This window comes from Streptomyces sp. NPDC002817 (assembly GCF_053592055.1).
Map to the genome: position 1 here is coordinate 111,082 of NZ_JBSFUY010000021.1, position 55,690 is coordinate 166,771.

At 71.4% G+C, this 55,690-nt stretch carries 52 protein-coding genes and 1 riboswitch (1 of these 53 cut by a window edge); of the genes, 24 read left to right on the forward strand and 28 right to left on the reverse strand.

Annotation, left to right across the window (positions count from 1 at the left end; translation table 11 throughout):
• Together ACWD3I_RS32100 and metE are read left to right on the forward strand one after the other, a co-directional pair.
• A protein-coding gene (locus ACWD3I_RS32100) for a carbonic anhydrase (RefSeq protein ID WP_365407479.1) crosses the window boundary here: on the forward strand, positions 1 to 668 show its 3' portion. Its footprint begins 58 nt before the window's first position; the window shows 668 of its 726 coding nt (coding positions 59-726); its start codon lies beyond the left edge, outside the window; it ends in the stop codon at positions 666 to 668.
• Between the two features lie 56 nt (positions 669 to 724).
• A riboswitch (cobalamin riboswitch) is annotated at positions 725 to 947 on the forward strand.
• Between the two features lie 158 nt (positions 948 to 1,105).
• The gene (gene metE, locus ACWD3I_RS32105; RefSeq protein WP_365407482.1) at positions 1,106 to 3,418 is read left to right on the forward strand and encodes a 5-methyltetrahydropteroyltriglutamate--homocysteine S-methyltransferase; all 2,313 of its coding nucleotides are present in this window, start codon (positions 1,106 to 1,108) and stop codon (positions 3,416 to 3,418) included.
• An 83-nt stretch (positions 3,419 to 3,501) separates the two neighbouring features.
• On the opposite strand, the gene ACWD3I_RS32110 is transcribed toward metE, so the two are convergent.
• The 11 genes from ACWD3I_RS32110 to ACWD3I_RS32160 all read right to left on the reverse strand — a co-directional run bounded on the left by ACWD3I_RS32110 (position 3,502) and on the right by ACWD3I_RS32160 (position 14,592).
• The gene (locus tag ACWD3I_RS32110; protein ID WP_451084234.1) at positions 3,502 to 4,440 is read right to left on the reverse strand and encodes a hydrolase; all 939 of its coding nucleotides are present in this window, start codon (positions 4,438 to 4,440) and stop codon (positions 3,502 to 3,504) included.
• A 186-nt stretch (positions 4,441 to 4,626) separates the two neighbouring features.
• The gene (locus tag ACWD3I_RS32115) at positions 4,627 to 5,451 is read right to left on the reverse strand and encodes a hypothetical protein (protein WP_365412978.1); all 825 of its coding nucleotides are present in this window, start codon (positions 5,449 to 5,451) and stop codon (positions 4,627 to 4,629) included.
• Positions 5,452 to 5,484: 33 nt separating this feature from the next.
• On the reverse strand, positions 5,485 to 5,832 hold the full coding sequence (locus tag ACWD3I_RS32120; protein ID WP_365412976.1) for a VOC family protein: 348 nt from the start codon (positions 5,830 to 5,832) through the stop codon (positions 5,485 to 5,487).
• Positions 5,833 to 5,841: 9 nt separating this feature from the next.
• Positions 5,842 to 6,780, reverse strand: coding sequence for a sugar phosphate isomerase/epimerase family protein (locus ACWD3I_RS32125; RefSeq protein ID WP_365412974.1), 939 nt, complete (start codon positions 6,778 to 6,780; stop codon positions 5,842 to 5,844).
• The gene (locus tag ACWD3I_RS32130) at positions 6,777 to 7,388 is read right to left on the reverse strand and encodes a nucleoside deaminase (RefSeq protein WP_451084235.1); all 612 of its coding nucleotides are present in this window, start codon (positions 7,386 to 7,388) and stop codon (positions 6,777 to 6,779) included. The genes ACWD3I_RS32125 and ACWD3I_RS32130 overlap by 4 nt, the downstream gene beginning before the upstream one ends.
• A 15-nt stretch (positions 7,389 to 7,403) precedes the next feature.
• On the reverse strand, positions 7,404 to 8,930 hold the full coding sequence (locus tag ACWD3I_RS32135; protein WP_365414058.1) for a GMC oxidoreductase: 1,527 nt from the start codon (positions 8,928 to 8,930) through the stop codon (positions 7,404 to 7,406).
• 60 nt (positions 8,931 to 8,990) lie between these two features.
• Complete coding sequence (locus ACWD3I_RS32140; RefSeq protein ID WP_365414060.1) at positions 8,991 to 10,136, reverse strand: ROK family transcriptional regulator; 1,146 nt, start codon at positions 10,134 to 10,136, stop codon at positions 8,991 to 8,993.
• Positions 10,130 to 11,500: a carboxylesterase family protein gene (locus ACWD3I_RS32145; RefSeq protein WP_451084236.1), complete on the reverse strand. Its 1,371-nt coding sequence runs from the start codon at positions 11,498 to 11,500 to the stop codon at positions 10,130 to 10,132. Before ACWD3I_RS32145 ends, ACWD3I_RS32140 begins: the two co-directional genes overlap by 7 nt.
• 5 nt (positions 11,501 to 11,505) lie before the next feature.
• Complete coding sequence (locus ACWD3I_RS32150; RefSeq protein ID WP_365411548.1) at positions 11,506 to 12,387, reverse strand: carbohydrate ABC transporter permease; 882 nt, start codon at positions 12,385 to 12,387, stop codon at positions 11,506 to 11,508.
• Entirely contained in the window at positions 12,384 to 13,286 is a 903-nt protein-coding gene (locus ACWD3I_RS32155) for a carbohydrate ABC transporter permease (protein WP_365411551.1), read from the reverse strand. The genes ACWD3I_RS32150 and ACWD3I_RS32155 overlap by 4 nt, the downstream gene beginning before the upstream one ends.
• Positions 13,287 to 13,293: 7 nt before the next feature.
• Positions 13,294 to 14,592, reverse strand: a complete 1,299-nt coding sequence (locus tag ACWD3I_RS32160; RefSeq protein ID WP_365411554.1) for an extracellular solute-binding protein — start codon at positions 14,590 to 14,592, stop codon at positions 13,294 to 13,296.
• 215 nt (positions 14,593 to 14,807) lie between these two features.
• Between ACWD3I_RS32160 and ACWD3I_RS32165 the strand changes: the two genes are divergently transcribed.
• A complete protein-coding gene (locus ACWD3I_RS32165) occupies positions 14,808 to 15,269 on the forward strand; it encodes a hypothetical protein (protein ID WP_365411557.1) in 462 nt (153 codons plus the stop codon).
• Here ACWD3I_RS32165 and ACWD3I_RS32170 read toward each other — a convergent pair whose 3' ends face one another.
• Complete coding sequence (locus ACWD3I_RS32170) at positions 15,270 to 16,142, reverse strand: alpha/beta fold hydrolase (protein ID WP_365411560.1); 873 nt, start codon at positions 16,140 to 16,142, stop codon at positions 15,270 to 15,272. It abuts the gene before it with no gap.
• Positions 16,143 to 16,259: 117 nt separating this feature from the next.
• Here ACWD3I_RS32170 and ACWD3I_RS32175 point away from each other — a divergent pair, with 117 nt between their 5' ends.
• The 5 genes from ACWD3I_RS32175 (at position 16,260) to ACWD3I_RS32195 (ending at position 22,537) form a co-directional block, all read left to right on the forward strand.
• Entirely contained in the window at positions 16,260 to 16,772 is a 513-nt protein-coding gene (locus ACWD3I_RS32175; RefSeq protein ID WP_365411563.1) for a hypothetical protein, read from the forward strand.
• Positions 16,773 to 16,854: 82 nt separating this feature from the next.
• Positions 16,855 to 17,481 carry a hypothetical protein gene (locus tag ACWD3I_RS32180; RefSeq protein ID WP_365411566.1) on the forward strand — a complete coding sequence of 209 codons (627 nt, stop codon included), beginning with the start codon at positions 16,855 to 16,857 and terminating at the stop codon, positions 17,479 to 17,481.
• Between the two features lie 57 nt (positions 17,482 to 17,538).
• A complete protein-coding gene (locus ACWD3I_RS32185; RefSeq protein WP_365411569.1) occupies positions 17,539 to 18,258 on the forward strand; it encodes a DUF1775 domain-containing protein in 720 nt (239 codons plus the stop codon).
• 274 nt (positions 18,259 to 18,532) lie between these two features.
• Positions 18,533 to 19,504, forward strand: coding sequence for an NAD(P)-dependent alcohol dehydrogenase (locus ACWD3I_RS32190; RefSeq protein ID WP_365411572.1), 972 nt, complete (start codon positions 18,533 to 18,535; stop codon positions 19,502 to 19,504).
• A 177-nt stretch (positions 19,505 to 19,681) separates the two neighbouring features.
• Positions 19,682 to 22,537, forward strand: a complete 2,856-nt coding sequence (locus tag ACWD3I_RS32195; protein WP_365411574.1) for a carbohydrate binding domain-containing protein — start codon at positions 19,682 to 19,684, stop codon at positions 22,535 to 22,537.
• A gap of 45 nt (positions 22,538 to 22,582) precedes the next feature.
• Here the strand turns inward: ACWD3I_RS32195 and ACWD3I_RS32200 are convergent, their stop codons facing one another.
• Positions 22,583 to 24,745 carry a glycoside hydrolase family 36 protein gene (locus ACWD3I_RS32200; RefSeq protein ID WP_365411577.1) on the reverse strand — a complete coding sequence of 721 codons (2,163 nt, stop codon included), beginning with the start codon at positions 24,743 to 24,745 and terminating at the stop codon, positions 22,583 to 22,585.
• Between the two features lie 109 nt (positions 24,746 to 24,854).
• On the opposite strand from ACWD3I_RS32200, the gene ACWD3I_RS32205 reads away from it, so the two are divergent.
• Positions 24,855 to 25,973 carry a LacI family DNA-binding transcriptional regulator gene (locus tag ACWD3I_RS32205; protein ID WP_451084237.1) on the forward strand — a complete coding sequence of 373 codons (1,119 nt, stop codon included), beginning with the start codon at positions 24,855 to 24,857 and terminating at the stop codon, positions 25,971 to 25,973.
• On the opposite strand, the gene ACWD3I_RS32210 is transcribed toward ACWD3I_RS32205, so the two are convergent.
• On the reverse strand, positions 25,949 to 26,473 hold the full coding sequence (locus ACWD3I_RS32210) for a MarR family winged helix-turn-helix transcriptional regulator (RefSeq protein WP_365411580.1): 525 nt from the start codon (positions 26,471 to 26,473) through the stop codon (positions 25,949 to 25,951). The genes ACWD3I_RS32205 and ACWD3I_RS32210 overlap by 25 nt on opposite strands.
• Positions 26,474 to 26,512: 39 nt before the next feature.
• Between ACWD3I_RS32210 and ACWD3I_RS32215 the strand changes: the two genes are divergently transcribed.
• From ACWD3I_RS32215 to ACWD3I_RS32230, 4 genes are all read left to right on the forward strand, one after another.
• Positions 26,513 to 27,430 (forward strand): EamA family transporter, encoded by a 918-nt coding sequence (locus ACWD3I_RS32215; protein ID WP_365411583.1) that lies wholly within the window; start codon positions 26,513 to 26,515, stop codon positions 27,428 to 27,430.
• Positions 27,431 to 27,450: 20 nt separating this feature from the next.
• Entirely contained in the window at positions 27,451 to 28,254 is an 804-nt protein-coding gene (locus ACWD3I_RS32220; protein WP_365411586.1) for a class I SAM-dependent methyltransferase, read from the forward strand.
• Between the two features lie 23 nt (positions 28,255 to 28,277).
• Positions 28,278 to 28,946, forward strand: coding sequence for a hypothetical protein (locus ACWD3I_RS32225; RefSeq protein ID WP_365411589.1), 669 nt, complete (start codon positions 28,278 to 28,280; stop codon positions 28,944 to 28,946).
• A gap of 532 nt (positions 28,947 to 29,478) precedes the next feature.
• Positions 29,479 to 29,820 carry a hypothetical protein gene (locus tag ACWD3I_RS32230; RefSeq protein WP_365411592.1) on the forward strand — a complete coding sequence of 114 codons (342 nt, stop codon included), beginning with the start codon at positions 29,479 to 29,481 and terminating at the stop codon, positions 29,818 to 29,820.
• Between the two features lie 206 nt (positions 29,821 to 30,026).
• Here ACWD3I_RS32230 and ACWD3I_RS32235 read toward each other — a convergent pair whose 3' ends face one another.
• Entirely contained in the window at positions 30,027 to 30,491 is a 465-nt protein-coding gene (locus ACWD3I_RS32235; protein ID WP_365411595.1) for an ArsI/CadI family heavy metal resistance metalloenzyme, read from the reverse strand.
• Positions 30,492 to 30,519: 28 nt separating this feature from the next.
• Entirely contained in the window at positions 30,520 to 31,884 is a 1,365-nt protein-coding gene (locus ACWD3I_RS32240) for an FAD-dependent oxidoreductase (protein WP_451084238.1), read from the reverse strand.
• A gap of 79 nt (positions 31,885 to 31,963) precedes the next feature.
• Here ACWD3I_RS32240 and ACWD3I_RS32245 point away from each other — a divergent pair, with 79 nt between their 5' ends.
• Positions 31,964 to 32,332 (forward strand): ArsR/SmtB family transcription factor, encoded by a 369-nt coding sequence (locus ACWD3I_RS32245; RefSeq protein WP_365404935.1) that lies wholly within the window; start codon positions 31,964 to 31,966, stop codon positions 32,330 to 32,332.
• On the opposite strand, the gene ACWD3I_RS32250 is transcribed toward ACWD3I_RS32245, so the two are convergent.
• Together ACWD3I_RS32250 and ACWD3I_RS32255 are read right to left on the reverse strand one after the other, a co-directional pair.
• Positions 32,333 to 33,076 carry an MIP/aquaporin family protein gene (locus ACWD3I_RS32250; protein WP_365404932.1) on the reverse strand — a complete coding sequence of 248 codons (744 nt, stop codon included), beginning with the start codon at positions 33,074 to 33,076 and terminating at the stop codon, positions 32,333 to 32,335.
• 28 nt (positions 33,077 to 33,104) lie between these two features.
• Complete coding sequence (locus ACWD3I_RS32255) at positions 33,105 to 33,419, reverse strand: ArsR/SmtB family transcription factor (RefSeq protein ID WP_365404929.1); 315 nt, start codon at positions 33,417 to 33,419, stop codon at positions 33,105 to 33,107.
• Positions 33,420 to 33,438: 19 nt separating this feature from the next.
• On the opposite strand from ACWD3I_RS32255, the gene ACWD3I_RS32260 reads away from it, so the two are divergent.
• Entirely contained in the window at positions 33,439 to 33,864 is a 426-nt protein-coding gene (locus tag ACWD3I_RS32260; RefSeq protein ID WP_365404927.1) for an arsenate reductase ArsC, read from the forward strand.
• Positions 33,865 to 33,887: 23 nt separating this feature from the next.
• Here ACWD3I_RS32260 and ACWD3I_RS32265 read toward each other — a convergent pair whose 3' ends face one another.
• Positions 33,888 to 34,817, reverse strand: coding sequence for a LysR family transcriptional regulator (locus ACWD3I_RS32265; RefSeq protein ID WP_365404924.1), 930 nt, complete (start codon positions 34,815 to 34,817; stop codon positions 33,888 to 33,890).
• A 114-nt stretch (positions 34,818 to 34,931) separates the two neighbouring features.
• Here ACWD3I_RS32265 and ACWD3I_RS32270 point away from each other — a divergent pair, with 114 nt between their 5' ends.
• Complete coding sequence (locus tag ACWD3I_RS32270) at positions 34,932 to 36,134, forward strand: MFS transporter (RefSeq protein WP_365404921.1); 1,203 nt, start codon at positions 34,932 to 34,934, stop codon at positions 36,132 to 36,134.
• A 76-nt stretch (positions 36,135 to 36,210) separates the two neighbouring features.
• Here ACWD3I_RS32270 and ACWD3I_RS32275 read toward each other — a convergent pair whose 3' ends face one another.
• Entirely contained in the window at positions 36,211 to 37,440 is a 1,230-nt protein-coding gene (locus ACWD3I_RS32275; protein ID WP_365404918.1) for a PP2C family protein-serine/threonine phosphatase, read from the reverse strand.
• Between the two features lie 137 nt (positions 37,441 to 37,577).
• On the opposite strand from ACWD3I_RS32275, the gene ACWD3I_RS32280 reads away from it, so the two are divergent.
• The 4 genes from ACWD3I_RS32280 to ACWD3I_RS32295 all read left to right on the forward strand — a co-directional run bounded on the left by ACWD3I_RS32280 (position 37,578) and on the right by ACWD3I_RS32295 (position 45,185).
• Positions 37,578 to 38,684, forward strand: a complete 1,107-nt coding sequence (locus ACWD3I_RS32280; protein WP_365404915.1) for a serine hydrolase domain-containing protein — start codon at positions 37,578 to 37,580, stop codon at positions 38,682 to 38,684.
• Positions 38,685 to 39,032: 348 nt separating this feature from the next.
• On the forward strand, positions 39,033 to 41,492 hold the full coding sequence (locus ACWD3I_RS32285) for a SpoIIE family protein phosphatase (RefSeq protein ID WP_365404912.1): 2,460 nt from the start codon (positions 39,033 to 39,035) through the stop codon (positions 41,490 to 41,492).
• A 72-nt stretch (positions 41,493 to 41,564) separates the two neighbouring features.
• On the forward strand, positions 41,565 to 44,243 hold the full coding sequence (locus ACWD3I_RS32290) for a SpoIIE family protein phosphatase (protein ID WP_365404909.1): 2,679 nt from the start codon (positions 41,565 to 41,567) through the stop codon (positions 44,241 to 44,243).
• Between the two features lie 141 nt (positions 44,244 to 44,384).
• Positions 44,385 to 45,185 (forward strand): chitosanase, encoded by an 801-nt coding sequence (locus ACWD3I_RS32295; protein ID WP_365404944.1) that lies wholly within the window; start codon positions 44,385 to 44,387, stop codon positions 45,183 to 45,185.
• A 25-nt stretch (positions 45,186 to 45,210) separates the two neighbouring features.
• On the opposite strand, the gene ACWD3I_RS32300 is transcribed toward ACWD3I_RS32295, so the two are convergent.
• Both ACWD3I_RS32300 and ACWD3I_RS32305 read right to left on the reverse strand, forming a co-directional pair.
• On the reverse strand, positions 45,211 to 46,209 hold the full coding sequence (locus ACWD3I_RS32300) for a CU044_5270 family protein (RefSeq protein WP_365404907.1): 999 nt from the start codon (positions 46,207 to 46,209) through the stop codon (positions 45,211 to 45,213).
• Complete coding sequence (locus ACWD3I_RS32305) at positions 46,202 to 46,855, reverse strand: RNA polymerase sigma factor (RefSeq protein ID WP_365404904.1); 654 nt, start codon at positions 46,853 to 46,855, stop codon at positions 46,202 to 46,204. The genes ACWD3I_RS32300 and ACWD3I_RS32305 overlap by 8 nt, the downstream gene beginning before the upstream one ends.
• A 212-nt stretch (positions 46,856 to 47,067) precedes the next feature.
• Between ACWD3I_RS32305 and ACWD3I_RS32310 the strand changes: the two genes are divergently transcribed.
• The gene (locus tag ACWD3I_RS32310) at positions 47,068 to 48,432 is read left to right on the forward strand and encodes an FAD-dependent oxidoreductase (RefSeq protein ID WP_365404902.1); all 1,365 of its coding nucleotides are present in this window, start codon (positions 47,068 to 47,070) and stop codon (positions 48,430 to 48,432) included.
• Positions 48,433 to 48,493: 61 nt separating this feature from the next.
• On the opposite strand, the gene ACWD3I_RS32315 is transcribed toward ACWD3I_RS32310, so the two are convergent.
• Complete coding sequence (locus tag ACWD3I_RS32315; RefSeq protein ID WP_365404899.1) at positions 48,494 to 49,489, reverse strand: zinc-dependent alcohol dehydrogenase family protein; 996 nt, start codon at positions 49,487 to 49,489, stop codon at positions 48,494 to 48,496.
• A gap of 69 nt (positions 49,490 to 49,558) precedes the next feature.
• Positions 49,559 to 50,194: a GNAT family N-acetyltransferase gene (locus ACWD3I_RS32320; RefSeq protein ID WP_365404896.1), complete on the reverse strand. Its 636-nt coding sequence runs from the start codon at positions 50,192 to 50,194 to the stop codon at positions 49,559 to 49,561.
• A 71-nt stretch (positions 50,195 to 50,265) separates the two neighbouring features.
• On the opposite strand from ACWD3I_RS32320, the gene ACWD3I_RS32325 reads away from it, so the two are divergent.
• Both ACWD3I_RS32325 and ACWD3I_RS32330 read left to right on the forward strand, forming a co-directional pair.
• The gene (locus ACWD3I_RS32325) at positions 50,266 to 51,231 is read left to right on the forward strand and encodes a DUF1152 domain-containing protein (RefSeq protein WP_365404893.1); all 966 of its coding nucleotides are present in this window, start codon (positions 50,266 to 50,268) and stop codon (positions 51,229 to 51,231) included.
• Positions 51,232 to 51,325: 94 nt separating this feature from the next.
• Entirely contained in the window at positions 51,326 to 51,820 is a 495-nt protein-coding gene (locus tag ACWD3I_RS32330) for a lamin tail domain-containing protein (RefSeq protein WP_266884316.1), read from the forward strand.
• On the opposite strand, the gene ACWD3I_RS32335 is transcribed toward ACWD3I_RS32330, so the two are convergent.
• From ACWD3I_RS32335 to ACWD3I_RS32350, 4 genes are all read right to left on the reverse strand, one after another.
• Positions 51,804 to 52,808, reverse strand: coding sequence for a hypothetical protein (locus ACWD3I_RS32335; protein WP_365404888.1), 1,005 nt, complete (start codon positions 52,806 to 52,808; stop codon positions 51,804 to 51,806). The two genes, ACWD3I_RS32330 and ACWD3I_RS32335, sit on opposite strands and share 17 nt — an antisense overlap.
• Positions 52,805 to 53,167 carry a PadR family transcriptional regulator gene (locus ACWD3I_RS32340; RefSeq protein WP_365404941.1) on the reverse strand — a complete coding sequence of 121 codons (363 nt, stop codon included), beginning with the start codon at positions 53,165 to 53,167 and terminating at the stop codon, positions 52,805 to 52,807. Before ACWD3I_RS32340 ends, ACWD3I_RS32335 begins: the two co-directional genes overlap by 4 nt.
• An 83-nt stretch (positions 53,168 to 53,250) precedes the next feature.
• Positions 53,251 to 53,994 (reverse strand): dienelactone hydrolase family protein, encoded by a 744-nt coding sequence (locus ACWD3I_RS32345; RefSeq protein ID WP_365404885.1) that lies wholly within the window; start codon positions 53,992 to 53,994, stop codon positions 53,251 to 53,253.
• Positions 53,991 to 54,710 (reverse strand): NADPH-dependent F420 reductase, encoded by a 720-nt coding sequence (locus tag ACWD3I_RS32350; protein ID WP_365404882.1) that lies wholly within the window; start codon positions 54,708 to 54,710, stop codon positions 53,991 to 53,993. The genes ACWD3I_RS32345 and ACWD3I_RS32350 overlap by 4 nt, the downstream gene beginning before the upstream one ends.
• Positions 54,711 to 54,818: 108 nt before the next feature.
• Between ACWD3I_RS32350 and ACWD3I_RS32355 the strand changes: the two genes are divergently transcribed.
• Positions 54,819 to 55,412: a TetR family transcriptional regulator gene (locus tag ACWD3I_RS32355; protein ID WP_365404880.1), complete on the forward strand. Its 594-nt coding sequence runs from the start codon at positions 54,819 to 54,821 to the stop codon at positions 55,410 to 55,412.
• The last annotated feature ends 278 nt before the right edge of the window (positions 55,413 to 55,690 follow it).

A 55,690-nucleotide genomic window follows, 5' to 3' on the forward strand; every position in this document is an offset into this window, starting at 1 on the left:
TCACCGGTGCCGCGGCTCTCGGCGCCGGCCTCACGCTCGGCGCGACCCCCGCGTCGGCGACCCCCACCGGCACGCGTCCTCGACCCGGCACTCCCGACGAGGCGCTGCGGGAACTGGCGGCGGGCAATCTGCGCTGGCGCACCTACCGCGAGCGGCACCCCGACGAATCACCCGCCGTCCGTCAGGCCCTGGCGACGGGGCAGCATCCCTTCGCCCTCGTCCTCGGGTGCATCGACTCCCGGGTGCCCCCGGAGCTCGTCTTCGACCAGGGCCTCGGCGATCTGATGACGGTGCGCAGCGGCGGTGAGGTGCTGGACGAGGCCGTGCTCGGCAGTGTCGCGTACGGAGTGCTGGAACTCGACATACCGCTGGTGCTGGTCCTGGGGCACCAGTCCTGCGGCGCCGTGAAGGCCGCCGTCGAGACCGACGTCTCCGGTGCGCAGCTGCCGGCCCACATCCAGTACCTGGCCGACCAGATACGACCGAACATAGACCGCACCAAGGACGGCGACGCCCGCGTCGACGCGACCATCGACGCCAACGTCCGGGCCATCCGCTCCCGCATCGCCGCGGAGCCCGACCTCGCCGCGAAGGTGGCCGCCGGTGAACTGGCCGTCGTAGGGGCCCGTTACGAGCTGACCACCCAGCTCGTGCACCGCATCTCCTGAACCGACGACGGGGGGCGCCGCCGATGAACTCACCGGCGGCGCCCCCGTCCTCGTGTATAGGCTGAGCACGCAGCTGGTTCGCCCTGTCCGCCAGGCAGGAGCGTCGTAAGAGGGAACCCGGTGGGAATCCGGGACTGCCCCGCAGCGGTGAGCGGGAACGACCGCCGTCACACGCACTGGACCCGGCAAGCGGGTCTGGGAAGCGACGGCCATTAGGTGCCTCGTACATCACGAGGTGTGCCCGCGAGTCCGAAGACCTGCCACTGCCCGGGTACGACCGACTCGTACCCGGAGATCCCGGTGACCTCGTGGGCGGGTCGGCGAACACTCAAGGCGGGCACAGGTTTTCGTGCGGCCGCCCGGAGTGCCGTTTTCCCTTCGCGTTCTCCCCCGTCGCCGGGGTCGTGCTACGAGAACAGCTCGCGAAGGAGAGTTCCGTGACCACCGAGTCCGCAGCCGCGGCAGCGCACGCCACCGTGTACGGCTACCCGCGCCAGGGCCCGAACCGGGAACTGAAGAAGGCGATCGAGGGCTACTGGAAGGGCCGCGTCACCGCCGACGCGCTCCACCGGACCGCCACCGAACTGCGCCGTTCGAACTGGCGAGAGCTGGCAGACGCCGGCCTCCACGAGGTGCCGACCGGCGCCTTCTCGTACTACGACCACGTCCTGGACACCACCGTCATGGTCGGCGCCATCCCCACCCGCCACCGCGACGCCGTCGCGGCGGACGCACTGGACGGCTATTTCGCCATGGCCCGCGGCGGCCGGGACACCGCGCCGCTGGAGATGACGAAGTGGTTCGACACCAACTACCACCACCTCGTCCCCGAGTTGGGGCCGGACACCGTCTTCGCCGCGGATGCCTCGAAGCAGGTCGCCGAGGTACGGGAAGCCCTCGCGCTCGGTCTGGCCGCCCGGCCTGTCCTGGTCGGCCCGGTCACCTATCTGCTGCTGGCCAAGCCCGCCCCCGGGGTCGCCGCCGACTTCGACCCGCTGACGCTGCTGGACCGGCTGCTGCCCGTGTACGCCGACGTCCTGTCGGTTCTGCGGGCCGCCGGCGCCGAGTGGGTGCAACTGGACGAGCCCGCGCTCGTCCAGGACCGCACTCCGGCGGAACTCGGCGCCGCCGCCCGCGCCTACCGTGAACTCGGCACTCCGACCGACCGGCCGAAGCTGCTCGTGGCCTCGTACTTCGACCGCCTCGGACAGGCCCTGCCCGTTCTGGCCAAGGCACCTGTCGACGGGCTCGCCCTGGACTTCACGGGCCCGGCCGCCGCCAACCTCGACGACCTCGCCGCCGTGGGCGGACTGCCGGGCAAGCGGCTGGTGGCCGGGGTGGTCGACGGGCGCAATATCTGGATCAACGATCTGGAGAAGTCACTGTCCACGCTGGGCACCCTGCTCGGCCTCGCCGACCGGGTCGACGTGGCCGCTTCCTGCTCCCTGCTCCACGTCCCGCTCGACGTCACGGCCGAACGCGACATCGCCCCGCAGATCGCCCGCTGGCTCGCCTTCGCCCGGCAGAAGACGTCCGAGATCGTCACACTGGCACACGGCCTGGCCCGCGGCACCGACACCATCGCCGCCGAACTCGCCGCGAACCGCGCGGACCTGGCCTCCCGAGCGGCCTCCCCCATCACCCACGACGACGCCGTGCGCGCCCGGACGGCCGCCGTCACCGATGCCGACGCCCGCCGCCCACAGCCGTACGCCGAGCGTGCCCTGGCCCAGCGCGCCCACCTGAAGCTCCCGCCGCTGCCCACGACAACCATCGGCTCCTTCCCTCAGACCGGCGAACTGCGCACGGCACGCGCCGACCTGAAGGCCGGACGCATCGACACGGCGGCGTACGACAAGCGCATCGAGGCGGAGATCCGCGAGGTGATCTCCTTCCAGGAGAAGACCGGCATCGACGTCCTCGTGCACGGCGAGCCCGAACGCAACGACATGGTCCAGTACTTCGCCGAACAGCTCACCGGCTACCTCGCCACCCGGCACGGCTGGGTCCAGTCCTACGGCACCCGGTACGTCCGGCCGCCGATCCTCGCCGGCGACATCTCGCGCCCCGAACCGATGACGGTGCGCTGGACGGCGTACGCCCAGTCCCTCACCGACCGCCCGGTCAAGGGCATGCTCACCGGTCCGGTCACCATGCTCGCCTGGTCGTTCGTCCGCGACGACCAGCCCCGCGGCGAAACCGCTCGCCAGGTCGCCCTCGCCCTGCGCGACGAGGTGAACGACCTTGAGTCGTCCGGCACTTCGGTCATCCAGGTCGACGAGCCGGCGTTGCGCGAGACCCTGCCACTGCGGACCGCCGACCGGCCGGCCTATCTGGCCTGGGCCACCGAGGCGTTCCGGCTCACCACGGCGGGCGTACGGTCCGAGACGCAGATCCACACCCATATGTGCTACGCGGAGTTCGGTGACATCGTCGGGGCGATCGACGACCTCGACGCCGATGTCATCAGTCTGGAGGCGGCCCGCTCGCACATGCAGGTGGCCGGTGAGCTGGCCGCGCACGGCTATCCGCGCGAGGCGGGCCCGGGGGTGTACGACATCCATTCGCCGCGGGTGCCGAGTGCGGCGGAGGCCGCGGCCCTGCTCCGCAAGGGACTTGAGGCCCTGCCGGCCGAACGGCTGTGGGCGAACCCCGACTGCGGTCTGAAGACCCGCGACTGGCCCGAGGTACGTGCGTCGCTGGAGAACCTGGTGACGGCTGCACATGAGGTCCGGCGCGATGTGTCCTGAGTGAGTCGATGGCGGGTGCGGCCCCGGAACGGCTTCCGGGACCGCACCCGCCATCCCCCTTGTGCGGGCTCAGCGGGTCGGTGTCACGAGGACAGCCACTCGGTGGCGTTCAGCGCGAGCGCCGCGTTGGTGGCGCCGGTGTCGTTCCAGCCGTCGTAGAGCGTGTTGCCGGACTGGCCGGTGCCGTCGTCGATCGGGGAGCTGTCGCCCCAGAAGGCGACCTTTCCACTGCCGAAGGTGCTGGTGGCGAAGAAGGCTCCGGTGTTGCCGGAGTAACCACTGCGATAGAGAAGCCCCTTGACGGCCGAGTTGTCCGCGGGCTTCAGGGTGGCCGTCGTACCGCTGGCGATCAGGCTCTTGGTGACGGTGCCGAACGAGCCGTGCAGCACCGGGTTGGTGCTGTCACTGATCGCCGCGGGGTAGCCGGAGCTGATGCTGAGCGAGTCGATGGAGAAGCCGAACGGGTCGGTGGAGTCGACGCTGTTGGCGGTCATCAGGTCGTTGAGGATCTCGACCGCGTCCTCGCCGTCGTTGTTGCGGTCGGCGCCGGTGTGGTCGGAGATCATGAACAGGCCGCCGCCGTTCTTCACGAAGTTCATGATCGCCGTCTTCTCGGCGGTCGTGAACAGTGTGTTGGGCTCCGGCAGGACCAGCGTGTCGAAGTTCGACAGATCGGTCGCCGAGGAGCCGCCGTAGGTGAGGCCGGCGCCCGACGGCAGGGTGTCCAGCGAGTAGTCGCCGCTCTGCTGAAGCGCCACACCCCAGGAGGACAGCGCGCCCGTCCAGTCCGTCTCGTCGGAGGGCGAGGAGTCCTCACCGGTCGGGTCGGGCTGGCTGGTGGAGACGATCCAGTCGGCGTTGCCGGCCGTCTCGGCGTGCGCGTTGTCGAACAGGACGCGGTGCGTGGTGGCGGCGGCCGCCGGGCCGGCGGTGGAAGCCTGGACTGCGGCGCCGGTGGCGAGCAGGCCGAACACGGTGACGGCGGTGGTGAATCTGCGGGGGGACTTGCCGAGGCCGAGCATGCGGTGAACCTCCAGGAGTGGGGGGAGCGGGAGGCGGTGCGGGCGCCGAATCTTCGCGCGTAGAACGGAAGTTGCACGACCGCCGCTCGACACAAGGCTGGACGCTACACACAAGATCCAGAAGGCCGGCAGGGCCTGCTGGGGGTTCACGTAGAGCTCTTACCCGGTCGCCGGTCGGCCCGGACGTCACTTGATGGTCTTGAGGAAGTTCAAGTAGGTATCCACGTCGCGCCCATGGCGATCCGACTCCTCGACGGCCCGCACGAGATCCCGCTGAACCTTCCCTGTGCAATCAAGGTCTGATTTCCGGAGCTTCGGAGACTTCAGTGCGAACTGGAGCAACAGCCCGGACGCTTCGGGTGGCGACAAGAACGCCACGGTCCCTGCGTCACGGAAGGACTCATCCGTCCCTTCGCGATAGGAGACCTCCACGACATAGGCACGTGTCGCCCCTTGCTCCTTTTCGTAGTGGGGATTCTTTTCATGCTCACCGAGTACGAATCGAACGGCCTCGGACTTACCGGGCAGGACCTCGAAAGGCCGGACAAGCAGCTCACTGCCTTCATCGGGCAAGGTCACATCGAAGCTGCCCGTGACACTGACACCACCCCCTGTGGGCGGGAGTTCCGGTCTGCACGGATCGGACGCCTGGAAAACCCGTTTGACCGTGAACCGGAAGTCAGTGATCACGGCGGTCAGATCGCCCCTGTTGCGCAGGGTGAGCAGGATCGGAGTACCCAGGGTGGTGGTCCGGCCCGGCAGTTTCCGTTCCCCGGCCTTCAGGACGGCGGGAACCCGCACCTCGTCCTCCACCGACAGGGAAAGAGCCTCCAGTCCGGGCTCGGCCCCGTCGTCCCCCTCCCACGGATTCGGCAGCCACCCGAAGAAGACACTCGTGAAAGCCAGGGCGACAGCGCTCCCGAATGCCGTGACCGCGGTCAGGAAAGGTCTGTTCGACTGTTCTTGCCCCGGGTCCGATCCCGTCGTGCCGTCCGACTCCGACTCCCCCATGCCGCTGATTTTCCCAGAGCGGGACTCCGCGCACTACGTCGTCGCGGGACCGCCCCCGAGCCCGATCTCGTTGCCGTCCGGGTCGTGGTAGGTGATCTTGCGGACGCCGTTGGAGTAGGTCTCGCGCCTCGTGGGTTCCAGACCCCGGCCGGCGATGCCGGCGACACGGGTGTCGAGGTCGTCGACGAAGAGGGTGTGGAGGGCGTTGCCGGCACGGGCGGGGAGGTGCTCGATGCAGATGTACCGGTGTTCCGCCAGCTCCCAGACGGCTTCCGTGTCGTTCGGGAAGAACGCCGGTGCGGTGCCGAAGAGTCGTTCGTACCAGGCCAGCGCCGCCGTGTAGTCGCTGACCGCAATGCCTGCGAAGAGGTTCAGGGACATCCACCCATGCTAGGCGCTCGCGCTCCGAGCGGCCTTCGCCACGGCCGTTCCCGCCCGGAGCGCGGCCACGGGATCGGCCGCCTCGTCCAGCTCGATCAACACCGTGCCGGCACCCGGTGTACGGGACATCGCCGCGGCCCAGCCCGCCCAGTCCACGATGCCGTTGCCGAGTTCGGTCATGTACGGCTGCTGTTGGGCGTAGATCGTGTCGTCGATGGTGAGGTGGACGTCGATCGGGCGTATCGCGTCCTTCCAGTGGGCCAGCGCGATCCGCGGGGCGTGGCGGCGGGCGACGGCCACCGGGTCGCCGCCGCCGAGAGCGATGTGGCAGGAGTCGGGGCACAGCCAGACGTAGCGCGGGTCGGTCAGGGCCATGAACAGGTCGATGTCCCGCTCGTACCAGAGCGTGCTGTGGGACTCCGTGTGGAAGGCGAGCTTCACGCCGTGCCGGGCGACGGCCTCGCCGACCACGTGCGCGATGTCGGCCATGCGGGTCATGTAGGAGGCGTCGACGAAGAACGGCGGCTGGGTCCCGTACGTCGTACGCATCGGCAGCCCGGCGACGAGGAGTTCGCCGCCGGCCTCGGCGAGGAAGGCCGCCCGGCGTTCGGCGTCGGCGACGATCGCGGGCAGGTTGTCGCCGTGCCGCCAGTCGGGGGCGTCGCTGCCCGCGATGAACGCGCTCACGACGGACAGGCCCCGCGCCGCGAGCTCGCCGCGGAACGCGGGGGCGCTGCCGAAGGCGCGCAGGGCGGAGTCGATGTCGCCGGGGGCGAAGGTCAGCTCGACGCCGGTGACACCGGCGTCGACCAGGGCGTCCATGACCCGTGCCCAGAACAGCTCCGGGTGTGCCTGGGCCCGCTCGCGTACGGCGTCCGCCGAGGCGAGTCCCCAGAAGTCCGGGTGGTAGAAGGTGATGATGTCGGTCGCGAAACGCGGCGTCGTCATTCGGCACCTCCGCGGGCGTTGTAGACGACGACGCCGTCGGCCGCGTCGACGGCCTTGCGGTAGTCGCGGAACACAGCGAGAGCCTCGTCCCGGAGCACGTCTCCCACGACCTCGATGCCGCGCGCCTCGAACTGCTCGGCCCAGTCCGCGCCGAGCGGGCCCTCGTCGAACGTGGTGATCTCCTCCAGTTCCGGGCCCTCGCCGGCGACGACGAGTCCGCGCACGCCGGACCACATGGTGGCGCCGTAACACTGGATGCAGGGACGCCAGTTGACGACCAGCTCGTGAAGGGGGAGCCCCTCGCCGCCGAGGTCCCAGCCGCCGGTCGCCGTCTGGGCCAGGCCGAGTGCGACGACCTCGGCGTGGGCGCTGGAGACACCTGAGGCGAGGACGACGTTCACGCCGACCGAGACGATCCGGCCGGTGTCCTGTTCGGCGACGAGCGCCGCGAACGGACCGCCGTTGCCCTCACGCCAGTTGCGGTCGGCGAGTCGGTGGACCAGACGCATCCGGTCGTCACGGCCGGGGATCACCGCGGGCACGTCGGCCAGTTCGTCGTCGATCCAGGCCGGCAGGGCCACGTGGTACTGCTTGGCGATGTCGATCACGGTGGGGGCTTCCTGTCAGTGGGCGGCGAGTGCTGTGTTGCGTACGGATACCGCGCGGGCGGCGCGGATCGCGGTCACCGCGCCGGTCAGGGTGACGTTGGCGGCCATCGCGGTGGGGATGACACCGTTTCCGGCGAGGTACAGGTTGTCGTAGCCCCACACCCTGCCGTCCGGGTCGCACACGCTGGTGCCGTCGTCGTCCGTGCCGGAGCGGACGGTGCCGGTCTGGTGCAGGGACGAGCCGGGCGGGAGCAGCGCGCTCTCGGTCGCCGGGTCGAAGGGGCCGAACTCCTCGGCCAGCGACCGGACTTCGGCCAGGGCTCGGTCGATCAGTGTGCGGTCGGCGTCGGAGTAGCCGAACTCGACGGTGATCCGGGGCATTCCGGCGAGGTCGGTCTCGGTGTCGGAGAACACCAGCCGGTTCTCGGGGCGGGACTCGACGGGGGCGTACAGCGACAGGCCGACGGAGTGGGCAAGTCGGCGGCCGCCGCCGTCGACGTACGTGCGGTTCATGATCTGGCCGTGGAACGGCTGGGCCGACCCGTTGTGCGGCAGCCAGAGCGAGTCGGTGCTGAACTCGCCGGGGCGTGGCAGCGGCAGGGCGTCGAGGCCGATGCCGAACCGGTCGAGGTCGAGCAGGACGCGGGCGGTGATGAACGCGTGTTCGTTGAGCCGGCGGCCGAGCGCGGGGGGCCGGATGCCCGAGGCGAACAGCAGTTGCGGAGTGCGCAGGGCATCGGCGCACACCACCACGGTGTCGGCGTGGAGTTCGGACTCTGCGCCGTCGGCGACGCTCCGCAGCCGGGCGCCGGTGACCCGGCCGTCCGTGACGAGGAGGGCGGTCGCGAGCGTGCCGGTCAGAAGGGTGAAGGAGGGGTCGCCGCCGGTCGCGAGAGTGGGGAAGATCGTCCCGGGAGCCGTGCGGGGCATGGGGCCCGATGCGGTCGGGGTGACGGCCATGGGCATCGGCTGTGGTCGCCGGTCGTGCGGTCCCGTGCCGTCGAAGCGTCGGCGCAGGACGTCGAGGACTCGGCTGCCGACCTCGGTCGGGCCGATCGCGGCGGGCGTGACGGCGAGGATTTGGCGCGCGGTGTCCAGGTCCCTCGCCCAGCCGACCGGGTCGCCGAAGTCGAACACCTCCTCCCCTGCGGGCCAGGGGGTCGCGGCGGTCCAGTGGACGCCCATGCCGCCCGCGTTCCACGCGAGCGCCGCCTGGGGCATCGCCTCGGTGTCCTCGCCGAAGGCCAGGGCGTGGAACATGCCGGGCGTCAGTTCGGCGAGGCTGCCCGCGATCTCGCGCACCACCTCGGCGCCGGTGTACATGCCCTGGATGCCGGTGGCGACGCGTTCGTTGTAGCGCGCCCACAGGTCCGGGTCGTCGAGGTCGTGCAGGTGCAGGCCGGGAGCCGCGCCGATCGTGCTGCCGCCGTCCACCATGGTGATGTCCAGCGCCGGATCGCTGTCGCGCAGCTGCCGGGCCACCACGGATCCCATGATGCCGCTGCCCACGACGAGGACGTCGGTGCGGGGGGTGTCGGTCAAGGTGAGACTCCATGTGTTGTGACACGGGTGCGGGTGGGGGGCGAGTTGCGGGGATGTGGGTCAAGCGCGTGGGACGAGCGGGCCGAACAGTTCGGTGTCCATGCGGTCGAGGGCCAGTTTCACGGCGCCGACCAGGGCCGCGTCGCGGCCCAGGACGGTGGCGCGCAGTTCGATCCCGGGGGCGCGGGCGTCGCGCATCGCCTCCCGCACCCGGGGCAGCAGCACGTCGGCCGCGTCCTCCAGACCGCCGCCGAGCACGATGAGCGAGGGGGCGACCGTCCACGACAGGATGGTGAGGATCGACGCCATGTTCTCCACGAACTCGTCGACCTCCGCGAGTGCGGACGCCTCACCCGCCCTGGCGGCCTCGCAGCGGGCGAGGGCGACGGCCCGCTGCGCCGGTTCCGGTGAACTCAGCCAGGCCACCGGATGGTTCTCGACCGAGGCCGTCGGTATCGACCGTGCCTCGACGATCTCGCCCGCCGCGCCGTCGAGACCGCGGTGCACGGCGCCGCGTATGAGGATGCCGAGACCGGTGCGGTTCCCGAGGATCGCCCAGACGACGTTGTCGTGGTCGCCGGCCACGCCCCGCCAACGCTCCGCGAGCGCACCGAGGTTGGTGTCGTTGTCCGCGAACCACGGCATCGGGATACGCCGTTCGAGCTCCTCGGGCAGGTGCACACCTTCCCAGTGCCTCGTGTGCACCAGCCGCCGTACGACTCCCTCGTCGTCGATGGCGCCGCCGCCCGCGACCGCTCCGGCGCGCAGCCGGTCCACCGATCCGCCCGCGTCGTCGAGCGCCCGGAGGACCAGCGCCGCCGCGTCGTCGAGGGTGGCGTGCGGGTCCTGGTAGGCGCGCAGCGGCCCCTGCGCCCTGCCGAGAATGCGTCCGCGCACATCGGCGACGACCGCGGACGCGCCCGAGGTGGTGATGCACACGGCCGCCAACAGGGCGTGTTCGGCGCGTAGTTCGTACCGCCGGGCGGGTCTGCCGGCCGAGCCGCTGACCGGGACCCGGTCGAGCTCCGCCACCCAGCCGGCCTCGACGAGCGAGTCCAGGATGAGTTCGATGGTACGGCGGGACAGACCGGCCTGATCGGCCAGCGCGGTGAGCGTCGTCGGCCCGGCCGACACCGCCAGCGCACGCAGGACGACCGAGGTGTTGACGCGTCGCACGGCGCTCTGGTTCATCCCCGACATCAGCACGTCGCCGCCTCCTCGGGCAGCGGCCCCACGACGGGATCGAACACGCCCGTGGTGTCGGCCACCAGCGGTGCGCCGGTACGGCCGTACTCGCGCGCCGGATCACCGGGCGCCCCGGTCGCGCGCGCCCAGTCCGGTTCCTCGCCGTGGAGGAACGCGACCAGGTCGGCGTGCATGGAAGTGGCCAGGTTCTGGGGCGGGTCGATGCCGAGGGCCTCGGCGATCCCGGCCGCGTCGAGTACGTCGAAGAAGTACGGGATGTCGACACAGTGCGCGGCACCGCCGAGCACGGGCGAGGGCCATTCGAAGGAGTACAGCCAGGTTCCGGCGCGGGCGGCGCGACGGGCGGCCGCGGCCCGCGGGCAAGCGGCGCGGAACAGGGCGTCGGTGCGGCGGGTGCCTGCCGCACGGGCTCCTTGAACGGGACCTGGGCCGCTGTCGAACTCGTCCCCCGTCGCGCCGAGCAGCAGCGGTACGTCGTGCCCGTGCACGGCGAGACCCTGGGCGACCGGTACCGGCAGGATGTCGTCGCCGGCGAACGGGCCCAGCACGGGCCCATCGTCGCCTCCCTCGTCCCGCAGGTCGAGGACGGCCCGCTGGAGGTCCGCCACGCTGCGGGTGCCGAATCCGGTTCGCGTCGCGGGCACACCGAGCTCCTCCCCCAGTCGCCCGAGGAACGCGCGTACCGCGCGTGGTTCGAAGAACCCGCCCGACAGACTGACCGCCCGCCGGAAGCGGCCACGGCCGGCCGGCGAGGAGAGCAGCGCGAGCACCGCCGCGCCCCCGGCCGACTGCCCGGCGACGGTCACCCGGTCCGGATCACCACCGAAGGCGGCGATGTTCTCCCGTACCCAGTCGAGGGCGAGCAGCAGATCCCGCAGCCCCAGGTTGGTGGGGACGTCGTCCAGTACGGCGAATCCGTCGACGCCGAGCCGGTAGCCGGCGGTGACGCAGACGACGCCGTCGCGGGCGAAGGCACGGCCGTCGTACCAGGGGCCGGCCGGACTCCCCGCGAGGAACCCGCCCCCGTGGATCCACACCATGACCGGGAAGGGTCCGCGGTCGTCGTCCGCTGCCGGGGCGACGACGCCCAGGTTCAGCACATCGTCTCCCGGCACCGACGGCTCGGGCACGGTGGTCGTGGCGAACAGCGGCACGCGCTGGGCGGTCGGGCCGTGCCGGGACGCGTCGTACGGCTCATGGAACCGTCCGCGTGGGACGGGTGCGGCGAACCGCCGCGCGCCGGTGGGTGGTTGGGCGTAGGGGATGCCGAGGAATCGGTGTATCTGACGGTGGCGGCGACCGGTGATGGTGCCGGCGGGAGCGTGCACGGTGACCGGCTCGCCCGGCGCGTCGAGGGAGTTCATCACGCTCACCGCATTCCCGTTCCCGAGATGCCCTGTACGAAGTAGCGCTGCAGGAAGAGGAAGAGCAGCAGCACCGGCAGCATCACGACGATCGCACCGGCGAGGAGCAGGCCGTAGTCCTTGACGTTGGCGGCCGCCTGGCTGGTGGCCGCGAGGCCCACCGGCAGGGTGTAGGTGTCCATGCTCTGGGCGACGATGAGCGGCCAGATGAAGTTGTTCCACGAGGCGAGGAACGACATGATCGTGATCGTCGCGACGGCGGGGCCTGCCAGTGGGAGGAAGATCCTGAAGAAGATGCGGAACTCGCCGGCGCCGTCGATCCGGGCCGCTTCGAGGAGTTCGTCGGGGATCGACATCGCGTACTGCCGCATGATGAACACGGACAGCGGCATCGCCACGCCGGGCAGGGCGATCCCGGTGAGGGTGTCCGCGAGACCGAGGTCGACGGTGATCACGAACTGGGTGACGAACACCGCGGTGAACGGCACCATCATCGCCGCCATGACCGCGCCGAACGCGAGCCGCTTGCCCGCGAAGTCGAGCTTGGCGAGCGCGTATCCGGCGGCCGACGCCGCGACGATGTTGCCGACCACGACGATGGCCGCGACGACGACGCTGTTGACCATGAACTGACCGAAACCCTCGGTGCGGAACAGCCGCAGGAAGTTGTCGAAGGTGACGTGGTCCGGGAGCCAGGCACCGGGGTCGGAGCGGATCTCGTCGAGGCTGCGCAGCGAGCCGCTGACCACCCAGAAGAAGGGCAGCGTCGTGAGCAGCGCGCACAGCACCAGCGCGCCGTACAGCAGTGGTCGGGCCACGGGCCGGCGGCGCGGGGCGAGACGGTCGGTGGTGGTTGACGTGTTCCGCGACGCGGCGAGAGCGGTCATGTGCGGGGCCTCAGCAGTCGGAACTGGACAAGACTCACCAGGGCCACCAGGACGAGCATCACGAAGGACGCGGCCGAGGACATCCCGAACTCGCCGGCGCCGAACTGGTGGTAGGTGTACAGCGCCACGGACTCGGTGGAGCCGAGCGGGCCGCCGTCCGTGAGCAGGTAGGGCTCGTCGAAGACCTGGAGGTAGAAGACGGTCAGCAGCACCGACACCATCAAGGTGGTGGGCAGCAGCAGCGGAAGGGTGATGTGCCTCAACTGCCGCCATTTTCCTGCCCCGTCGAGGGAGGCGGCCTCGTACACGTCGTCCGGGACGGCCTGCAGACCGGCGAGGAACAGCACCATCGCGGTGCCGAAGTTGCGCCAGACGCCGAGCAGGATGACCACGGGCATGGCGAGGTTCGGGTCGTCCAGCCAGTTCGGTCCGGCGAGGCCGACGGCGCCGAGCCCTCTGTTGACGGTGCCGTCGGCGTAGAAGGCGTACTGCCAGATCAGGGCGACCGCCACGACGTTGGTGACGACCGGCGCGAAGAAGAGCGTGCGGAAGGTGCCGCGCAGGCGGCGGATGCCGGAGTTCAGCGCCACGGCCAGGGCGAAGCCGATCAGCATGGTCAGCGGCACGCCGACGGCCACGAACAGGGCGGTGTTCAGGATGTCGCGCAGGAAGCTGTCGTCCTGGAACAGCCGGACGAAGTTGTCCAGGCCGGTGAAGTCGACCGCGAACGGATGCCTGAGGTCCGTGCCCCGCAGATCGGTGAGGCTGAAGCCGAGCGCGGCGACGGTGGGGACGGCCGTGTAGACCAGGAACACCACGGCGAACGGCGCGAGGAACAGCCAGGCGACGGCGGTACGACGGGCGCGACGGCGGGTGCCCAGGACAGGGGTGGTGGTCATGGGCGGCTCACTTCGCACCCGTGCCGAGGCTGTCGGCGTACGACTGGATGTCCGCGGCGGCCTTCTCCGCGGTCGACGTGCCCCTGGCGACGGCCTCCATCTCCTTGCCGATCCGGGTCGCGACCTGCTGCCAGGTGCTGACCTGCGGGAACGTCCGGGTGTTCTTGAGCTGAGTGAGGAAGGCGTCGAGAAGCGGCTGCCCCTTGATCGCGGAGTCGTCCCAGGCGGAGACCACCGCGGGCAGCGAGCTGTACGCCTTGTACTGCGCGATCTGGGTGCTGGGCTGCGCCATGTGCCGGACGAGCTTCCACGAGGCGTCGGCGTTGCCACTGCCCGCGAGGACACCCCAGCTGCCGCCGGCGGAGAAGGAGACGCTGCCCGAGGACCCGGCCGGCAGGGGCGCGGTGGCGACGTGGGACACGGTCCAGCCGTCCTTCTTCGCGGCGGTGTCGAGCTGGCCGACCACCCACGGGCCGGTGATCATCGTGGCGGTCTTCCCGCTGACGAAGTACGGCTGCGCGTCGAGGAAGGTGGGCGTCGCGGTGTCGGCGACGCCCGAGGAGAAGAACGACGCGTTGTACTCGAGCGCGTCGATCATCGCCGGGGTGTCGACTGTCCACTTCCCGCCGGAGGAGAGCAGCGAACCGCCCGCCTGCCATGCGTACATCGCGACGTCCTGGCCGTTGAAGATGTCCCACCCGATGTCGGCCGCGAGTCCGTGCTGGGCGCCGGCGCTTTGGAGGGCCTTGAAGAACGGCACCATCTCGTCCCACGTGGTCGGCGCCGCGACGCCCGCCTTCTTGGCCAGATCGGAGCGGTACACGAGGGCGTACGTGTAGGCGTACCAGGGCACCGTGTAGGCCACGTCGTCGACGACGCCCGCGTCCCAGAGGCTCTTGAAGAAGCTGTTCGGGTCGACGAGGCCGCCCGGCACCGGCCGGAGGATCGACGGGTCGAGGAACTGGGCCTGCGACTCGGGGAAGAACTGGGCGATGTCGGGCCCCTTGCCCGCCGCGACCGCCGACTGCAGTTTGGTGTAGTAGTCGGCGTTCGGGATCAGGGTGAACTTCACGGTGACGTCGGGGTTGGCGGTCTTGAACGGCTTGATGACCTTGTCCAGCACATCGGCGTCGCCCTGAGCGGCCCAGACGGTCACCGTGCCCTTGGCCGGGGAGTCGTCCACGCGCTCGGCACTGCCGGTCGCCGCGCTGTCGTCATTGCGCCCGCAGCCCGCCAGGGGAAGGGCGCAACCGAGAGCCATACCGGCGGTCAGCCGCAGGGCACCGCGTCGGGTGAGGTTGGGCACGAAAGCCTCCTGTCTCAGGGCAGCGCTGGGAACGCTGCGGACAGCGGTGGGATTTTCGGGGGAAGTAGCCAATTCGGCGCGGTGGATCCCACGAGTCGGGTGGAATCCGTGCCGCTGACAGCGACGCTACGAAGGATGTGTTTCGGCCACGTGGCGAGGTCGGCCCCGAATAATTTCGGAACTTGTAGCGAAATCACTGTTGCCGGACTGCGGCCATGGGATCTCGGACCACTTCGGGACCGGCCGTGCTGTCCTTGGCGGGCGTCGCGTTGGGCGCGGCAGGCACCCTGTTCGGCCAGTACCTGGTCTCGCGCGGGAACGCACGCCAGGTGCAGGGCCAGGAGTCGGCCGCACATCGCGCCGAGCTCAAGGGCGTGATCCTGAAGTTCCTGGGCGTCCCGCTCCAGGTGAGGAAGGCGGCGCCGGCCCCCAGCGACGGGGATGACCCGCCCGAAGGACTGGTCGAGGAGCTGTGGCTCGCCCACGCCGAGCTGGACCTGACCGCCCGCACCGAGCCGTTGCGTGGCGCCGCCTGTCGTTTCGCCGCGCGGCTCACCGAGGCCTCCCGGAGCCCTGCCGTCGACGCGGCCGCACCGCACCGGGCGCAGGTCGAGTTCATGGATGCGGCCTACGTCGATCTCTGGCCCGGGCAGCGGCGGGATTCGGCCGCGCTCTGATCAGCCCTTCGCCGTGTGCTCCAGGATCGCCTCGGCGAGCGGGGCGTGGACCTGGGGTGGGAGGGCGTGGCCCATGCCGGGGATCTCGACGAGGCGGGCGCCGTGGATCGCCTGGGCGAGGTGGTGGGCGTGCGGGGGTGGGGCGACGGGTTCGGCCGGGGCGGAGATGACCAGGGTGGGGACGTCGGTGCGGGCGAGCGGTTCGGTGCGGTCCATGCCGGAGGTGTCGGCACGGGCGTGTGCGGTGCTGGTGGCGTGGTGGCCGGTGTGCTCGATGATCTTCTGTTCCAGCGCGCGGGCGTATGCGGCGTCGAAGGGCAGCTGGTCACCGCCCAGGGCCCGCCAGTGCTCGACCCGGCGTTCCAACTCGGCCTCCGGGCCCCGGTCCCCCGCCGGGCGGGACCACAACTCCAGGAGATGCGGGGCCACTCCGGGAAGCTCCTCCGGCGGGGTGCGGGTTCCGTCCGAACTCACGTAGGGGATGGTGCTGAGGGCGGCGGTGCCGATCAGTGTGGCGCTGAGGAGCCGGTCGGGGTGATCGGCGACGAGGAGTTGGGTGAGCATGCCGCCCAGTGACATACCGACGACGTGGGCGCGTTCGACACCGAGCCGGTCCAGGAGCGTGACGGCATCTTCCGCGAGTCGGGTGAGCGGGTAGGGCTGTTCGTCGAAGCGCCAGGTCGAGCGGCCGGTGTCCCGGTGGTCGTAGCGGATGACGTGATGGTGGGTGCCGAGCGCGTCGACCAGTTCGTCGGGCCACCCCAGCCCCGACGCCTGCGCACCCATGATCATCAGCAGCGGGGGCGCGCCGACCGCGCCGCGATCCTCCACCCACAGACGCACACCGGGGGCCACATCGACCATGCGTTCCATGTCTGCGCTCCTCACACCCATCAAACAAGACGAGACGTACCGTATCGCATAGTCCCACGCGATGCTCCCCGCCGACCAGGTTTGCCGATTCCCGCCGCCCGTCCGTAAGTTGACCTGATGGGCCTTTTCGACAAGCTGACCGGCACGCGCCACCCCGACAGCGGCATCGCGCCGCGTTCCGCCGAGGAGGTCCGGGCCGCACTGCTCGCCGTCAACAAGCCTGACGTGCCGTACGTCGTGCGCAACGCCCGGCCCGACGAGCGTGCCGACCTGGTCGCGGAGTGGCGGATCGAGGAACCCGCCTGGCACACCTTCTTCGCCCGATCCCAGCTCACGTCGACCCTCAGGACGCGGATGCGCCTGGTCCCGGACGACCAGGAGGTGCGGGCGGTCGACGAGCAGTGGCAGGTCACCTGGGTCGGGGACACGCCCCGGCTGGCCATCTCGCGCGAGTACTCCCGCGGGCAGGTCTCCGCGGTCAGCCGGCAGTGGACCTACGAGCGCGGGGACGACGGCCGGATGCACAAGACGGAGGTGTTCCGCTTCGATCCCGCGGACCTCAAGGATCCGCTGCGCGCTGCGGTCCTCGGCGCGGGATGGACGTGGCGCGGTGTGGTCTTCAAACTGTGACGCCCTGACAGGTCCGAGGCGTCCGTCTCATTTGCCGACCGGCCTGCGCACCGGGCAACCCATGGCCCAAGATGAGCAGGTCATGCACCCACCCGCCACGCACCGTCCAGCGCCCCTGCCCGTCCTGCGGGCCGCGGTGTTCGCCGTCGTCGGCACGGTGCTGGGGGTGAGCGCCCACCATCTGGCCGCCGAGGGCGCCGTACCGTGGGCGCGGGGCTCGGCCGTGGCCGCCGCACTCTTCGGTCTGGGGCTGGTCGGCGTCCGCCGTCCCCGGCGGATGGGAACGGTCGTGGCCTGCAGTGTCGTAGGCCAGTCCGGGCTGCACCTGTGGCTGACACTCGGCGCGCACCCACAGCCCTCCGCCCACCAGCACGGTCACCACATGCAGGGCGCCCACCCGGCCTCGTACGACTCCGTGACCATGGCGGCGGCCCATGCCGTGGCCGCCGTACTCGTCGCGGTGCTGCTGCACCGCGCGGACGCGGCCTGCTGGACCCTCGCGCGTGGCGTGGCCGCGGTGCTCGGCGCGGCGCGCGCCCATGTCGCCGCCGCGCGTACGTTGTTCACACGGCCTCGGACGGCCGTGCGGCTCTGGCCGCCGGTTCTCGTGCCGATGGAGACCGGATGGTCCGCGGCCACCGGTCCGGTGCTCTCGTATGCGGTGATACGGCGCGGTCCTCCCGCGTCCGGGTCGGCTGAAGTCAACTGACCCAGCCGGGAGGCCTGTTCCGGCCGCCCCGGCGAACCCCCCTGCCTGGAGACACCCATGTCCCGCACCACCCGCCGCCTCGCCGTCGCCTCCGCGGCCGCGGCAACCGCCGTCCTGCTCACCGCCGTTCCGGCCACCGCCCATGTGGAGGTCGAGGCCGACGGCGCACAGGCCCTCGCCCAGGACGTCGAGCTCACCTTCACCGCCGAGTCGGAGTCGGCGAGCGCCGGCATCACCCAGCTCCGGGTGATCCTGCCCAAGGGCATCACCCCGTCCGACGTGACGTACGAGGACGGCCCCGAGGGCTGGAAGTTCGCCACCACGGACGACGGTTACACCGTCAAGGGTCCGGCCGTGAAGGTCGGTGGCGACGCCGAGCACTCGGTCGTCGTACGGCAGCTGCCCGACGCGAAGGAGCTGGTGTTCAAGACGCTCCAGACCTACAGCGACGGCAAGGTCGACCGCTGGATCGAACTGGGCGAGTCCGACGACGGACACGGACACGGGCACGGCAACGAGGCCCCGGTCCTCGAGCTCAAAGCGGCCGCGCCGGGCGCGACCACGGTCAGCCCCACGCCGAGCACGTCGCCGACCCCGACGCCGACACCCACCGCCACGGAGAGCCGCGTCTCCCCCACTCCGCAGGCGGCCGACACCGAGCAGGACGAGGACAGCGGCCTGTCCACGGGCGCGTGGATCGGCATCGCGGCGGCGGTGCTGCTCGTGGCCGGGGCGGTCGTCCTCGTCGTACGCCGACGGGGCGGCGCTCAGCAGTAGTGCGGCGGCACTCTCCAAGGGCCCTCGCAGCCACGGCAGTTCGTGCGGGGGCCCTGCCTCAGAAGTTCTTGACGAGCAAGGTCGCCAGCCACAGCGCGACCACCACCGCGGCGAGCACTCCGACCACCTGGACGGCCCGGACAGGAATCCTGCGCATCGCGTCCACCCTCTCCTCGACTCCTGACGCAGTCCTACCCCGAGCACTGGCCGGCGGCACGGTTCACCGCGACGATCCCAGGGAATCCCGACCAATCGGCGGTCAAGGAGAGCCCCTGTGAAGGCCATCGTCCAGAACGCCTACGGCTCCACCGACACACTGCACCTGCGGGACATCGACCGTCCCGTGCCCCGCGACGACGAGGTGCTCGTCGAGGTGCGGGCCGCCGGCGTCGACCCGAGCGTCTGGCACCTGATGACCGGACGGCCCTACATCGCCCGGCTCAGTCCTCAGCTCGGGCTGCGCCGCCCCGCCCACACCGTGCGCGGCTGGGACGCCGCCGGACGTGTCGAGGCCGTGGGCGCCCAGGTGACCGCGTTCAAGCCCGGCGACGAGGTCTTCGGCCAGTGCGACGGCTCCTTCGCCGAATACGCGCGCGGCAAGGCCGAACAGCTCGCCGCCAAGCCCGCGAGTCTCTCCTTCGAGCAGGCCGCCGTCCTGCCCGTGTCCGGCGTCACCGCCCTCCAGGCCCTCGACGTGGCGCGCCCCCGACCAGGGCAGAAGGTCCTCGTCATCGGCGCGTCGGGCGGGGTGGGCACGTACGCCGTCCAGCTCGCGGCGCACTACGGCGCCCAGGTCACCGGCGTCTGCGGCCCCACGGCGGCCGACCTGGTCCGCTCGCTCGGCGCCACCGACGTCGCCGACTACACCCACGAGGACATCACCGACCGGCCCGTCCGCTACGACCTGATCGTCGACGCCGCCGGCAACCGTTCCCTCTCCCGGCTGCGCCGTATCCTCGCCCCGCGCGGCACCGCCGTCTTCGTCGGCGGCGAGGACGCGGGCCCCGTGCTCGGCGGCCTGGACCGGTGGGTCCGCGGTCTGGTCCTCTCCGCCTTCGTCGGGCAGCGCCTGCGACCGGTGTTCGCGGTCACCCGGCAGCAGGACCTCCTCACCCTCAAGGCCCTCGTCGAGACGGGCGCCATCACTCCGGTCATCGACCGCGCCTATCCCCTGGCCGAGGCGGCCGACGCCGTACGCCACCTGGAGAAGGGGCATCCGCGGGGCAAGTTGGTCGTCACGGTCTGATCGCGTAGGCCAGTAACCGTTTGCCCACAGACGCGGGATCCCGCCCTGGGGTCCGCTTCGGCTGCCCAGGTTTTCACAGCTGCACGGCCATTGACCGCTCCAGATCCCCGTCACTAGCGTGGAATACGTTTACTAAACGCATCGCTTTCTCCCCGCACAGCCGAGAGGACCGCCGCCATGCCCGAATCCCTCCACCGCAGATCCCTCCTCAAACTGGCCGCGGGAACCGCGGCCGCCGGATGGCTGTGGCAGGGCGGCTCCGCCCAGGCGGCCGAGGTCGAAGCCGGCGCCGGGACCGCACGGACCGGCACGGGACCGCTCGACACCCTGGTCCTCGGCGACAGCGCCTCGGAGTCCGCCCACGGACTGACCACCACCCGCTCCGACGTGGTCACCGGCGGCCTCGACCAGGTGGCGCGCATCCTCAACGCCCCGCAGACGGCGGGTTTCTGGGGCGGCACGCTGTCCGCGACACTGGCATGCCGGCCCAAGGGCCCCACCTACGTCACCGTCAAACTGTGGGGCTCGGACAGCGGCGCGGCCCTCGGCCGGCTCCAGCTCTTCGCCGAGGGCAAGCAGGTCGGCCACTACCACCTGGGCGCCGTCGACCCCCTGGACATCGCGAGCGACGACCCGCGCACCCCGGACCGGTTCTTCTTCCACACCCTCCCGCTGCCGCTGAACCTCACGACGGGCAAGGAGTCGATAGCCCTGGAGATCCGCTCGACGGGCCGCATCGCCGGCTACGCGGCCACGGCCGAGGCCTACTACAAGGCCATGGAAGGCCCGAGCCGCACGGTCTACCGCCTCTACACACACAGCGCCCCGCACTTCGACCCGGCCGCCGACGACATCACCGGCACCCTGCCCGCCCCGGCCGCGCGCACCTCCCCCGGCGCCGAGATCGTCGGCACGATCAACGACCGCATCCTCACCCGGGCCGCGTCCGAGGCCTCCCGCACCAGCGCCCAACTCGACCTGTGGTACCTGGACTTCCTCGCCCGCGCCTACCGCATGCCGGCGACCGCCGCGTATGACAACGTTGCCGTACCACCTCAGATCGCCCGCAGTCTGGACGGCGTCTACGGGAAGTACCTCGCCGACTCCACGGTGATGACCGGCTCCAGCCAGCAGTGGATGGGCCTGGGCCGGTCGGGCCTGGTCCTGCTCGCCCTCGCCGACGAACTGACGCCACTCCTGGACGAGCCGGTCCTCGGATCGCCGTACGGACTCACCAATCCGGGCTTCGAGTTCGGCACCACCGGCTGGAAGGCGACAACCTGGTCCGGCAGCGGCACCGCCTCACGGGACACCACCGTGTACCGGACCGGCCACGCCTCGGCGAAGGTGACCATCCCGAGCGCCGGCACGGTCGGGTTCAGCACCTCGGCCAAGATCCCGGTGGACCAGGGCGGTTACACCTACGGCGCCTGGACCAGGACGGAGGGCGCCGGCACCGACAGCGCCTACCTGGACATCCTGTTCCACGACGCGAGCGGCACGGTTGTCGGCACGGACAACAAGGTGTACGCCTCGGCCGGCACCCACGACTGGGAGCACCTCACCGCCACGCTCACCACACCCGCCTCGGCCACTCAGGTCACCGTCAGCGTACGGCTGTCGGGAGCGGGCACCGCCTGGTTCGACGACCTGACCGTGACCGAGCCGGCCGGCTCGTCGTACGCGCCCGTGCTGCGCAGGGACGCCTGGGCGAAGATGCTGCTGGACAGCCGCGAGTACTGGCGGCAGAACTTCCCGCAGTACACCAACCAGGCGATCATCTGCGCGATCGGCCTCTACCTCGCCGACCGCGGCCTGAGCTGTCTCGGCTCGAAGGATGCCTGGGGCGAGAAGAAGGCCCGGGACTACATCTACCAGTCCGTCGGCCTGGTCCCCTGGCTCGGCCCGGAGACCGCGGACGGCACCCCGACCAGGCCGCTGGGCGGCTCGTACCACCAGGTCACCAAGAAGGGCATCTCCAAGGAGCTGGGCTACGCGGGCAGTTACGGCGAGCTCCAGGAGTGGCTGTCGTTCGTGTACGACGCGGTGACCGGCATCGGCGGCGTCGAGGACCGCACGCTCCGCGACCACCTGGTCAAGATGGCCAAGGCGCGCGCGGTCTTCCGTCATCCGTCCGTGGACCGTGACGGTTACCGGGCCATGCGTCTGGAGACCGTCGTCGGATGGCGGGACAACGAGTACCCGGGCAAGGTCGCCTACGACCAGGACGCCAAGTGGGACGGCCACGCACTGAAGATGGCCGCGCAGATCAAGGACCCGGACCTCACCTCGTACGCGCGGCAGTCCCTCACCGACGGCCAGGCCTTCCAGTCCCTCGCGGACACCCACGCGGCGACGGTCTCCGCCCGGACCAACCTCAACCTCCTGAGCACCGCCGACGACTACGCGTACATCAGCACGGCCTCCGGCAGCGGAGCGCGGCTCCCCATGACGCCGGGGGCGCCGGACTTCGTCTTCGCGGACGAGGAGAACGGCCTGGTCGCGGTCAAGCACGGCGACGAGATCCTGTACGCGTGCCTGTACTGGCGGGCCCGCTGGGGCGTCAACCGCCTCGCCCGCGTCCACCACATCACGGCCGAGGGCATCGAGCGGTCGGCGACGGTCTGGCAGGACGTCAAGTACGTCGCGGACGGGCGGACCTTCACCGAACCCGACTGGGTGAACTGGGAGTTCACCGTGAACGACCTCGCCATCCCGGACGGCGGCTTCATGCCGCCCGGCGACACCTTGCAGCAGGCGTTCGCCGGGCAGGTGCTCCCGCTGGCCAAGGCTCCGGACGACGTCCCGGAGCGGGCGCCGGGCGTGGAGAGCCCGTACGCCGGACGGGCCTCCTTCTACCGGTGTGTGTACGGCCCGTATCTGATCGCCATGAACACCTCGGAGGACCGCACCCACACCTTCAGCACGAAGGGTTTCGGCGCGTCGAGAAACCTGGCGACCGGCGCGAAGGTGAGCGGGAACGCCGCGTTGCACGTGAAGCCCGGCACGACCGTGGTGCTGTGCAGGCGTTGACCGACCGGCGATGGCCCTGCCGTCCCGACGACAGGGCCATCGGCGTCAGAAGGTGATCAGGACAGCGGACCGCTCGGCCGGCAGACTCACCCGCAGAGCGCGGTCGTCCTCGTTCCACTCCAGTCGCGCGGGTTCACCCGCCTCGAACAGCACCCGCGGCCGGCGGGCGACCGAGGGCACCGTCACCGACTCGGGTGCCCCGTCGCGCCGCCACAGCGCAAGGAGGGTCGTTCCGTCCTCGGCGGTCAGCGCGAGGGCGAGCCGGCCGTCCCGCCAGCCCGGCAGACCCAGCGGCCAGTGGGCGTGGGAGGTGGGCAGGAGGTGGCGGTAGGTCTTGTACGTCGCCAACGCCTCGCGCACCAACGCCATCCGCTCCTTGTCCAGGAGGTCCGGGCGGCCGCTGAGATGGACGCGGCCGAGCAGCGCCGACACCAGGACCATGCCGAGTTCGGCGTCGGTGTGCTCAGGCTGCGGGTACGCCCAGATCGCGGCCTGCTCCGGGGTGACGGCCGTGGGTGCGGCGGCCGCCACCGCGGGGATCAGACGGAAGTCCTGCTGGTCGGTGACCGAGTGGACGGACAGCCGGGACAGGATCGCGTGGTCGGTACGGCTGCCGCCCGCCGCACAGCTCTCCAGCACCAGGCCGGGGTGGCGGTCGAGGACGCCGTCGAGCCAGTCGAGGTAGGCACGGTTGTGGCCGAGGAGTCCGTCGCCGGGGCTGCGGGTCCCGTCCGGGCCGTCGGTGCCCGCGCCGATGTCGATGTTGTAGTCGAGCTTCAGATAGCCGACTCCGTAGTCCCGCACCAACCGGTCCACCACGGCGTCGAGTTGGGCGCGGGCTGCCGGATGGCTCAGGTCGAGCTGGTGACGGCCCCACTCGGCCACGCGGACGCCGTCCCGGCGGAAGAACGCCTCGTCGGGCAGGGCGGCCGCGACCGGGCTGCGCACGCCGACGACCTCGGGCTCCAGCCACAGGCCAGGCGTCATACCCCGGGCACGGATCCGGTCGAGGACCTCCGACAGCCCGCCGGGGAAGCGGGACCTGGCCTCCTGCCACTCCCCCACCGCGTTCCACCAGCCGGGGACTCCGCCCGGGCCGACGGTGCCGGGCGGTTCGGCGTCGAACCAGCCCGCGTCGATACAGAAGACCTCGGCGCCCGCCTCCGAGGCGGCGTCGATCAGTGGCAGCAGTGCCCCGGTGCTGGGTTCGCCCATCAGGCTGTTCATGAAGTCGTTGAAGACGACGGGAAGTTGTGCGAGGTCGGGGTGGGTGCGGCGGGTGGCGCGGCGGTGGCCGGTCATGGCCCGGACCGCGGCCTGGAAGCCGCCTTGGGCGACGAAGGCGAGTGCGGCCGGGACCGTGCGGAAGGACTCTCCGGGCTCCAGACGGCGGCGCCACTGGTGTTCGCGGTCGGTCGGACCGGCCAGGGTCAGATACAAGTCGTCGAAGCGGTCCGCGAGTTCGGCGTGCCAGGAGCCGTTGTGCTCGATCTGCCACAGCAGGGCGCGGCCGGTGCCTGTCTCCTCCAGGCAGCCCATGGGAAGGTGCTCGGACGAGGACCAGGAACCCGTGCTGGTGACGGCGATGCGGTTCTTCGAACCGGTCTGGCCGTACGCGACCATGCCGACGTCGTACAACCCGCGTTCCGCGAGTGTCGCCCGCGTCCAACGGAACTCGCCGCTCCAGGGGTTCGCCGCCAGCCACAGGGACAGGCCGTCCTCCCAGTGCCGGCCTGCCGGCAGGTCGCGGGCGAGGTTGGACAGGGCGAAGGAGGACACGTACTCCAGGCTCACCGGGCTCTCGCCGGCGTTCTCGACCCGTGCCTCGGTGTGCAGCACAGGGATGCCGTCGCGCAGCCGGTACCGGGCCGTGACACGGACTCCGGTCGTCTCGTCGGCCATCCGTATCCGCAGAGTGCGCACCCCCTCGGTGTCGTCCTCGTCGTGGCCGGTGCAGCGCAGGGCGCGGGAGAGGGCTCCGTCCACATGCCGTTTGCCCGAGGTGCCCAGGCGTCCGCCGTCCGTCGTCTGGATCTCGACCAGGGGCAGCGCTCGGTGGGCGAGCAGGGCACAGAGCTCGGGATCGCGCACCGGGTCGGGCAGGGCGGCCGCCTCGTCCACGGCCAGGAGGCGGGCGGGGCCGGTGGAGTCGAGGCGGATGAGCAGGGACAGTGCGTCGCTTCCCCATCGCAGGTGGGTGAGGGTCATGGCGCGGCTCCCGGCGACATCAAAGACGGAGAAAACGTTTACTGCGCGATCACGGTAGTTGCCCGCCGTCCGATGCCGCAAGACACCCTGCGTGCAGTAGCGTCGAGCCGTGACGGACGAGGGAAACAGCACGCGCACGAACCCCACGGCGGAGGGTTCCGGGAGACGGAAACGCGCCAAGCGGGCCCCTCAGGACAGGCCCAGCACGATCCGCGACGTCGCGGCCAGAGCGGGCGTCTCGGTGGCAACCGTTTCCCGTACGCTCGCCGGGAACTACCCGGTCTCCGACGAGACGCGGACCCGTGTCATGGCGGCGGTCGAGTCGCTGCACTACGTGGTCAACGTGCACGCCAAGGCGCTCTCCGGCCGGGTCGCGGGCCCTGTCGCCCTGGTCGTCAAGGACATCACCGGCCCGTCCCTCGCCCATGTCGCCGCCGGGGTGGAGCAGGAGGCGGCCGTCCGGGGCCGGTTGAGCCTGGTGTGCGCCACGCACGACGACACCGCCCGCGAGGACGACCTGGTGCAGCTCATGCGCGAGCAGCACGCGGCCGCGGTCCTGCTCGTCGGGGGCGTGACACCGGACGAGGCGTACACCGCCCGGATGGCCGGGTACGCGCAGGCCCTGGACGCCGCGGGGTCCAGGCTCGTGCTGGTCGGCCGCCCGCCGGTCGCCCCCGGACTGCCGGTGACCGTCGTGGACTACGACAACCGCGGCGGCGCCTTCCAGGCCGCGGCGCATCTACTGACCGCCGGGCACCGGCGCATCCTGTTCCTCGGGGGTGAGCTGGGGCTCACCAGCTCGGACCAGCGCCGGTCGGGCTACCGGGACGCACTGCGGGCGCATGCCGCCGAGCATGTCGAGGACCTCGACACGTCCGGGACGTACACGCGGTCCTCGGGCTATGTGCGCACGCGTGACGCGCTGCGCGCCCGGCTGGAGTTCGACGCGGTGTTCGCCGCCTCCGACATGGTGGCGCTGGGCGCGCTGGCCGCGCTGCGCGAGGCCGGTCTCGACGTGCCGGGTGACGTCTCGGTGGTGGGCTTCGACGACGTGCCGTTCGCCACCGACCTGACGCCGCCGCTGACCACGGTCCGGGTGCCGTACGAGGAACTCGGGCGCACGGCCGTCCGGCTGGCGCTGGAGCGTGAGGACCGGATCGCGGGCGACGACCACGTGGTGCTCAGCACCCAGTTGGTCATCCGTCAGTCGGTGCGCGCGCCCTCCTGACCGCCGGGGGATTCCACCCGGGCGAGCCAGGTCGTGAGGAGCGTTTCGAGAGTCTCGGCCTCGCCGGGTGCCAGCAGGTCCAGGAGTCGGCGTTCGTTGCGCATGTGGTCGGTGAAGGCCCGGTCGATCAGATCGCGGCCGGGCCTGGTGAGGGCGACGATCCGGCCCCGCTGGTCGTCGTCGGCGCGTCGGCGGGTGACGAGTCCGGCGCGCTCCAGGCGGTCGATCCGCTTCGTCATCGCTCCGGTGGTGACCATGGTGTGTGCGGCGAGCTCGCCGGGCGCCCGTTCGTAGGGCTCGCCGGCGCGGCGCAGGGCGCACAGGACGTCGAACTCCCCCTCGCTCAGGCCGTAGTCGCCGTAGACGAGGCAGAGCTCCTCGGTGAGCCGGTCGGCGAGGCGGTGCAGTCGGCCGATCACCCCTTGCGGGGTGACGTCGACGTCGGGCCGCTCACGACGCCAGTCGGCCTGGATGCGGGCTACGCGGTCGGTTTGTTCCATGCGGTCACAATACCTTCCAGGGAAGCTATATTAACTTCCATGGAAGCTAACGCACGCTGGGTGGCGCTGACCGCGGTCGCGCCAGTGGCCTGGGGGACCAACTACTTCGTCACGCACGAGTACCTGCCCGCGGACAGCCCGCTGTACGGGGCCGCTCTGCGGGCACTGCCCGCCGGGCTCGTCCTGCTCGCGCTGTGCCGGAAGCTGCCGCGCGGCGCGTGGTGGTGGCGGTCGGCGGTGCTGGGGCTGCTCAATGTGAGCGTGTTCTTCGTGCTCGTCTACGTCGCCTCCCAACTGCTTCCGACGAGCATCGCCTCGACGGTCATGGCGATGTCCCCGCTGACGATGATGCTCATCGCCTGGCCCCTGGTCGCCGAGCGGCCCGGCCTCGCGCACCTGACCGGTGCGGCGGTGGGGCTCGGCGGGGTGTGCCTGATGCTGCTCACCGGGGAGGGCCGGGTGAACGTGCCGGGCGTCCTCGCCTCGGCGGGGGCAATGCTGGTGTCGGCCTTCGGTCACATCCTGACCAAGCGGTGGAACGCCGGTACGGACGTGCTCGCCTCCACCGCCTGGCAGCTCACCGCCGGAGCGGTGTTCCTGCTGCCGGTCGCCGCGGCCCTGGAGGGCTCACCGCCCGCGCTCTCCCCGTCGGCGCTCCTCGCCTTCGGCTACGTCTCCCTGGTCGCCACCGCACTGGCCTTCACCGTCTGGTTCGCCGGACTGCGCCATCTGCCCGCGGCGACCGTGGGTCTGATCGGGCTGCTCAACCCGGTGACCGGTGTGTTGCTCGGCACGGCCGTCGCGGGCGAGGCGATGACGGGCCGGCAACTGTGCGGGCTGGCGCTCGTGCTGATCGGCGTGGTCCTGGGCAGGCCCGCGCGCCGGGCTCGACGGGACTCCCGTCCGCGAGCCCTCACGCCTCCCGCACCTGAGCCCTCCGCCTGCGATCGCCGGTGAAGCCGGTGCAAGGTTGAGGGGTGACCGAACGAGGCTTCGACGTATGGGCGGCCGGGGACGCGTACGAGCGGTACATGGGCCGCTGGAGCCGACTCGTGGCCGACGAGTTCGTGGCGTGGCTCCCCTGCCCGCCCGGCGCACGGTGGCTGGACATCGGATGCGGCTCGGGCGCCCTGACCTCCACGGTGGCCGCCCGCTGCCGGCCCCGGACGCTGCTCGGTCTTGACGGGTCCGCCGGGTTCGTCACCACGGCCCGCGCCTCGACCGGCGAACCGGCCCGCTTCGCGGTGGCGGACGCCCAGGCCCTGCCGGTGCGGGACGCGGTCTTCGACATGGCCGTCAGCGGACTGGTCCTCAACTTCCTCGCCACACCCGGTGTCGCGGTCACCGAGGCGGCGCGCGCGGTGCGGCCCGGCGGCCTGGTCGCCGCCTACGTGTGGGACTACGCCGAGGGCATGGAGTTCCTGCGCCAGTTCTGGGCTGCCGCGACCACCGTGGACCCATCGGCGGCCGCCCACGACGAGAGCCGCCGCTTCCCGCTCTGCGGTCCCACCGCACTGCGCGACCTGTGGGACGAGGCCGGGCTGACCCGGGTGACGGTCGCACCGATCGACATCACCACTCTCTTCCCCCACTTCGACGACCTGTGGTCCCCGTTCCTCTCCGGCCAGGGCCCCGCCCCCGGTTACGTCGCCACACTCTCACCGGCCACCCGGGAGCGACTGCGCCGGACACTGCGCGACCGGGTGCCGGCCGGGGCCGACGGGACGATCGCGCTGAAGGCCCGCGCGTGGGCCGTACGGGGGAGCAAGCAGGATCACTGACAGCGCCCGATAGTGTCCGCCCGGTGAATCTGAATCTCTCCGACAAGGCGCCCGAAGGACTGACCCGGCGGGCCCGCAGTTTCATCGGCATCCACTGCGTCAGGGTCGACGTCCGACCGAGGGAGCAACACCGTCAGGCATGGCTCGAGTTCGGCATCCCCGCGGAGGAGATCGACCGCGTCGTGGCGTTTCAGCGCCAATGGGGCGGCCTCGTACTGCCACCGTATCCGTGCTACGACGGTGGGCCCGGATATCTCGATCCCGATATACCGGTGCGCTCCGGGGACGAAGGCTGGTGGTTCGAGGCAGGGGACCAACGGTGTTCGGTGCCCTTCTCGTTCATGATCGGACCCGGCGGGGAGTTCGGCCTCCACTCGCACCGCTGGACCGCGCTGCACGAGACGATCGAGGGGTGGGTGGAGTCCCTCGCCCTGGCCCACCACGCGGCCCTGTGGGCCAAGTGCATCACCAAGGTGACCGGCGACGAGGTCGAGGCCATCGCGCTGGACGACTTTCAGCCGGTGCGCGAGGTCAGAGGACTGGCGGACACCTGGTGGCGGGGCACCGACTCGCTCGTGGCGATCTTCAACGGTGAGGCCGACTGTCTTTCGGCTCCCCGGTCCCGTACGGCGTTGATCTACTCCGGCCTCGACGAGTGGGGCCTGAGAGGGGGTGTCGACGACGACGGATGAGCGCCCGGAACCTTGTCCCATATACCCTCCCTGGGTATGTTCCGTCGGGAGGAACTCCCCCACGGCACAAGGAGGGTGAACGCCATGTCCGAGAACCCTGCCGGCGTCGAAGGCTTCGCCGAGGACGGGTACGACGAGGTGCGGCGGGTCTCGCAACGGCTCGTGGACACGGAACGCACCGACTCCCGGGCATGGCGCCAGTCGGTGTTCGGCGCGGTCAACCTCCAGACGACGGCCCCGTACGTCAACTCCTGGGCCCGCGGCTGCGCTCAGAGCTCCTCGCCTCCCAGGTCACCGGCCACGACGAGGTGTTCGGCACCCGCATCACCTGGACGCTCGGCCTCATCCGGGACAAGGGAAAGATCGCCAAGGGCTGCATCGGCGGTTCGGCCGCGTGGTGGTCACTGCGGCACGGCCACGCCTGCGCGTACCTGACCCGCCGTCTGGACGACCACGCGCGCCGCGCAGATCGCCACGGCCCTGGGGGACGACCTGACCGTCGTGGGCGAGGACGCCACGGAAGAATCGCGCCATGGGGATCGATCTGCAGTTGCACAGCGGGCGGCCGCACCGGCCCAAGCGGCGTCAGAAACAGAAGCCGACGCTGATCCGCCAGTCCTACGAGCACGGAGAGACGCTCGCCGGGCTGATCTCCGGGCTGCCGACCAACACCTCGGGCAAGCTCTGGATGGTCGACCCGTACCGCGACACCCTCTTCGACGAGCAGGTGGCCGAGGCCGCTCTCCGGGAGATCCCAGATCTGCTGAACCGCTGCACGGACGGCGCACAGACCGCAGCGGTCCGGGACCTCGCCGCGTTCCTGGAGGCCTGCGCCTCGACTCCCGGCAGCTACCTCGTGTTCGTCGGAGACTGAGCGGTCTCACTCATACGTCGCGGTCCTGCTCACACGTCGCCGAGGAACCCCGGATCGGCCGGGCCCAGCTGCCGGGCGAAGTCGGCGGCCACTCCGAGGACTTCACGCATCGGCACGGCCCGCCAACTGTTCGCGGCGATTCCTTGCTGATCCGGGTACGGGGTCCGGAGCCACGATCGCAGTGGGCCGGACCCGGCAACACCGAATTACGGCCGAGCCGCGGTGGCCGTTTCGGGGGCGGCGACGTCCGTCACGGCCGGGTCGGCGCAACAGGTGCTGCCCCGCTGCTTGGCCAGGGAGTCGGCGTCGGCCTTGACGACGTACACCTCCCAGGGCTCCTGGCCGGGGCCGTGGACCCAGACCTTGTCCTGGAGGGCGTAGCAACAGGTGGTGTCGTTCTCGACGTCGGTGGCCAGGCCTTCCTCGCTCAGGCGGGTGGTGGCGGCGTGGACCGCCTCGGTGGTCTCGACCTCGACACCGAGGTGGTCCATGCGGGTCACCTCGTCCGGGGTGCCTTCGATCAGGACGAGCTTGAGCGGGGGCTCGGCGATGGCGAAGTTGGCGTAGCCGTCGCGGAGCTTGGCGGGTTCGGTGCCGAAGAGCTTGCTGTAGAAGGCGATGGACGCGTCGAGATCCGGGACGCGGAGGGCGAGTTGTACGCGGGATGTCATGGCGAACCTCCTGGTGTGGGTGCGGGGTTCAGCAGCCGCCGGTCGTGGAGGCCGGGGCGCCGGTGCCGATCTGGAGCGTGGTGGGGGTGGCGCAGCATCCGCCGCCGGACTGCTCGGCGTTCTCCGGCTCGTCGAACAGGCCCGCGCCGCCGCAGACTCCGGTCTCCGGCAGGGTCAACTCGACGCGCTCGGCGGCCTCTTGGTCACCGGCGATCGCGGCGGTGACGGAGCGGACCTGCTCGTAGCCGGTCATGGCGAGGAAGGTGGGGGCGCGGCCGTAGGACTTCATGCCGACCAGGTAGACGTCCTGCTCGGGGTGGGAGAGCTCGTTCACGCCGTGCGGGTAGACGGTGCCGCAGGAGTGCACGTTGGGGTCGATCAACGGGGCCAGGGCCGTCGGTGCCTGGAGGCGCTCGTCCAGGCCGAGGCGGAGCTCGGAGAGGAAGGAGAGGTCCGGGCGGAAGCCGGTCAGGACGATGACCTCGTCGATGGGGTCCGTGCGGCGGCCGTCGTCGGACTCCAGGACCAGCCGGTCGCCGTCGTACGAGACGGCCCGTGTGCGGAATCCGGTGATCGCGCTCGCGTGACCGGCCTCGACGGCCGTCTTCGCACGCAGGCCCAGCGCGCCACGCGCGGGCAGTTGGTCGGCCTCGCCGCCGCCGTACGTGCTCGCGCCGATCCCCCGGCGCAGGACCCACACCGCATGCGTGCCGGGGGTGTCGGCGGCCAGGTCGGCGAGGAGGGCGAGGGCGGTGAACGCGGAGGCTCCGGAGCCGATCACGGCGGTGCGCCTGCCCGCGTAACGGGCGCGTACGGCCGGGTCGTCGAAGTCGGGGACCCGGTAGGAGACGCGGTCGGCGGCCGCCTTCTCCCCGAGCGCGGCCAGGCCGTCCGCGCCCATCGGGCTCGGCGTCGACCAGGTGCCGGACGCGTCGATGACGGCGCGGGCGGTGAGGCGTTCCTCGCGACCGTCCGAGGTCTCGATGTGCACGGTGAAGGGCTGCTCGTCGCGGCCCGAGTCGACGATGCGGTCACGGCCGGCGCGGGCGACGCCGGTCACCCGGGCGCCGTAGCGGACCGTGTCTCCGAGGACATCGGCGAGCGGCTGGAGGTACCGCTCGGCCCAGTCGCCGCCGGTCGGGTAGGCGGCGGAGTCGGGGCGGATCCAGCCGGTCGGGGCCAGCAGCTTCTCCGCGGCCGGGTCGACGAGCTCACCCCATGTGGAGAACAGCCGGACGTGCGACCACTCCCGCACGGCGCTGCCCGCGGTCGGGCCTGCCTCCAGGACCAGGGGGTCGAGGCCGCGCTCGACCAGGTGGGCGGCGGCGGCCAGGCCGATCGGTCCGGCGCCGATGACCACGACGGGCAGACGGTCGATGGTGGAGGCGTTCACGAGCGATCCCCTTTGTTTCGACGTTCATCGATATAGAAGCCAGCTTGGCCCCTGATTCGACAAGTGTCAACATAGATGCATGTCGAACACCGAGGCGCTGCCCCTGCTCGAGCCCGAGACCTCCGACACCGTGGCACCGTGCTGCCCGCCCCTGACCGAGCGGCCCCTGACCGCCGAGGAGGCCGAGCGGACCGCCGCGATGTTCAAGGCCCTCGGCGACCCGGTGCGACTGCGGCTGTTCTCGCTGATCGCCTCGCACGAGGGCGGCGAGGCATGCGTGTGCGACATCTCCGACGTCGGCGTCTCCCAGCCGACCGTCTCCCACCACCTGAAGAAGCTCAAGGAGGCCGGCCTGCTCACCTCCGAGCGGCGCGGCACCTGGGTGTACTACCGGGTCGAGCCGTCCGTGGTCGCCGCGATGGGACAAATGCTGCGCACCTTCGGGTGACTACCCGACGGACCGCCCACGTACGAAGATCAGCGCCACCAGCGCCAGTCCGACCACCCCGCCGACGAGTTGGGCACCGACGAATCCCGGCACCGAGCCCGGCGCGATGCCCGCGAACGTGTCGCTGAAGGCACGGCCGACCGTCACCGCCGGGTTGGCGAAGGACGTGGAGGACGTGAACCAGTAGGCCGCACCGATGTACGAGGCCACGGCCACCGGCGCGAAGCGGAGACGGTCCGTGCGGGCGAGGCCGAAGATCAGCAGGATCAGGCCGGTGGTGGCCACCACTTCGCCCAGCAGCAGATGGCCGGCCGAGCGGTCGTGCGTGGACCACTTGACCAGCGGCTCGCCGAACATCGCGTCCGCCAGGACCGCGCCCGCTATCGCGCCGATCAGCTGCGCGGGGACGTACACCGCGACCTCGCGAGCCCTGACACCGTCACCGCCGCGTCGCCCCGTCCACCACTCGGCCAGCGTGACCACCGGGTTGAAGTGCGCCCCTGACACCGGGCCGAGCAGCAGGATCAGGATGCCGAGGCCGAAGACGGTGGCGAGGGAGTTGGCGAGGAGCTGGACACCGACGTCCCGTGTCAGCTCGGTCGCCTGGATGCCGGAGCCGACCACGATCGCGACCAGTGCGGCGGTGCCGAGCAGTTCGGCCGCCGCGCGGGCGGTCAGGGGTGCGGGCCGCGGCGCCGCGGCCGTCTCCGGCTGTGCCGCGGCCGTGGCATCGGTGACGGTCAACGGGACTCCTCACAACGGTCTTCGGGGATCATGGACAGGACCGCCTGACGTTGCTCTCGGCAGTGGCGCGCGCGATCTCCGCCAACTCGGCGAACCCGCCCGCGAGCGAGGCGATGACCTCCGGCCTGAGCCGGTAGTAGGTGAAGCGGCCGCACGGTTCCGTCTCCACCACACCTGCCTCTCTCAGGACCCTGAGATGGTTGGAGAGGTTGGTCTGCTTCGCCCCTGTCTCCTCGATCAGGTGCGTGGTGCAGAGCGTCTCGCGAGCCAGCAGGGTGACGATCCGCAGGCGGAGCGGGTCGGCCAGCACCCGCATCAGATCAGTGTCGACTGATGTCAGCATGGGCTGATACTTTCACACCATGTCCGACACCCCGCTCACCTCCGTGCTCTTCGTCTGCGTCCACAACGCCGGCCGCTCCCAGATGGCCGCCGGTTTCCTGACCCATCTCGCGGGCGACCGGATCGAGGTCCGCTCCGCCGGCTCCGTCCCCGGCGACCAGGTCAACCCGTCCGCGGTCGAGGCGATGAAGGAGATCGGCGTCGACATCTCCGCGGCCCGGCCGAAGATCCTGACCACCGAGGCCGTTCAGGCGTCCGACTACGTCATCACCATGGGCTGCGGCGACGCCTGCCCGGTCTTCCCCGGCAAGAAGTACCTCGACTGGGCCCTGGAGGACCCGGCAGGCAAGGGCGTCGAGGCCGTCCGCCCGATCCGGGACGAGATCAGGAGCCGTGTCGAGGCGCTGATCACCGAGATCGACGGCCGGCGGGACGCGACGCCGTAGCCGTTCGCGACACCCCCGCCGACTCACTGCGCCCAGTGCGGCGCCCAGGTCTCCGCGTCGAGACGGCCCGGCCCCGCGCTGTCGAGGTAGGTACGGAGCCTCCCGAGGGCGGGGTGGGGGTTGTCGGACCGCCAGACCAGTGAGTGCGGGTAGACCGGCATCGGGCCGCGCAGCGTGATGCGGCGCAGGTCCTGGTCGGTGGGCCAGACCATGCGCGTCTGTTCGCCGACCAGGGTGGCCAGCCGCGGGGAGTCGGCGATCGTGTCCAGGAGCGGATCGGTGCCGAAGTCGGGTCCGGTCGCCTCGATGGTGAGGCCGAACTCCGTGGCGAACTCGTCGTAGTAAGCCGCCCATTCGGTACCGGCGACCAGGCCCGGCATCCAGATCCGGTGCCCGGCGAGCTGGGCCGGGGTGACCGCGCGGGCCGTGCACAGGGCGTGCCGCGGTCCGGTCAGCAGCTGGACGGGCTCGTCGTACACCCGCGCCGCGGCGATGCCGTCGGGGAGTCGGCGGGCGGGGACGGTGACGGCGCGGAAGGAGGCGTCGATCGTGCCGGAGCGGATGGCGGCCAGAGCCTCCCTGGCGTCGAAGAGGGTCACCACATCGAGTTCGACCTCGGGACACGCGCGATGGAAGCCGCGCAGCAGTGCGGCCGGGCCCAGCCGGCGGCCGATCACGTCCACGCGCAGGGCACGGGAGCCGGGCCGTACGGAGGCCATGGCCCGCTCCGCGGTGTCGAGGAGCGCCCGGGCATGCGGCAGGAACGCCTGACCGTCGATGGTGAGCCGCACCCCGCGCGGGGTGCGCGTGAACAGTCGTACGGCGAGCTCCTTCTCGAGCGCGGCGACGCGCTTGGAAACCGCCTGCTGGGTGACCGCCAGGGTCGTGGCGGCGTCCTGCAGCCGTCCCGTCTCGGCGGCCGTCACGAACGTCCGCACGGCATCGAGGTCCATGGCGGCCATCGTAGAACCACAACCCATGGTTGTGTCCGAGCCGCTCGGGGGTTGTTTGATCTCTGGATCCGTCGACCGCTTGGATGTCCGTGGATCAGGGAGAGAGGCGGCGGCATGGGGCGGGCATTCGGATGGTTGTGGGCGGCGTACGGCGTCAGCGCACTCGGCACCGCGCTGGCCCTCCACGCCTTTCCGCTGATCGCGATCCTCGTACTGCACGCAGGTCCGGCCCAGGTGTCGGCGCTGGCAGCGGCGGGGCTCGCGGTCGGGGCGGTGGTGGCGGTGCCGCTCGGGCCGTGGGTGGAGTTCCGCCGCAAACGGCCGGTGATGATGGCCATGGATCTGGCCCGGTGCGCGCTGCTGCTGAGCGTCCCTGTCGCGTACGCCTTCGATCGACTGAGCTTTGCACAACTTCTGGTTGTGTCGGTGCTCGTCGCCGCGGCCGACATCACCTTCACCGCCGCGTCCGGCGCCTGCCTCAAGACCCTGGTGCCGCAGGAGGATCTGCTGACCGCCAACGGGCGGTTCGAGGCCACGATGTGGACCACCACCATGATCGGGCCACCGCTCGGCGGCGCGGCGATCGGGCTGCTCGGCCCCGTGGTGACCGTCGTCGCCGACGCCGTCAGCTATCTGCTCTCGGCGGTCGGGATCCGCGCCATGGGCGGGAAGAAGGAGACCCGCCCGCTACGGCCCGAGACGGGAAACCGGCTCAGGAGCCGTGACCTGCTCGACGGCTGGCGCTTCATCCTCACCGATCCGGTGCTGCGCCCGCTGTTCCTCAACGCCGTCCTCGTCAACGGGCTGATCATGGTGGCCGCTCCGCTGCTCTCCGTCCTCATGCTCGGCGGCCTCCATTTCGCACCCTGGCAGTACAGCCTCGCCTTCGCGGTGCCATGCGTCGGCGGACTGATCGGCGCACGTCTGTCCCGGCGGCTCGTCGCACGGTTCGGCCGGCACGAGGTGCTCGTCACCGCCGGAACCGTGCGGGTGTGCTGGCCGCTGGGGCTGGCCTTCGTCGGTCCCGGTGTGCCCGGACTCCTGCTGGTCATGGTCGTCGAACTCGGACTCATCACCTGCATCGGCGTCTTCAACCCGGTCCTGGCCACCTACCGGCTCGAACACACCCCGCCCGACCGTGTCGCCCGCACGCTCTCCGCCTGGTCCATCAGTGCCAAACTGACCATCGCCGTCCTGACCGCGCTCTGGGGCCTGCTGGCCACCCTCACCACCACCCGCACCGCCATCGCCGTGGCCGGACTCCTCCTCCTCGCCACGCCGCTCCTGCTCGGCAGGCGTGCGCTGCCGACGGCCTGACACGGCAGCGGATCACCTCCGGAGCGTACGGACGGCCGAGCGCGCGGTCCCGGCCCTCCCCGGAGGACCCTGCTCCTCACAGCCGTACGACGATCAGAGCCGTGTCGTCCGTGGCCCCCTCCGGCGGGAGGAGCTCCTGCAGAACCGCGTCCGCCAGCGTCTCCGGATCGGCGTCCCGGTGACGGGTGAGGGAGTCCGCCAGGCGCTCCAGACCGATCTCGATGTCCTCGCGGCGGCGTTCCACCAGGCCGTCGGTGTAGAGCACCAGGGTGGCGCCGTCGGCGAAGGCGGTCGTCGCCTGCGGTCGCGGCACCGGGTCGGGGCTGGCGTCCAGCGGCGGGTCGGTGGCCGCGTCGAGGAACTCGACCTTGCCGTCGGCGTGGACCAGGGCCGGCGGAGGATGCCCCGCACTGCTGTAGGTGACGGTGCGGGCGTCGAAGTCGATGAACGTGATGACCACCGTGGCGGACTCCGCGCCGGCCACCACGTGTGCGTAGCGGCCCAGGACGTCGAGGGCCTGCGCGGGGCCCTCGGCCACCCGTGAGGCGGCGCTCAGCGCGCTGCGCAGCTGACCCATCGCGCAGGCCGCCGCCAGTCCGTGGCCGACGACGTCACCGACCGCGACACCGATCCGGTCGCCGCCGACCAGGTCCACGAGGTCGTACCAGTCGCCGCACACGTTCAGCGCGCCGATCGCGGGCCGGTAGCGCACGGCCACCCGGTGGTCCCCCTTCAGCCGGGGTGTCGGCAGCATGGCCTCCTGGAGCGCCAGCGCGACCTCCCGCTCGCGGGCGTGGGCCTTTCTCAGACGCTCGTTGACCTCCTGCAACTCCCGGGCACGGATGTACAGTTCGGCCTCCAGCGCCCGGGCCCGGGTGCCGACGGGTCCACCGCGGTCGCGGATGAACTCGGTGACCTCCTCGACCCGGTGCACGAGGAGGGCGACCTCGCCGTCGGGGCCCAGCACGGGGGCGTTGACCGGGCTCCAGTAGTGCTCCTCCCAGCGCCCCGGCAGCTCCAGGGACCGGACGTCGTAGCGCTGCACGGCCATGGTGTCGCGCTCGCCGGTGGTCAGGACGCGCTGCAGGGAGGCGGCCAGATTGCGCATACCGGAGGCGCCCGGGTCCTCCGGGTTGTCCGGGAAGACGTCGAAGAGGTAGTGGCCGACCAGCTGCTCCCGGCTGCGGCCGGACATACGGACGAACTCCTCGTTGGCGTCCACGTACACCAGCTCGGGTGTCAGGACCGCCACCATGCCGGGCAGGGCCTGGAACACCGCTGCGTAGTCGATCCCCGTGTCCGCCATGGCACTGCCGCCTCACTGCCGATATTGCATCACTTTCCACGATATGAGTCTCGGGCGACCGGCGGGGGGTTCTTGCGGGCCGCGGGTGCCGGTAATTCGGTTGCCCCGGTCCTGTCCCCACGGGCTAGATTCCGCGCATGGCAGACATTCGGGGCTCGTACGACGATCTGTTCACCGCCGTGCCCAACGCGCTGGCCGGTTTTCTCGACGCCGGGGACGTGGGTGGTTCGGTCGCGGTCTTCGTGGGCGGTGAGCCCGTGGTGGACGTCTGGGGCGGCTTCGCGGACGCCGGCCGCACGGTGGCGTGGGAGCGGGACACCGTCACCAACGTCTGGTCGGTCACCAAGACGATGACGGCACTGTCCGCGCTGGTGCTGGCGGACCGGGGCGATCTCGACGTGGACGCGCCGGTCGCCCGGTACTGGCCGGAGTTCGCCGCGGCGGGCAAGGAGAAGGTGCTCGTACGGCATCTGCTCGCGCACACCGCGGGTCTGCCGGACTACGACGGGCCGGTGGCGGAGCTGTACGACTGGGCGGCGGTCACGGCCCGGCTGGCCGCGCTGGCGCCGCAGTGGGAGCCGGGGACCGCGGCCGGGTACCACTCGCTGACGCAGGGGTTCCTCGTCGGCGAGGTCATCCGCCGGATCACGGGCCGGACGCCGGGCGCGTTCTTCGCCGAGGAGGTGGCCGGGCCGCTCGGTGCCGACTTCCGGATGGGGCTGTCCGCCGAGCACGACCACCGCGTCGCGCTCGCCGTTCCGCCGCCCGGTCAGGACGAGGACTACGTCGCCGGGGCCGCGGGCCAGGACCCGACCCCCTCCGCGGCGACCGGGATCCGCCTCCGGGACGGCAACAGCACGTCCTGGCGCCGGGCCCAGATCCCCGCGGCAAGCGGCTTCGGCAACGCCCGCTCGGTCGCCCTCGTCCAGTCGGCGATGGCCTGCGCGGGCACGCTGAACGGAGTCAGGCTGCTGTCTCCGGCGGGCTGCGCACGGGCCTGGGAGGAGCAGTACAGCGGCGAGGACCGCATCCTGGGCATGCCGGTGAGCTGGGGCCTCGGCTACGGCCGCTTCGGCACCACCTACGGCTGGGGCGGCTGGGGCGGCTCACTCGTCATGATCGACCCGGACGCCCGTATGACGGTGGCCTACGTGACGAACCAGATGCGCGAGCCGGCGGCGGACCAGCGGGGCCTGGAACTGGTGATGGCGGCCTACGAGGGACTACAGGGGCTCGCCGGCTGAGCCCGGCGCCGGGGCGGGGTTGCCTGGCCGGGCCCTCGGCGCGGGGACGCAGGGCGCCCGCTCCTGATCAGACCCCACCCCCTGACCGGGCGCCCTTCCCCCGACCGGGTGCCCGGAGTCCGGCAAGGTGTCCCGCGCACGACGCGCGGCCGCCCAGGCCGTCCCGCCCGTAGGCCTGTCCCCGCGCCCCGCGCCCCGCGCCCGGGGCTTCGTACCGCCCGACCGTGCGGGGCACCGGACACCCCGCCCGACTTACGTCACATCTGTCCCACCCGGATGCGCCGCAGGCCCCTCGTGGCGCATTCTGGCTGTGTCGCCCGTGGGGCGGCGCAGGGACGAGGCAGGCCGATGACTGGGAGCGGCGAGGACGCGCACCGGACGCCGGGACGGCTGGCCGCGCTGCTGATCGACGCCTCGACGGAGGCGATCGGCGCGGGCGGTGGTCACGCCGGCGGCGTCTACCTGCGTTCGAGCACCCCAGGGATGCTGCGCCTCGCGGTGCTCGCCGGGCTCCCGGGACCGTTGTTCCGGCCGTGGTGGCGGCTGCACGCCGACCGTCCGTTCCCCGTCGCCGACGCCTACCGGCTCGGGGTCCAGGTCGTGCTGCCGAACGCCACGGAGACCATGCGCCGCTACCCCCAGTTCGCGGCCGGCCTGCCGTTCCAGTTCGGATCGCTGTACGTACCGGTCGTGGGGACGTCCACGACCTTCGGCGTGCTGACCGTGCTGCGCCCTTCCGCCGCGGACGCCACCGAGGTGCTGGCCGAGCGGGAGCGGGTGGAGCGGGTGGCGGAGGATCTGGCCCGCCGCCTGGAGGATCTGGGGGACACCGACCCGGTCGCCTGGGACGGTGAGCCGTTGTGCGTGCGGCCGCCGACCGCTCATGCGTCGGCGGGACGGCTCGGACGGTTCGCCTGGGATCCGGCGACCGGCGTGGTCACCGCGGACGCGCATCTGCATGCCCTGCTGGGCGTGGCCCCCACGGAGTTCGGCGGCACGGTCGAGGCGCTGGCCCGGGCCGTGGCCCCCGACGACGCCCAGCGTGTGCTCGCCGCGCTGCGGGAGGCCGCCGTGAGCACGCCGTCGCTGCCGCTGTATGTGCGGGCCGCGGACGGCGGGCTGAGGCTCATGGAGTTCTGGACCCCCGAGGCCTCCGCGGCCGCGTCCGGCGCACGGCCCGTCAGAGGCTTCGTCCTCGATCCCGGACCCGGTTCGGCGGCCGACGCCGCCGCCGACCTGCTGCCGGAAGGCGTGTTCTGCCTGGACCGGCTGGGGCTGGTCGCCTACGCGAATCCTCGCGCCGCACAGCTGCTGCACCGGCCGCGGGACGTGCTCCTGGGCCGCCCGCTGTGGGAGGGCGTGCCCTGGCTGGCCCAGCCGGACTTCGAGGACCATCTGCGCAGCGCCCTGCTGTCCCCCGAGCCGGTGCATCTGCATGTGCGGCGGCCGCCCGACGTGGACGACGCCTACGAGGGCGACTGGCTCGCGCTGTCGGTCTATCCCGGTCCGGACGTGCTGACCTGCACGGTTCAGCCGACGAGCCGGATGCCGGACTCGGCCGAGCCCTTCGAGGCCGCCAAGACGGGTACGTCGTCGCTGGCGCCGCTGTACCGTCCGATCGTGCTGGCCATCGCGCTGACCGAGGCGGTCACCGCCCGTCAGGTGTCCGCCGTGGTCATGAAGGAGCTGCTGCCCGTGTTCGGGGGTCGCCGGCTGGCGATCTACCTCCTCCAGGACCGGCATCTGTACCTGGCGTGGGAGTCCGGCTTCCCGCCGGGGTTCCTCGCCCCGTTCGACGGCGTGGGGCTCGACGAGCATCTGCCCGGCGTCGAGACGCTCACCACCGGCAAGCCCCTGTTCTTCGACTCGATGCAGCAACTCACCGACGCCTACCCGGGCATCCCGCTGGACGCGACGGAGGGCGCCCGCGCCTTCCTGCCGCTGATCGCCTCGGGGCGTCCGGTCGGCTCCTGCATCCTGGGCTTCGACCGCCCCCGCACCTTCACCGGCGAGGAACGCTCGGTCCTCACCGCGCTCGCCGGGCTCATCGCCCACGCCATGGACAAGGCACGGCGCTACGAGAGCGAGGCCGCCCTCGCCCGGGGTCTCCAACAGGCCCTGCTCCCCCGCCGTCTGACGGACCATCCGCTGGTGGAGACTGCGGGCCGCTATCTGCCCGGCACCCAGGGCATGGAGGTGGGCGGGGACTGGTACGACGTCGTCGAGGCGGGCGACGGTCTGGCCCTGGTCATCGGGGACGTCCAGGGCCACGGTGTGCAGGCCGCCGCGACGATGGGCCAACTGCGCAGCGCGGTGCGGGCGTTCGCGCTCGGCGACCGGCCGCCCGACGAGGTGATGAGCGGCACGAACCATCTCCTCATCGACCTCGACCCCGGTCAGTTCGCCAGCTGCTGCTACATCCGTCTGGACCCGGTCACCGGGCTCGCCCGGGTGGCCCGCGCGGGACACCCGCCGCCCCTGCTGCGCAACCCCGACGGCAGCACCCGCGTCCTCGACCTGCCCGGCGGCGTCGTGCTCGGTGTGGACCCGGACGCCCGTTACCCGGTCACGGAGTTGCGGATCGAGCCGGGCGCCGTCCTGGCGCTCTACACCGACGGCCTGGTCGAGCGGCCGGGCATCGACATCGACGACGGCATCAGCGCGCTGCGCGTGGCCCTCGCCCGGGCCGGAGCGCCCACGGCACGTCTGGCGGGTGTGGCCGACTGGCTCACCGCGGCAGCCCGGCAGGCCGTCGACCGGCCCGACGACATCGCGCTGTTGCTCGCCACGCGGAGGCGACAGCGGTGAGCCGCCGTGGCCGCTCCGTCACGTTGCGTGACGCCTCTCGCCTCAGGGGGCCGTGCAGTGTAGACATGGCACATGGCCCGACTCTCGCAGCGTGACGCAGGCCGGTCGCGGCGCGGGCGAGTCGCCGAAGCCCGGTCGGCGCTGGGTGGACGCAGCGTAGCCGGACAGGTGTTCGTATCGCAGGTCGTGATCGTGCTGCTGCTGGTCGTGGCCGCGGTCGTGGCGCTGGTGCTGCAGGTGCGGCACGACAGCACGACCGAGGCCCGCAACCGTTCGGTCGCCGTCGCCGAGGCGTTCGCCAACGCGCCGGGCACCCGCGAAGCCCTCGACGCCCCGGATCCCACAGCGGTACTGCAGCCGCGGGCCGAGGCGGCGCGCAAGGCGACCGGCGTGGACTTCATCGTGGTCCTGGACACCGACGGGACCCGCTACACACATCCCAAGCCGGACCGCATCGGGAAGAAGTTCGTCGGCACCCTGGCGCCCGCGCTGGCGGGGCAGGTCGTGACGGAGGAGATCGACGGGACCATCGGCCGGCTGGTGCAGGCCGTCGTACCGATCAAGGCGCCCGACGGGAAAGTCGTGGGCCTGGTGTCGGCCGGCATCACCACGGAGCACGTGGGCGGTACCGCGGACGAGCAGATGCCGCTCCTGCTGGGCGCCGCGGCGGGCGGCCTCGCCCTGGCCACGGCGGGCACGGCACTGGTCAGCAGGCGGTTGCGGCGCCAGACGCACGGTCTGGGACCGCACGAGATGACCAAGATGTACGAGCATCACGACGCCGTGCTGCACGCCGTGCGCGAGGGCGTGCTCATCGTGAGCGGCGAGGGCGTGCTGCTGCTCGCCAACGACGAGGCCGTGCGGCTGCTCCATCTGCCCGCCGACGCCGAGGGCCGGCACGTCCTCGAGCTCGGCCTTCCGGCGGACACCGCCGACCTGCTGGCCTCGGGTCGGGTCGCCACGGACGAGGTGCACCTGGTCGGCGACCGGCTGCTGGCCGTCAACCAGCGGCTCACGGACCTGGAGGGCGGCCCGGCCGGCAGCGTGGCGACGCTGCGCGACTCGACGGAACTGCGGGCCCTGTCCGGCCGGGCCGAGACGGCACGCGAGCGCCTGAACATGCTGTACGACGCCGGGGTGGGCATCGGCACCAGCCTGGACGTGACCCGGACCGCCGAGGAACTGGCCGAGCTGGCCGTGCCCCGGTTCGCGGACTTCGTCACCGTGGACCTGTTCGACGCCGTACTGAGCGGCGGGCAGCCGGATTCGGGCACCGATCTGCGCCGCACGGCGTTCAGCGGGATCCGCAAGGACGCGCCGCTCCACTCGGTGGGCGACCGGATGCGGCTGGTCGCGTCCTCGCCGCAGATCCGCGCGCTGCACTCCGGACAGGCGGTTCTCGAGACGCGCCTGGCCGAGTCCCCGGGCTGGCGGGCCCAGGATCTCGAACGCACCGCGCAGGTCCTGGAGTTCGGCATCCATTCACTGATCGCGGTGCCGCTGCGCGCGGGCGCCCTGGTCCTGGGTGTGGTCAACTTCTGGCGCTCGGAAAAGCCCGAGCCCTTCGACACCGACGAACTCGCCCTGGCGGAGGAGCTGGTGGCCCGGGCCGCGGTCTCCATCGACAACGCCCGCCGCTACACCCGCGAGCACACCATGGCGGTGACGCTGCAACGCAGCCTGCTGCCGCGCAACCTGCCCGAGCAGAACGCCCTCGACATCGCCTACCGCTACCTCCCCGCGCAGGCGGGTGTGGGCGGCGACTGGTTCGACGTCCTGCCGCTGTCCGGCGCGCGCGTGGCGCTGATCGTCGGGGACGTCGTCGGCCACGGACTGTACGCGGCGGCCACGATGGGCCGGCTGCGCACCGCGGTCCACAACTTCTCCGCCCTCGACCTCCCGCCCGACGAACTGCTGGTCCTGCTGGACGAACTGGTCGGCCGCATCGACCAGGACGAGACCCAGGACGGCGACAGCGCCCCGGTCACCGGAGCGACCTGTCTGTACGCCGTCTACGACCCGGTCTCCCGTCGGTGCACCCTCGCCCGCGCCGGACACCCGCCGCCCGCCCTGATCCACCCCGACGGCAGCGTGGAGTTCCCGGACGTGCCCGCCGGCCCTCCACTGGGTCTTGGCGGCCTGCCGTTCGAGACGGCCGACCTCGAACTGGCCGAGGGCAGCCGCCTCGTCCTCTACACGGACGGGCTGGTCGAGGACCGGGAGCGGGACATCGACGTAGGACTGGAACTCCTGCGGACCGCCCTGGAGCGGGCCGGTGACTCGCCGGAGGACACCTGCCGGACCGTGCTCGACTCCCGGCTCACCTCCCGCGCGGGCGACGACATCGCCCTGATCGTGGCACGCACCCGGGCGCTCGGCGCGGACCAGGTCGCCGAGTGGGACGTGCCGTCCGACCCGGTGGCCGTGGCACAGGTGCGCGCCGATGTCACCCGGCAGCTGTCCCGATGGGGGCTGGAGGAGCTGGAGTTCACCACCGAGCTGATCCTGAGCGAGCTGGTGACCAACGCGATCCGGTACGGCGGTGAGCCCATCCGCGTCCGGGTGCTGCGTGACCGCAGCCTGATCTGCGAGGTCTTCGACAGCAGCAGCACCTCGCCCCATCTGCGCTACGCGGCGATGACGGACGAGGGCGGCCGCGGCCTGTTCCTCGTCGCGCAGCTCGCCGAGCGCTGGGGCACGCGGTACACGCCCGAGGGCAAGGTCATCTGGGCGGAGCAGCCGCTGCCGTAACCGGCACACCTTGTTCATAGGTACGAACCTTTGACGCGACGGGTTCTCATTGTGCCGTGGCTCTGATAGTAAACCTTCCTATCAGTTCACGTACGGCCAACTCCCCACCCCCCACCTCCTTTTGGAGCCGCCGTGAAACACATGTCCCGCCGCGCCCTCCTCGGCCTGCTCGGCGCGTCCGCCGTCACCGTCCCCCTGCTCACCTCCGAGGCCGCCGCGGTCTGCACCACCGCGACCGGACTCGACGACCCGACGAAGAAGGAGATCGCCATGCAGCTGGTGTCGAGCGCGGAGAACTCCTCGCTCGACTGGAAGGCGCAGTACCAGTACATCGAGGACATCGGCGACGGCCGCGGCTACACCGCCGGCATCATCGGCTTCTGCTCCGGCACCGGCGACATGCTCGACCTCGTCGAGCTCTACGCCGACCGCCGCCCCGGCAACGTCCTCGCCCCCTACCTGCCGGCGCTCCGCCGGGTCGACGGCACGGACTCGCACGCCGGACTCGACCCGAACTTCCCCCGGGACTGGCGCCGGGCCGCCCAGGACCAGGCGTTCCGGCAGGCACAGAACGACGAGCGCGACCGCGTGTACTTCGACCCGGCGGTACGCCAGGGCAAGGCCGACGGGCTGCGCGTGCTGGGCCAGTTCGCCTACTACGACGCCATCGTGATGCACGGCGACGGCACCGACCCGACCAGCTTCCGCAACATCCGAAAGCGCGCCCTGAACCGGGCCAGGCCCCCGGCCCAGGGCGGCAACGAGGTCACCTACCTGCACGCCTTCCTGGACGCGCGGGTGTGGGCCATGAAGCAGGAGGAGGCCCACAGCGACACCAGCCGCGTCGACACGGCCCAACGGGTCTTCCTGCGCGCGGGCAACCTCGACCTGAACCCGCCGCTGGACTGGCAGGTCTACGGCGACAGTTACCACATCGGCTGATCGCCCCGGGGCACCGCGGTCCCGGCTACGGGCGTTGACCGATGCGGTCCACGACGTCCAACTCCTCCCGGGCACGCATCTCGTGGTACCTGTCGCGATGCTTGAACTTCCCGTCGACGACGTCCGCGGTGCTCCCCTTCAGGCGCAGCCCCAGGTACGTGTAGTCCGTCGCGTCGAAGATGAACGCGAAGTCGAACTTCGGGTAGGAGACGGCCACTCCCTTGCGGCCGAGGCCGTCCACCGCCTCGCGATCGATCCGGATGCCGGGGATCCGGGCGACCGCCTCGAACGTGGCCGCCTCCAGCCCGGGCGGCATGATCCGCGGGACCACGAAGAACTGGACGGCGTTGGCGAACGCCATGCCGTCGATGTCGTCCTGGCCCATCGGCGCCTCGTGGACCTTGTCCGATCCCGCCGACCCCTCCACCAACTTGTCGTCGGTGTCCAAGCCCATCCGCAGCCTGTCCAGGAGCCTGTCCGGGTCCGTCGGCCACTGCGCCAGCTCGGCGTACTCGGTCGGCGGCCACATCACCTCGTGCCTGCCGAGCGGCGGATCGCGGTGGATCTTGCCGTACTCCTGGCGCCTGGAGGGCTTGGAACCGTCCACGGACATCCAGCTCTCGTCCGTCCAGGTCCTGCGCTTCCCCCCCTTCACATAGGTCCGGGTGATGAACATCTTGGTGTACACGTACTGGTCGTCGCGCGGAATCGGCGTCCCGGCGCTGTCGGCACGGGATCGCGCCGCGGCCTTGTGCAACAGCTCGGCCGCGCTCATCGTCGCCATCCGCGAGGCATCCGCGCCACCGTCCCCGTCGTGCCGGGCGGCCACGACCACGCCACCGGCGACCGCCGCCGTGGCGGTCCCCACCACCGCGACCCTGAGCATCAGCCGCCGGGACAGCGCGCCCGGGCGACCGTCCCGGACGATGGCGCGCCGCAGCCGGGCGCGGGCGGCGAAACGGGCGTCGTCGGTGAGCGGGGCCACGTCGGCCTCGAACTCGCGCACCACAGTGAGGTCATCCACGATCGGTCTCCTCGTTCTCCTCGTGAAGGGCTGTGGGGTCCGCCCCGCCCAGTGCGTCGCGCAGCCTGGTCCGCGCCCGGTTGAGCCGTGAGCGCACCGTGCCCACGGGGATGCCGAGGGCCTCCGCGGCCTCGGCGTAGTCGAGATCGCCCCAGGCGATCACCAGCAGCACGTCCCGGTACCGTGCGGGCAACTTCGCGAGCGCACCCGCCAGTTGGGCGCGGGAGTGCTCGGCGCCGACCCTCGCCACGACCCGGTCGGCCAGTGCCTCGCCGCCGTCACCGGTCCCCGTCGAGGCGACGCGCGAGAACGCCCTCAACCGCCGCGCCTCGGCGCGCCGGTGCTGGCCGACGAGGTTGGTGACGATCCCGTAGAGCCACGGGCGGGCCTGCGGCCGCGACAGGTCGTAGCGGTGGCGCTGCTGGAACGCGATGACGAAGGTCTCTGCCATCAGGTCGTCGGCCGCCTCGGCGCCGAGCCGTCGGGCCGCGTAGCGGTGGATGTCGTCGGCGTATCGGTGGAAGAGGATCTCGAAGGCATCGGGCTCCTCCCGCGACCGCTCGACGACCGAGGCGTCGGACTCGACGCCGTCGCGGGGAACGACATCGGGAAGGTCTTCGACGCTCGGATCGCCTGTCGATTGCATGCGGTTCCCTCGAAGTCATGGGCATGGTCGACTGCTGTTGGCCGATGCCCGCGATCGGGTTCCCGTCCTGCGTGAGAGAGTGCTCGCACAGCCCGTCGAGGTCATAAAGTAGCCTTATGAGCTCATAGATCGGACCCGCGTACCAGCTTAGGCTTGCCTTAGTTTAGGCTTCCCGACGAGATCGCTTGTCGCCACTCGAAGGGAACCTGATCATGCCCCGCCCCCTGCGGGTAGCCATCGTCGGCGCCGGCCCGGCCGGCATCTACGCCGCCGACGCTCTGCTCAAGTCCGACGTGGCCACCGAGCTCGGTGTGTCCATCGACATCTTCGAGCGGATGCCCGCCCCGTTCGGGCTGATCCGGTACGGCGTCGCGCCCGACCACCCCCGCATCAAGGGCATCATCAAGGCCCTCCACCAGGTCCTCGACAAGCCGCAGGTCCGTCTCTTCGGCAACGTGGACTACGGCACCGACCTCCACCTGGACGACCTGCGCGCGTTCTACGACGGCGTGATCTTCTCGACCGGCGCCATGGCGGACCGCGAGCTGAAGATCCCCGGTGTCGAGCTCGACGGCTCCTACGGTGCCGCCGACTTCGCCTCCTGGTACGACGGCCACCCGGACGTGCCGCGCACCTGGCCGCTGGAGGCCGAGAAGGTCGCCGTCCTGGGCGTGGGCAACGTGGCGCTCGACATCTCCCGCATCCTCGCGAAGACGGCGGACGAGCTGCTGCCGACCGAGATCCCGCCGAACGTCTACGAGGGCCTCAAGGCGAACAAGGCCGTCGAGATCCACGTCTTCGGCCGCCGCGGCCCGGCGCAGGCGAAGTTCAGCCTGATGGAGCTGCGCGAGCTGGACCACTCCCCCAACATCGAGGTCATCGTCAACCCCGAGGACATCGACTACGACGAGGGCTCGATCGCCGAGCGGCGGGGCAACAAGCAGGTCGACATGGTCGCCAAGACCCTGGAGAACTGGGCCATCCGCGACATCGGCGACCGCCCGCACAAGCTCTTCCTGCACTTCTTCGAGTCTCCGACGGAGATACTCGGCGAGGACGGCCAGGTCGTCGGTCTGCGCACCGAGCGCACCGAGCTGGACGGCACCGGCAACGTCAAGGGCACCGGACAGTTCACCGACTGGGACGTCAACGCGGTCTACCGCGCAGTCGGTTACCTCTCCGACAAGCTCCCCAAGCTGCCCTGGGACATCGGCTCGGGCACCGTCCCGGACGAGGGCGGCCGCGTGATCCAGGAGAGCGGCGCGCACCTTCAGTCCGTGTACGTCACCGGCTGGATCCGGCGCGGTCCGGTGGGCCTCATCGGCCACACCAAGGGCGACGCCAACGAGACCGTGGCGAACCTGCTGGACGACTTCTCCAACAGCCGTCTGCAGACGCCGACCTCCCCCGAGCCGGAGGCCGTGGAGGCGTTCCTCGCCGAGCGCGAGCTCCGCGTCACCTCCTGGGAGGGCTGGTACAAGCTGGACGCCGCCGAGAAGGCGCTGGGCGAGCCGCAGGGCCGCGAGCGCGTGAAGCTCGTCGAGCGTGAGGACATGCTCAGGGCGAGCGGCGCGTAAGCGAGTTGTTCCGTACGACGGGACGGGGCCGGGGGTTCGCTCCCCGGCCCCGTCCCGTGTTTCAGTGCTCGACGGTGACGACGATCTTCCCGACCTGCGAGCCCGCCTCCATGTACCGGTGCGCCTCGGCGATCTCCTCCAGGGCGAAGACGCGATCCACGACGGGTACGAAGACACCCGTGCTCAGACCGGCGGTGACGAACGCCTCGGCGCGACGCAGCCGTTCGGGGTCCCGCGTCGTCTCGGGGAGGGTGTAGGTGCGCATGTTCAGCGCGGGCATGCCGAGGTCGAACCCGGGGTACGGCGTGGGCAGGCCGCTCAGCGCCCCGTACAGGAACAGCGTGCCGCCGGGGGCGACCACCCGGGCCAGGTCCACCACGCCCGGACCGGCGACGGCGTCGAAGACGAATTCCGCGCCGCGCCCCGCCGTCAGCTCCAGAACCCGGCCGACGACGTCCTCCTCTCCGGTCACGATCACCTCGGCCGCGCCCGCCTTCAGCAGCGCCTCCCTCTTGGCACGGGTGCGGGTGGTGGCGACGGGGACCGCGCCGACGCTGCGGGCGACCTGGATGGCGGCCAGGCCCACACTGCTGGACGCGGCCGTCAGGACGACGGTGTCCCCGGCCCGCATCCCGCCGACCTCGACCAGCGCACCGTAGGCCGTCATGTAGGGCATCCACACCGCGGCTCCGGCGATGGCGTCGAGCCCGTCGGGGCGGCGGAGCACCGCCCTGGCGGGGACGACGGCGCGCTCGGCGTAGACCCCGTGGTCGTTCATGGAGAACGCCGGCACCACGCTGACCTGTTGGCCGATCGCGAACCCCGTCACGTCCGCGCCGACCGCCTCGACGATGCCCGCGGCCTCGATGCCGAGCCGGGCGGGGAGTCGGGCGGGTTCGATGTACCGGCCGCTGCGGAACAGCACTTCGGCCCGGTTGAGACCGATGGCGTCCACGCGGATCAGCAGCTCGCCGGCGCCGGGTTCGCCGACCGGCACGTCCTCCAGCCGCAGTACCTCGGGCCCGCCGAGCTCATGGAACCGCACGGTCCTGGTCATGACGCATCCCCCTGAAGCCTGAAGTTCGATGAATATCGTAGTTCGACAATCACCGTACTTCAATGTCCCCTAGGGACGGTCGAGTTCCCCCGTCGCGCGGCCGAGGCAGGCGACCGGGCCACTGAGGCCCGGGACGTCGATCTCATGGAAGCCGACGCGGTCATAGAAGGCGCGGGCCGGGACGTTGGCCGTCGCCATCACCAGATGCACGGCCGGCACCCCGCGGTCCCGCAGGGCCCGCAGGAAGGTCCGCATCAGCTCTCGGCCGTGACCGCGGCCCTGCCACTCGGGGAGCAGGTCGATGTGCAAGTGGGCCGGGTAGGCGGCGAGTTCGGGGACGACCATGCGCTCGGGATGGTGCAGCAGCGGGATCATCACCTCGTCGGGGCCGGCGGGCGGGCCGCTGGGTTCCGGGTAGCGGTCGGCGACCAGAGGGAGCCACTTCTCGCGGAAGTCGTCGGCGAAGCGGGACGTGTCGGCGGTGCCGAGGATGTAGCCGACGGCCTGCCCCCGCCCGTCGTCCAGCACGAACACGAGGTCCGGTTCCAGTTCCGCGTAGGGAGTCGCGAAGATGACCGGAAGGATTCCGGGGTCCGCGTACACGGGGCGGCTGTCCAGGCCGTTGTGTGCGGTGCGGATGCAGATGTCCTCGAGGGCGGCTCGGTCCTCGGGACGGTACGAGCGGATCACGGCTGACGAAGTCATCGCAGTATCCTGCATAGTTGGGAGCGCTCCCACAACCCCATGGACGGAAGATCACCTGTTAGCGTCCTGCAGTGTTCTCCCTCCATGAACCTGCTCTCTTCACCCGTCTCCGTGCCGCGCGCCGGGTGCTCGTCGCCGGTGCCGGCGGCGGTTTCGACATCTATGCCGGTCTCCCGCTGGCCCTCGCGCTGAGGTCGGCCGGGAAGGAAGTACATCTGGCCAATCTGTCGTTCGCGGATCTGTACGGCCTCGACGCGGACGTGTGGCTGGACAGGGACGTCGCGGCCGTACGCCCCGACACCGCCGCCCGCGGCGACTACTTCCCCGAGCGCTCCCTCGCCCAGTGGCTGGATCGCCAGGGCCTGCCCGCGACGGTGTACGCCTTCCCGCGCTCCGGCGTACAGCCGTTGCGGGCCGCCTATCGCACTCTCCTCGACCACCTGGGCCCGGTGGACGCGATCGTGCTGGTGGACGGCGGGACCGACATCCTGTTGCGGGGCGACGAGCACGGGCTCGGCACCCCGGAGGAGGACATGGCGAGCCTGGCCGCGGTGGCGGGGCTGGAGGAGATACCCGAACGGCTGGTGGCGTGCCTCGGGTTCGGGGTGGACTCCTACCACGGCGTCAACCACAGCCTGGTCCTGGAGAACCTGGCCGCACTGGACCGCGAGGGCGGCTACCTCGGCGCGTTCTCGCTGCCGCACGAGAGCCGCGAAGGCGCCCTCTACCTCGACGCGGTGGCCCATGCGCAGGAGTGCACCCCGGAGTATCCGAGCATCGTCAACGGCTCCGTCGCCGCGGCCGTGCGCGGCGAGTTCGGAGACGTCCGCTTCACCGAACGAACCCGCAACAGCGAGCTGTTCATCAATCCGCTCATGGCCCTGTACTTCTGTGTGGACGCCCCCGCCCTCGCCCGCCGCAACCTCTACCTCGACCGGCTCGAGAACACCGCGCTGATGCGCCAGATCAGTTCCGTCATCGCGGAGTTCCGTGACGAACTGCCACGGCAGCGGCCGCCGCGCGCGTATCCGCACTGAAGGTCACGTTTCGGGGAATCCGCCGTGATCGCACAGCAAGGCTGTATACGCTCCAGGCTCTTCTTCACTGAACGTTCACAAGGGGGGCCTTGTCATGCGTATACGCCTTGCCGCCACAACCGCCGCTGCCGCGGGCACACTGCTCGCGCTGACGGCCGTACCGGCCCAGGCCGCCGAGTACACGTCCGCGCTGAAGATCCGCGGCGTCCAGTACGACGCGCCCGGCAGCGACTCCAACAACTGCTCCACGGGGAACACCGACGAGGAGTATCTGACCGTCAAGAACTACTCGTCGACCAAGACCGTGAACCTGAAGGGCTACGTCGTCGAGGACGCGGTCGGCAACTTCTTCGAGTTCACCGCGAACCACTACCTGCAGCCCGGTGACTATGTGAAGCTCCGCGGCGGCAACGGCGGCGACTCCGACGCCAAGAACGTCGTCTACCGCGACAACTGCAACTTCATCTGGAACAACGACAAGGACACGATCTACCTCTACAAGCCGTCCGGCAGCCGGGCCGACGTGCACTCCTACACCAAGAGCGGCTCCGACCCGGACCGGAACGGTTACATCAAGTTCCACAGCTGAGGTCGCGCCTGGCCACCACCCCCAGCACCACGACCAGCAGGGTGAGTGCGGCCGCCTGGGCGACCGCGCCGACGAGGAACACGGCGGGCAGGGGGAAGCCGAGCCACGGAAACAGTGCCGCCACCCGCACCACGAGGATCAGCAGGCCCAGTACGGCCAGGGCCAGGGCACTGCTTCCGGCGCCCGGTGCCGCCCGGCGGGTACCCAGCAGCAGCCAGCCCAGGACGGCGAGCACGAAGCACGTCGCGGGCGCCCAGGCGATGTCGGCCATGGCGGGCAGGACGGCGACCGAGGCGCCCGTGACGACGCAGCAGGCCAGGAAGGCGAGGCCGGGGGCATCGCCGGGCAGTGCGGCCTGCGGGGCGTCTCGGTGGTACGCGGCGCACACGGCGAGGGCCGGCAGCCAGGCGAACAGCGCGTTGGCGGTGGCGAACCACGGGTCGGACGCCGACCAGTCGGTCACCAGCGGCGCGATCAGCGGCCACAGCGAGGGCAGCGCGGCCAGCAGAACGGCGGCCCGGGCGAGGCGCCGGCGGTCGTGGACGAGGGCGAAGAACCCGACCGTCCACAGCAACGGCAGCACCCAGCCGGCGACGGTGACGACGGTGTCCATCCGGCCGCCACCGGCGAAGCCCGTCAGGAACATGTCCCATTCACGCGCGCCGCGAGTGGCCGACCAGGTCACCCGCAGGATCTCGTCGGAGACGACGGCGGCCGCCTGGAGCAGTACGGCGTACAGCGCGAAGTGCCGGACGGCCGAGCCGAACAGGGCGTAGCGCCGGGGTGCGCCGACGGTGGCCAGCCTGCTGCGCACCGCGAGCGCGGCGATGCTGGCCACCTCCCCGAGCGTGGGCCTGCTCTGGTCCTGGGTGTCGCGGTCGACGTCCCACAGATAGACCTCGACCATCTCCTCCTCCCGCTCCCTGCGGTAGTAGGCGGGGAGCAGGCGCAGCACGGTGCGGTAGCGCGCTTCGAGCAGGGTCGTCATGCGAGGCCTCCCGCGAGTCCCGGTCCGGTGACGGGCGGGGTGCCGGTGGCCTTGCGGCCGTCGGCGATCCGCTTCTTGGCGGCGCTGGCGCCCGCGGCCATCCGCTCCGCCTCGGCGTCGAGGGCCCGCATGCCCTCGTCGGTGAGGCGGTAGTAGCGCCGGAGCCGGCCGTCGTGGACCTCCTCGCGGTCCAGCACGATCAGAGCGTCCGCGGTGAGCCGGTCCAGCACGCCGTACAGCGTGCCGACCCGCATCTGCACCGCCCCGGCGGAGAGTTCCTCGACCTCGCGCAGGATGCCGTAACCGTGCCGCGGCTCGTCCGCCAGGGCGGTGAGGACGAAGAACGCCGCCTGTGTCATGTTCCTCGATGCCATGGAACAGAATATATCGGCTACCGATATATTCTGCGAGGGCAACACGCCCTGCCGGCTGAGACCCGGGGTCAGAGCGTGCGGCCCAGGAGCTCCAGCAGTGCCGCCCAATGGCGGTCCGTCGCCTCGGCGCTGTACATCGCCGTGTCGGCCTGGGTGAAGCCGTGGTGGGCTCCGGAGTAGACCTCGGCGCGGTGGCGGACGCCTGCCGCGGCGAGGGCCTTGTCGAGGCGGGCCATCTGGTCGGCCGGGTTGGTGGAGTCCTGGTCGGCGTGGCCGAAGTAGAGCTCGGCGGTGATGCGGTCGGCGAGGAGGTGCGGGCTGTCCGGGGCGTCGGTGGCGAGGAACGCGCCGTGGAAGCCGGCCGCCGCGGCGACGCGGTCGGGATGGGTGCCGGCGGTGCGCAGGGCGAGCCCCGCACCCATGCAGTAGCCGGTGACGCCCGCCTTGCCGTCGGTGGCCAGCGGGGACTCGGCCAGCCAGTCGAGATAGACGGCCGCGTCCCGCATGGCCCCCTCGGGGGTCAGGCTCAGGGCGGCCGGGCGGAGGCTCGCGATGATCTCCGGGCGTTCCGCCGGGTCGATGAAGTCGGGCAGCTCCACCAGGGGTGCCCGGCCGGAGCGGTAGAAGACGTTGGGGACGAGGACGGTGTAGCCCGCCGAGGCGAGCCGGTCCGCCATGCCCTTGAGATGCGGGCGCAGTCCGAAGGCGTCCATGTACAGCAGGACGGCGGGGTGCGGGGCGCCGTCGTCCGGGTGGGCGAGATAGGCGTCGGCGGTGCCGTCCTGCGTGGGAATGTCGATCACCGTGCTCATGCGGCGGCGCTCCCGGACTCGACCAGTTCCTTCACCCGGGCGGCCGGAACCGCCGCCCCGGGGCTCGCGAGGAACCACCGCTGCGCCGCCTCCGGACTCAGCCCCTCGGGCCGCTCCCCCGCGTACGGCTGGACGTACGCCGGGGCGCCGGGCTTGATCCGTCCGCTGTCGGCGAGGCCGCCGATGTCCACCGTGTCGTAGCCGAGCGTGTCGAGGAGCGCGACCACCTCGGCCTTGGCCCCGGCATGGTCACCGGCGACGGGCAGGGCGCTGCGGTCGGAGGCGCCGGCGGGACGGGCGAGGGTGACCAGGTGGTGGAAGTCGATGGTGGAGAAGGCCTTCACCACCCGGGCGCCGGGCAGGTGCCGCTGCACCAGCACGCTGGAGGCCGCCTCGCCGGAGTCCAGCTCCGAGATGGCCCCATCGCGCTGCGGGAGGTAGTTCATCGCGTCGATGACGATCCGGTCCGCGAGGGCGTCGGCCGGGAGCTGTTCGTAGGCCTTCAGCGGCAGGGCGGCGACCACCAGGTCCGCGGCGCGGGCGGCCTCGACGGGCGTCGCCGCGCGGGCCCGACCGCCGAGTTCGGCGACGAGGCCGGCGAGGGTCTCGGGGCCGCGGGAGTTGCTCAGGACGACGTCCAGTCCGGCGGCCACGGCGATCCGGGCGATGGCGCCGCCGATCATTCCGCTGCCGATGAGTCCGAGGGTCTGGGGCACGGGGTCACGCCTCCACGGTTCTTGATTTCCAATGTGAAACTGAGTGTCACGTTAGCCATCGCGTTTCTCTCTTGCAAGTGAGAGTCGGAGTGGCGGTACGATCACGGGGTGACCGGAGCAGCGCGTACGAACACCAGAGACATCGCCCGGGCCGCCGTACGGGCCGAACTGGCCCAGGTGGCCTTCGAGTTGTTCCGTCGCGAGGGGTTCGACAAGGTCACTCTCGACGACCTGGCGGCGGCCGCCGGGGTGTCGCGCAGCACCGTCCTGCGCTACTTCGGCACCAAGGAGGACGCCGTCCTGGGCGCCTTCGAGGGCCACGACCGACGGGTCGCCGACGCCCTGCGCGCCCGGCCCGCGGACGAGGACGAGTGGACGGCGCTGCGGGGTGCGATGGACACCGTCATCGAGCGGTATCGCGAGGACCCTGAGGGCTCGCTGGCGACGACCCGGCTGGTCCGGGAGACCCCGGCCCTGTGCGCCCGGCATCTGGAGAAGCAGCACAGCTGGCGGCCCGCGCTGGTCGAGGCGCTGGCCGAGCGGTCGGGCGGCGAGGGCCACCCGGCACTGGGCCAGACGGTGCGGGCGGCCGCCGCGATCGACTGTCTCCAGGTCGCCCTCGACCACTGGACGGCCTCCGACGGCCGGCTCGACCTGGTCACCCTGCTCGACGAGGCCTTCGCCGCGCTCGCACCACGCTGAACCGCGGCCCGCAGCCGGGCCGATCGACGGGCACCGGACCGACGCCACCGACGCCCGGCACCGACCGGCCTCACGCACCGGTCGGCACCCACCCGCCGTCACTGCCAGTCGGCACCCGACCGGCGTCACCGGCCCCGGCACCGACCCGGCCTCACACCGGCCAACCCCCACCCGCCGTCACCACCGGTCGGCACCCACCCGCCGTCACTGCCAGTCGGCACCCGACCGGCGTCACCGGCCCCGGCACCGACCCGGCCTCACACCGGCCAACCCCCACC

Coding starts and splice junctions, on each gene's coding strand:
- ACWD3I_RS32170 (WP_365411560.1), bottom strand. CDS start 16,142: ATGGAACGCATGGTCGATGTGGCCCCCGGTGTGCGTCTGTGGGTGGAG.
- ACWD3I_RS32180 (WP_365411566.1), top strand. CDS start 16,855: ATGCACCCACCCGCCACGCACCGTCCAGCGCCCCTGCCCGTCCTGCGG.
- ACWD3I_RS32330 (WP_266884316.1), top strand. CDS start 51,326: ATGCGTATACGCCTTGCCGCCACAACCGCCGCTGCCGCGGGCACACTG.
- ACWD3I_RS32280 (WP_365404915.1), top strand. CDS start 37,578: ATGGCAGACATTCGGGGCTCGTACGACGATCTGTTCACCGCCGTGCCC.
- ACWD3I_RS32285 (WP_365404912.1), top strand. CDS start 39,033: ATGACTGGGAGCGGCGAGGACGCGCACCGGACGCCGGGACGGCTGGCC.
- ACWD3I_RS32110 (WP_451084234.1), bottom strand. CDS start 4,440: ATGCTCGGCCTCGGCAAGTCCCCCCGCAGATTCACCACCGCCGTCACC.
- ACWD3I_RS32155 (WP_365411551.1), bottom strand. CDS start 13,286: ATGACCACCACCCCTGTCCTGGGCACCCGCCGTCGCGCCCGTCGTACC.
- ACWD3I_RS32115 (WP_365412978.1), bottom strand. CDS start 5,451: ATGGGGGAGTCGGAGTCGGACGGCACGACGGGATCGGACCCGGGGCAA.
- ACWD3I_RS32315 (WP_365404899.1), bottom strand. CDS start 49,489: ATGACCAGGACCGTGCGGTTCCATGAGCTCGGCGGGCCCGAGGTACTG.
- ACWD3I_RS32150 (WP_365411548.1), bottom strand. CDS start 12,387: ATGACCGCTCTCGCCGCGTCGCGGAACACGTCAACCACCACCGACCGT.
- ACWD3I_RS32270 (WP_365404921.1), top strand. CDS start 34,932: ATGGGGCGGGCATTCGGATGGTTGTGGGCGGCGTACGGCGTCAGCGCA.
- ACWD3I_RS32290 (WP_365404909.1), top strand. CDS start 41,565: ATGGCCCGACTCTCGCAGCGTGACGCAGGCCGGTCGCGGCGCGGGCGA.
- ACWD3I_RS32235 (WP_365411595.1), bottom strand. CDS start 30,491: ATGACATCCCGCGTACAACTCGCCCTCCGCGTCCCGGATCTCGACGCG.
- ACWD3I_RS32310 (WP_365404902.1), top strand. CDS start 47,068: ATGCCCCGCCCCCTGCGGGTAGCCATCGTCGGCGCCGGCCCGGCCGGC.
- ACWD3I_RS32320 (WP_365404896.1), bottom strand. CDS start 50,194: ATGACTTCGTCAGCCGTGATCCGCTCGTACCGTCCCGAGGACCGAGCC.
- ACWD3I_RS32255 (WP_365404929.1), bottom strand. CDS start 33,419: ATGCTGACATCAGTCGACACTGATCTGATGCGGGTGCTGGCCGACCCG.
- ACWD3I_RS32275 (WP_365404918.1), bottom strand. CDS start 37,440: ATGGCGGACACGGGGATCGACTACGCAGCGGTGTTCCAGGCCCTGCCC.
- ACWD3I_RS32195 (WP_365411574.1), top strand. CDS start 19,682: ATGCCCGAATCCCTCCACCGCAGATCCCTCCTCAAACTGGCCGCGGGA.
- ACWD3I_RS32145 (WP_451084236.1), bottom strand. CDS start 11,500: ATGAACTCCCTCGACGCGCCGGGCGAGCCGGTCACCGTGCACGCTCCC.
- ACWD3I_RS32125 (WP_365412974.1), bottom strand. CDS start 6,780: ATGACGACGCCGCGTTTCGCGACCGACATCATCACCTTCTACCACCCG.
- ACWD3I_RS32120 (WP_365412976.1), bottom strand. CDS start 5,832: ATGTCCCTGAACCTCTTCGCAGGCATTGCGGTCAGCGACTACACGGCG.
- ACWD3I_RS32210 (WP_365411580.1), bottom strand. CDS start 26,473: ATGGAACAAACCGACCGCGTAGCCCGCATCCAGGCCGACTGGCGTCGT.
- ACWD3I_RS32335 (WP_365404888.1), bottom strand. CDS start 52,808: ATGACGACCCTGCTCGAAGCGCGCTACCGCACCGTGCTGCGCCTGCTC.
- ACWD3I_RS32260 (WP_365404927.1), top strand. CDS start 33,439: ATGTCCGACACCCCGCTCACCTCCGTGCTCTTCGTCTGCGTCCACAAC.
- ACWD3I_RS32175 (WP_365411563.1), top strand. CDS start 16,260: ATGGGCCTTTTCGACAAGCTGACCGGCACGCGCCACCCCGACAGCGGC.
- ACWD3I_RS32200 (WP_365411577.1), bottom strand. CDS start 24,745: ATGACCCTCACCCACCTGCGATGGGGAAGCGACGCACTGTCCCTGCTC.
- ACWD3I_RS32345 (WP_365404885.1), bottom strand. CDS start 53,994: ATGAGCACGGTGATCGACATTCCCACGCAGGACGGCACCGCCGACGCC.
- ACWD3I_RS32230 (WP_365411592.1), top strand. CDS start 29,479: ATGGGGATCGATCTGCAGTTGCACAGCGGGCGGCCGCACCGGCCCAAG.
- ACWD3I_RS32165 (WP_365411557.1), top strand. CDS start 14,808: ATGGGATCTCGGACCACTTCGGGACCGGCCGTGCTGTCCTTGGCGGGC.
- ACWD3I_RS32245 (WP_365404935.1), top strand. CDS start 31,964: ATGTCGAACACCGAGGCGCTGCCCCTGCTCGAGCCCGAGACCTCCGAC.
- ACWD3I_RS32265 (WP_365404924.1), bottom strand. CDS start 34,817: ATGGACCTCGATGCCGTGCGGACGTTCGTGACGGCCGCCGAGACGGGA.
- ACWD3I_RS32215 (WP_365411583.1), top strand. CDS start 26,513: ATGGAAGCTAACGCACGCTGGGTGGCGCTGACCGCGGTCGCGCCAGTG.
- ACWD3I_RS32305 (WP_365404904.1), bottom strand. CDS start 46,855: ATGCAATCGACAGGCGATCCGAGCGTCGAAGACCTTCCCGATGTCGTT.
- ACWD3I_RS32185 (WP_365411569.1), top strand. CDS start 17,539: ATGTCCCGCACCACCCGCCGCCTCGCCGTCGCCTCCGCGGCCGCGGCA.
- ACWD3I_RS32295 (WP_365404944.1), top strand. CDS start 44,385: ATGTCCCGCCGCGCCCTCCTCGGCCTGCTCGGCGCGTCCGCCGTCACC.
- ACWD3I_RS32340 (WP_365404941.1), bottom strand. CDS start 53,167: ATGACACAGGCGGCGTTCTTCGTCCTCACCGCCCTGGCGGACGAGCCG.